At 61.9% G+C, this 57,671-nt stretch carries 47 protein-coding genes and 1 tRNA gene (1 of these 48 running past the window's edge); 39 read left to right on the top strand and 9 right to left on the bottom strand.

Going from position 1 to position 57,671, the window contains the following annotated elements; all coding sequences use genetic code 11:
- Together VLJ37_12555 and VLJ37_12550 are read left to right on the top strand one after the other, a co-directional pair.
- Positions 1 to 241: part of a hypothetical protein coding region (locus tag VLJ37_12555; protein HSA60502.1), annotated on the top strand (this coding region is incomplete at its 5' end). The annotated region extends 208 nt beyond the left edge of the window; the window shows 241 of its 449 annotated nt.
- Positions 242 to 430: 189 nt separating this feature from the next.
- Positions 431 to 913, top strand: a complete 483-nt coding sequence (locus VLJ37_12550; protein ID HSA60501.1) for a hypothetical protein — start codon at positions 431 to 433, stop codon at positions 911 to 913.
- 15 nt (positions 914 to 928) lie between these two features.
- Here the strand turns inward: VLJ37_12550 and VLJ37_12545 are convergent, their stop codons facing one another.
- The gene (locus VLJ37_12545; protein ID HSA60500.1) at positions 929 to 4,624 is read right to left on the bottom strand and encodes a sigma 54-interacting transcriptional regulator; all 3,696 of its coding nucleotides are present in this window, start codon (positions 4,622 to 4,624) and stop codon (positions 929 to 931) included.
- Positions 4,625 to 4,806: 182 nt separating this feature from the next.
- On the opposite strand from VLJ37_12545, the gene VLJ37_12540 reads away from it, so the two are divergent.
- Together VLJ37_12540 and VLJ37_12535 are read left to right on the top strand one after the other, a co-directional pair.
- The gene (locus tag VLJ37_12540; GenBank protein HSA60499.1) at positions 4,807 to 6,525 is read left to right on the top strand and encodes an Ig-like domain-containing protein; all 1,719 of its coding nucleotides are present in this window, start codon (positions 4,807 to 4,809) and stop codon (positions 6,523 to 6,525) included.
- A 75-nt stretch (positions 6,526 to 6,600) separates the two neighbouring features.
- A complete protein-coding gene (locus tag VLJ37_12535) occupies positions 6,601 to 7,032 on the top strand; it encodes a hypothetical protein (protein HSA60498.1) in 432 nt (143 codons plus the stop codon).
- Between the two features lies 1 nt (position 7,033).
- On the opposite strand, the gene VLJ37_12530 is transcribed toward VLJ37_12535, so the two are convergent.
- On the bottom strand, positions 7,034 to 8,026 hold the full coding sequence (locus tag VLJ37_12530; GenBank protein ID HSA60497.1) for an SDR family oxidoreductase: 993 nt from the start codon (positions 8,024 to 8,026) through the stop codon (positions 7,034 to 7,036).
- A gap of 75 nt (positions 8,027 to 8,101) precedes the next feature.
- On the opposite strand from VLJ37_12530, the gene erpA reads away from it, so the two are divergent.
- The 23 genes from erpA to VLJ37_12415 all read left to right on the top strand — a co-directional run bounded on the left by erpA (position 8,102) and on the right by VLJ37_12415 (position 34,881).
- Positions 8,102 to 8,479: an iron-sulfur cluster insertion protein ErpA gene (gene erpA / locus VLJ37_12525; GenBank protein ID HSA60496.1), complete on the top strand. Its 378-nt coding sequence runs from the start codon at positions 8,102 to 8,104 to the stop codon at positions 8,477 to 8,479.
- A 162-nt stretch (positions 8,480 to 8,641) separates the two neighbouring features.
- Positions 8,642 to 9,478: a 3-hydroxyacyl-CoA dehydrogenase NAD-binding domain-containing protein gene (locus VLJ37_12520; GenBank protein HSA60495.1), complete on the top strand. Its 837-nt coding sequence runs from the start codon at positions 8,642 to 8,644 to the stop codon at positions 9,476 to 9,478.
- Positions 9,479 to 9,493: 15 nt separating this feature from the next.
- Entirely contained in the window at positions 9,494 to 10,786 is a 1,293-nt protein-coding gene (locus VLJ37_12515; GenBank protein HSA60494.1) for a citrate synthase, read from the top strand.
- A gap of 1 nt (position 10,787) precedes the next feature.
- Entirely contained in the window at positions 10,788 to 11,642 is an 855-nt protein-coding gene (locus VLJ37_12510) for a sulfide/dihydroorotate dehydrogenase-like FAD/NAD-binding protein (GenBank protein ID HSA60493.1), read from the top strand.
- Positions 11,643 to 11,683: 41 nt separating this feature from the next.
- Positions 11,684 to 13,093 (top strand): NADPH-dependent glutamate synthase, encoded by a 1,410-nt coding sequence (gene gltA, locus VLJ37_12505; protein HSA60492.1) that lies wholly within the window; start codon positions 11,684 to 11,686, stop codon positions 13,091 to 13,093.
- Positions 13,056 to 13,667 (top strand): ferritin family protein, encoded by a 612-nt coding sequence (locus VLJ37_12500; GenBank protein HSA60491.1) that lies wholly within the window; start codon positions 13,056 to 13,058, stop codon positions 13,665 to 13,667. The genes gltA and VLJ37_12500 overlap by 38 nt, the downstream gene beginning before the upstream one ends.
- A gap of 124 nt (positions 13,668 to 13,791) precedes the next feature.
- Positions 13,792 to 15,669, top strand: coding sequence for a 2-oxoacid:acceptor oxidoreductase subunit alpha (locus VLJ37_12495; protein ID HSA60490.1), 1,878 nt, complete (start codon positions 13,792 to 13,794; stop codon positions 15,667 to 15,669).
- The gene (locus tag VLJ37_12490; protein ID HSA60489.1) at positions 15,636 to 16,661 is read left to right on the top strand and encodes a 2-oxoacid:ferredoxin oxidoreductase subunit beta; all 1,026 of its coding nucleotides are present in this window, start codon (positions 15,636 to 15,638) and stop codon (positions 16,659 to 16,661) included. The genes VLJ37_12495 and VLJ37_12490 overlap by 34 nt, the downstream gene beginning before the upstream one ends.
- A 153-nt stretch (positions 16,662 to 16,814) precedes the next feature.
- Positions 16,815 to 17,216, top strand: a complete 402-nt coding sequence (locus VLJ37_12485; GenBank protein HSA60488.1) for a c-type cytochrome — start codon at positions 16,815 to 16,817, stop codon at positions 17,214 to 17,216.
- A gap of 103 nt (positions 17,217 to 17,319) precedes the next feature.
- Positions 17,320 to 17,883, top strand: coding sequence for a cytochrome c3 family protein (locus tag VLJ37_12480; protein ID HSA60487.1), 564 nt, complete (start codon positions 17,320 to 17,322; stop codon positions 17,881 to 17,883).
- Positions 17,880 to 18,935 (top strand): 4Fe-4S dicluster domain-containing protein, encoded by a 1,056-nt coding sequence (locus VLJ37_12475; protein ID HSA60486.1) that lies wholly within the window; start codon positions 17,880 to 17,882, stop codon positions 18,933 to 18,935. The genes VLJ37_12480 and VLJ37_12475 overlap by 4 nt, the downstream gene beginning before the upstream one ends.
- A gap of 12 nt (positions 18,936 to 18,947) precedes the next feature.
- Positions 18,948 to 21,530, top strand: coding sequence for an NrfD/PsrC family molybdoenzyme membrane anchor subunit (nrfD, locus tag VLJ37_12470; protein ID HSA60485.1), 2,583 nt, complete (start codon positions 18,948 to 18,950; stop codon positions 21,528 to 21,530).
- On the top strand, positions 21,518 to 22,225 hold the full coding sequence (locus VLJ37_12465; protein HSA60484.1) for a hypothetical protein: 708 nt from the start codon (positions 21,518 to 21,520) through the stop codon (positions 22,223 to 22,225). Before nrfD ends, VLJ37_12465 begins: the two co-directional genes overlap by 13 nt.
- Before the next feature lie 119 nt (positions 22,226 to 22,344).
- Positions 22,345 to 25,551 (top strand): hypothetical protein, encoded by a 3,207-nt coding sequence (locus VLJ37_12460; GenBank protein ID HSA60483.1) that lies wholly within the window; start codon positions 22,345 to 22,347, stop codon positions 25,549 to 25,551.
- Positions 25,552 to 25,631: 80 nt separating this feature from the next.
- Positions 25,632 to 28,604: a cytochrome c3 family protein gene (locus VLJ37_12455; protein ID HSA60482.1), complete on the top strand. Its 2,973-nt coding sequence runs from the start codon at positions 25,632 to 25,634 to the stop codon at positions 28,602 to 28,604.
- A gap of 63 nt (positions 28,605 to 28,667) precedes the next feature.
- Positions 28,668 to 29,078 carry a cytochrome c maturation protein CcmE gene (locus VLJ37_12450; GenBank protein ID HSA60481.1) on the top strand — a complete coding sequence of 137 codons (411 nt, stop codon included), beginning with the start codon at positions 28,668 to 28,670 and terminating at the stop codon, positions 29,076 to 29,078.
- Between the two features lie 11 nt (positions 29,079 to 29,089).
- Complete coding sequence (locus tag VLJ37_12445; GenBank protein HSA60480.1) at positions 29,090 to 31,600, top strand: cytochrome c-type biogenesis CcmF C-terminal domain-containing protein; 2,511 nt, start codon at positions 29,090 to 29,092, stop codon at positions 31,598 to 31,600.
- Positions 31,597 to 32,061 carry a zinc ribbon domain-containing protein gene (locus VLJ37_12440; GenBank protein HSA60479.1) on the top strand — a complete coding sequence of 155 codons (465 nt, stop codon included), beginning with the start codon at positions 31,597 to 31,599 and terminating at the stop codon, positions 32,059 to 32,061. The genes VLJ37_12445 and VLJ37_12440 overlap by 4 nt, the downstream gene beginning before the upstream one ends.
- Entirely contained in the window at positions 32,058 to 32,732 is a 675-nt protein-coding gene (locus VLJ37_12435; GenBank protein ID HSA60478.1) for a hypothetical protein, read from the top strand. Before VLJ37_12440 ends, VLJ37_12435 begins: the two co-directional genes overlap by 4 nt.
- The gene (locus tag VLJ37_12430; GenBank protein HSA60477.1) at positions 32,733 to 33,362 is read left to right on the top strand and encodes an ABC transporter ATP-binding protein; all 630 of its coding nucleotides are present in this window, start codon (positions 32,733 to 32,735) and stop codon (positions 33,360 to 33,362) included.
- Entirely contained in the window at positions 33,359 to 34,048 is a 690-nt protein-coding gene (locus tag VLJ37_12425; GenBank protein HSA60476.1) for a heme exporter protein CcmB, read from the top strand. Before VLJ37_12430 ends, VLJ37_12425 begins: the two co-directional genes overlap by 4 nt.
- A gap of 4 nt (positions 34,049 to 34,052) precedes the next feature.
- Positions 34,053 to 34,739, top strand: a complete 687-nt coding sequence (gene ccsA / locus VLJ37_12420; GenBank protein ID HSA60475.1) for a cytochrome c biogenesis protein CcsA — start codon at positions 34,053 to 34,055, stop codon at positions 34,737 to 34,739.
- A 1-nt stretch (position 34,740) separates the two neighbouring features.
- Positions 34,741 to 34,881: a CcmD family protein gene (locus tag VLJ37_12415; protein ID HSA60474.1), complete on the top strand. Its 141-nt coding sequence runs from the start codon at positions 34,741 to 34,743 to the stop codon at positions 34,879 to 34,881.
- On the opposite strand, the gene VLJ37_12410 is transcribed toward VLJ37_12415, so the two are convergent.
- On the bottom strand, positions 34,878 to 35,240 hold the full coding sequence (locus tag VLJ37_12410) for a hypothetical protein (protein HSA60473.1): 363 nt from the start codon (positions 35,238 to 35,240) through the stop codon (positions 34,878 to 34,880). The genes VLJ37_12415 and VLJ37_12410 overlap by 4 nt on opposite strands.
- Positions 35,241 to 35,341: 101 nt before the next feature.
- Between VLJ37_12410 and VLJ37_12405 the strand changes: the two genes are divergently transcribed.
- The 6 genes from VLJ37_12405 to VLJ37_12380 all read left to right on the top strand — a co-directional run bounded on the left by VLJ37_12405 (position 35,342) and on the right by VLJ37_12380 (position 42,502).
- Positions 35,342 to 35,414, top strand: a tRNA-Ala gene (locus VLJ37_12405).
- An 82-nt stretch (positions 35,415 to 35,496) separates the two neighbouring features.
- Positions 35,497 to 36,795, top strand: a complete 1,299-nt coding sequence (locus tag VLJ37_12400) for an MFS transporter (protein ID HSA60472.1) — start codon at positions 35,497 to 35,499, stop codon at positions 36,793 to 36,795.
- A 24-nt stretch (positions 36,796 to 36,819) separates the two neighbouring features.
- Positions 36,820 to 37,239 (top strand): EamA family transporter, encoded by a 420-nt coding sequence (locus VLJ37_12395; GenBank protein ID HSA60471.1) that lies wholly within the window; start codon positions 36,820 to 36,822, stop codon positions 37,237 to 37,239.
- On the top strand, positions 37,229 to 37,561 hold the full coding sequence (locus tag VLJ37_12390) for a hypothetical protein (protein ID HSA60470.1): 333 nt from the start codon (positions 37,229 to 37,231) through the stop codon (positions 37,559 to 37,561). The genes VLJ37_12395 and VLJ37_12390 overlap by 11 nt, the downstream gene beginning before the upstream one ends.
- A 163-nt stretch (positions 37,562 to 37,724) precedes the next feature.
- Positions 37,725 to 41,453, top strand: coding sequence for a hypothetical protein (locus VLJ37_12385; protein ID HSA60469.1), 3,729 nt, complete (start codon positions 37,725 to 37,727; stop codon positions 41,451 to 41,453).
- 44 nt (positions 41,454 to 41,497) lie between these two features.
- Positions 41,498 to 42,502, top strand: a complete 1,005-nt coding sequence (locus VLJ37_12380) for a zinc-binding dehydrogenase (GenBank protein HSA60468.1) — start codon at positions 41,498 to 41,500, stop codon at positions 42,500 to 42,502.
- On the opposite strand, the gene VLJ37_12375 is transcribed toward VLJ37_12380, so the two are convergent.
- Positions 42,490 to 44,118, bottom strand: a complete 1,629-nt coding sequence (locus tag VLJ37_12375) for a GNAT family N-acetyltransferase (GenBank protein HSA60467.1) — start codon at positions 44,116 to 44,118, stop codon at positions 42,490 to 42,492. The two genes, VLJ37_12380 and VLJ37_12375, sit on opposite strands and share 13 nt — an antisense overlap.
- Before the next feature lie 112 nt (positions 44,119 to 44,230).
- Between VLJ37_12375 and metH the strand changes: the two genes are divergently transcribed.
- From metH to VLJ37_12360, 3 genes are all read left to right on the top strand, one after another.
- Positions 44,231 to 47,752, top strand: a complete 3,522-nt coding sequence (gene metH, locus VLJ37_12370; protein HSA60466.1) for a methionine synthase — start codon at positions 44,231 to 44,233, stop codon at positions 47,750 to 47,752.
- Complete coding sequence (locus tag VLJ37_12365) at positions 47,749 to 48,642, top strand: hypothetical protein (GenBank protein ID HSA60465.1); 894 nt, start codon at positions 47,749 to 47,751, stop codon at positions 48,640 to 48,642. The genes metH and VLJ37_12365 overlap by 4 nt, the downstream gene beginning before the upstream one ends.
- A gap of 69 nt (positions 48,643 to 48,711) precedes the next feature.
- Entirely contained in the window at positions 48,712 to 50,205 is a 1,494-nt protein-coding gene (locus tag VLJ37_12360) for a cryptochrome/photolyase family protein (GenBank protein HSA60464.1), read from the top strand.
- Here VLJ37_12360 and VLJ37_12355 read toward each other — a convergent pair.
- On the bottom strand, positions 50,177 to 50,914 hold the full coding sequence (locus VLJ37_12355; protein HSA60463.1) for a hypothetical protein: 738 nt from the start codon (positions 50,912 to 50,914) through the stop codon (positions 50,177 to 50,179). The genes VLJ37_12360 and VLJ37_12355 overlap by 29 nt on opposite strands.
- A gap of 27 nt (positions 50,915 to 50,941) precedes the next feature.
- Between VLJ37_12355 and VLJ37_12350 the strand changes: the two genes are divergently transcribed.
- The gene (locus tag VLJ37_12350; protein HSA60462.1) at positions 50,942 to 51,769 is read left to right on the top strand and encodes an SDR family NAD(P)-dependent oxidoreductase; all 828 of its coding nucleotides are present in this window, start codon (positions 50,942 to 50,944) and stop codon (positions 51,767 to 51,769) included.
- Here VLJ37_12350 and VLJ37_12345 read toward each other — a convergent pair.
- Positions 51,750 to 52,331, bottom strand: a complete 582-nt coding sequence (locus tag VLJ37_12345) for a TetR/AcrR family transcriptional regulator (protein HSA60461.1) — start codon at positions 52,329 to 52,331, stop codon at positions 51,750 to 51,752. The two genes, VLJ37_12350 and VLJ37_12345, sit on opposite strands and share 20 nt — an antisense overlap.
- Before the next feature lie 104 nt (positions 52,332 to 52,435).
- Here VLJ37_12345 and VLJ37_12340 point away from each other — a divergent pair, with 104 nt between their 5' ends.
- Together VLJ37_12340 and VLJ37_12335 are read left to right on the top strand one after the other, a co-directional pair.
- The gene (locus VLJ37_12340; protein ID HSA60460.1) at positions 52,436 to 53,050 is read left to right on the top strand and encodes a sterol desaturase family protein; all 615 of its coding nucleotides are present in this window, start codon (positions 52,436 to 52,438) and stop codon (positions 53,048 to 53,050) included.
- 41 nt (positions 53,051 to 53,091) lie between these two features.
- Entirely contained in the window at positions 53,092 to 53,988 is an 897-nt protein-coding gene (locus tag VLJ37_12335; protein HSA60459.1) for a hypothetical protein, read from the top strand.
- Position 53,989: 1 nt separating this feature from the next.
- On the opposite strand, the gene VLJ37_12330 is transcribed toward VLJ37_12335, so the two are convergent.
- From VLJ37_12330 to VLJ37_12320, 3 genes are all read right to left on the bottom strand, one after another.
- Complete coding sequence (locus tag VLJ37_12330) at positions 53,990 to 55,252, bottom strand: DEAD/DEAH box helicase (protein ID HSA60458.1); 1,263 nt, start codon at positions 55,250 to 55,252, stop codon at positions 53,990 to 53,992.
- A 126-nt stretch (positions 55,253 to 55,378) separates the two neighbouring features.
- The gene (locus tag VLJ37_12325) at positions 55,379 to 56,527 is read right to left on the bottom strand and encodes a fatty acid desaturase (GenBank protein ID HSA60457.1); all 1,149 of its coding nucleotides are present in this window, start codon (positions 56,525 to 56,527) and stop codon (positions 55,379 to 55,381) included.
- 100 nt (positions 56,528 to 56,627) lie between these two features.
- Entirely contained in the window at positions 56,628 to 57,527 is a 900-nt protein-coding gene (locus VLJ37_12320) for a GGDEF domain-containing protein (GenBank protein HSA60456.1), read from the bottom strand.
- Between the last annotated feature and the right edge of the window lie 144 nt (positions 57,528 to 57,671).

Here is a 57,671-nt window from a genome sequence, read left to right as displayed (position 1 = left end):
CAGGGAGGCATTCCGCGACGAATCGTCGCACGGGCGCTGGCTCGTCATCGCTGCCCTCCCGGAGCCCTTCGTCTACCAATTCACCTCCATGGACCTGCCGGGGGCGGTCGTCCTTCCCGGTCCCATCCCTCCCGGCCGCATCCGCCGGCAAGGCCCGGCCGATCAAGTGCTACGCGAGATCGAGGCTGAACACGGCGGCGTCGATGCGTTTCTAATGTCATTGGAAACCGGACGAATATGAACGTGGTGGTCACTTTTGTGGACAGAGAAATCATCTTTGACCCGCCTGGAATCATTGGGCTTTGCGAGATAGAGAATTCTTTCACGAACCTTTCCGGGCGGTCGAGCCGATAATCTAAGAATCCTGCTAGCGCGGCTACTTTCTCGCGGCGTTGGTCAAAATTGCCAAGAATTTGAAGGAGGCTCAACGATGACAAAGATGTTCATCACCGCTCTATTTTCCCTTTATGTCACTCTCGCCGCCTATCCGGCGGACACGGGGAGGTTCCGTCCTTTTTTCGCTTATATTCCGAAATCGGTAACTTCCACGGAGATCCCTTCCTACGATGAAGGGATGTTGATTGCGGTTCGGATCGCGGAAGCCCGCGCGTTCAAGCGCTTCCGGCGCCTTTGCTGGCGGGCCGTCAAGAACGCCATGATGGAGGCGAAGGTCATTTTTGAGCGGCCCACGACCCGGTACGCAAAGCAGGCCGGCGAGGAACTGGTGAAGAAATTCGGTTTCAAAAAGATCGACGTCACGGACCCGTTCGACGCCCCCGTCGGGGCGGTCTTGGTTTACGGGGGAAGGGGGGCCGGCCACGTGGAGTTCCGCACCGCCGGCGGCTTCGTCAGCGACGCCGTCTCCGACCGCCCGTCACGCCGTCCCCTGCTCGGCGTTTACGTCCGGATCTAAAGGGTCCGTTGAAGGTCATTTCATCCACTTATACATCGTCGCCGGACTGACACCGAGGGAGCGTGCGGCTTGATAAGGGCTGCCTCCTGCTGCCTCGATCTCACGGGTGAAGACGGTCTTCTTGATCTCCTTCAAGGTCGCCGAGGCGTCAAAATCCCACGACGCCCTCTCGAATTCCGCCGCCCTCTCCTTGATCTTGGACTCCCTCAATCGTTGATACACCGTCGACGCCGCGCAGCCGAGCGCGGCTGCCGTCTTCTTGGCGTCGAACCCGGTGCGCAACAGCGCCTTCGCGATCGCGAGGGTCTCGATGTGTTTCCAGGTCTTGCCCTCACCCCCAACCCCCTCTCCCAAAATGGATTTGGGCGAGGGGGAAGGGGAACTTTGCAGCCGCGATCGTAACGTCTCCGGTAAATCCTTCAACCTCACCACCGGCCCGCTCCGGAGGGCCGCCGCCACGCGGATGGCGCTCTCCAGCTCCCGCACGTTGCCAGGCCACGGATAATCCACCAGGGCCTTCATGAGGTCGCGCCCGATCTCGACCTTCTCCTTCTTTCCGTCGTCCTTCAGCGTCCGCCGGAGGAATTCCCGCGAGAGCAGAACGATGTCCTCCTTGCGGTCCCTGAGCGGGGGAAGAGAGACCTCGATCTCGCAGACCCGGTAATACAGGTCCTGGCGGAAGTGGCCGGCGGCGACCTCGTCCCTCACGGTCTTATGCGTCGCGGAGACGAGGCGGAAATCGACTGCGATCGGCCGCGTATCGCCCACGCGGGTGATGACCTTTTCCTGTAACACGCGCAGGAGCTTGGCTTGCAGGGCGAGTTCGAGGTCCGCGATCTCGTCCAGGAACAGGGTTCCCCCGTTCGCCTCCTCGATCAAACCCTTCTTGTCGCGCACGGCCCCCGTGAAGGCCCCCGCCTTATAGCCGAAGAGCTCGCTTTCGATCAGGTTTGCGGGGAGGGCGGCGCAGTTGACCGCGACGAAGGGCCTTGGAGCGCGCTTGGAATTTTCGTGGAGCGAGCGCGCGATCAATTCCTTGCCGGTGCCGGATTCCCCTTGAAGGAGGACGGCCAGGACCGTGTCGCTCACGCGCTCCACCAGCCGGAAGGTTTCCAGCATCTCCTTGTTCTGGGTGATGAGCTTCATCCCGGCGAACCGGCGGGCAATCGTCGATTCGACGATTCCGCGGCGGATGTCCGCCAGCTCGTCTTGGGCCTGCGAGATCTCTTCGAGGATTTGGCTGCGCGTTCTTTCAAGATCGGCCATGTCCGATGCCTCCTTTGCGGGGATTGCCGAGGAAATTTCGAGGCCCGCCGAGAGTTCCAAACAACGCTTCTTTTGGTCCTCATCCGCGGCCAGGGGAAGGAGATCCGCCAAAAAGTCCTTGAGCTTGTCCTGGGCGCCAGCGTCGCGTTCGATCTCGCACTGGGTCAGCACAACCCAGAAGCGGAACGAGGCGAGGGCCTCCTCGCCGAAGGCGAGTCTGCGGGCGTCGCGCACGTAGCCGCGCGCCTCCTCGAACCGGCGCTGTTTGCGGGCCACGTCGCCCAATTCGAGGAGGGCGCGGCCTTCCAGGTAGCGGGCGTGGACGTTCTTGGCCGAGATCTGGTTCAGGAGCTTGAGCGAGAGGTTCAGGTGGTCGCGCGCGTCATCCCATTGGCCGCGCTCGGACCGGATCGAGCCGATGTTTTGCGCCAGGGCCGCGGCGGCCGGGAAGTCCTTGAGGTAGCGGGCGAGTTCGAGGCCCTTTTCGTAGGAGACCATGGCCTCGTCCAGACGGCCCTGGAGCTGGTGAGTCTTGCCCAGACCGTTGTAGGCGCGGAGGAGGATCTCGAAATTCCGCTCGAACCGCGCCTCGGCGGCGCATTGCTCGTAGAAACCGATCGCCTTCTTCAGATGGCCCGCCTCCGCCCAGGCCTCGGCCAGGTTGTAGAGGCCCTTGACCTTCGTATTGGCGTCGCCGGCCTTATCGTAAAACTTCTGTGACTTCTCCAGCGCCGCGATCGCCTTCTTGGCGTCGCCTCTTAAGAGGTAGGCGTAGCCCAGGTCATTGTTCAAAATCCGTTTTTGGGCGTCCGGTTTCAGGCCTTCCCAGCGCCTTTGCTGTTCTTCGAAGAGGGTGATGGCGGCGTCGACCTTTCCCTCTTGGCAGAGGAGCCAGGCGATGAAGTTCTGGATGTGAATCGAGAGGACTGGGTCCTGAACCGTGCTTTCCTCCAACAGGGCCAGCGCCCGTTCGAGGCGGTTGCGCGCGTCCGGGAACTTTCCCTCGCGGATGAGGCGCCAGCCCTCCTTTTCCAGGATGCGGGCGCGCAGGTGCAGACGGGAGGGAAGGTCGTCGGGCGGGATGGCCTTGAGGAGTTCTTCCAGATTCGTGTCGTCGCGGGGTTGCAGAGGGAGGGCGTCGATCAGGGCGCCCTCGCGGAAGACGGCGAGGTTCCACCGGCCCTGTTCGTCGACGAGACGGTTTTGCGACGCCAGGCCCTCCAAGATGGAGACGATGAGGCTCAAATTTCCGCGTGTCTTTTGCCACAGGCCCTGGACGAAGGCCTTGGGGATGTCCGTGTGGCCGCTCATGACGGCCAGAAAACTTTCGAGTTCGGCCTCGGTCAACGGCGGGACGCGCACGACGGCGGGTTCCATCCCCGCGGCCTTGAATTCATGGACGGCTTTTTCCTCTTCTTCGGGTAGGACGGCACGGATCGGACGGTCGAAAGGGATCCCCTTCAGCTGCAGCTCGTATTTCAGGTCTTGAAGGAGACGGCTCCGTCCGGAGCCGGCGTCTCCGACGACCAAGATCGCCTGGAACTTATTCGCGCGTACCTGCAAGACGGCCACCACCAAGGACTCGAGGAGGTTGCGGCGCTCGATCCAACGATCGGGCCGCCAAGGTTTTGTCCCTTTCGGGCCGGTGCGCGGCTTGGCGAGATCCATGGCCTCCAAGAGGGCCGCGGCGTTCCGGTAGCGGCGCGCCGGGTTCTTGGCCAGCAAGGTTTCGAAGATCTCGTTCAAATAGGCCGGAGTCTTGGGGTTGACCAGAGTCGCCTTGGGCGGGTGGACGGTCAGGTGGGCGTCGTACGTTTCTTGGACGTTGTCTCGCAAGAACGGGTTCTGCCCGGTGAAGAGCTCGTAAAAAACGACTCCCAAGGAATAAAGATCGGTGCGCTCGTCGGCGGGCTCCTTGAGGATCTGTTCCGGTGCCATCGTGGCCGGCGTGCCGGCGGCAAAGGGGAAGCGCGGATCGGCCAGGCCCAAGTCGATCAATTTCACTTGAGGGCCTTGCTTGGATTCGATGACGTAGATGTTCCCGGCCTTGAGGTCGCCGTGCAGCAGCCTGGCCCGGTGGATGGCCTGGAGTCCGCGAGCCGCCTGGAGAAACAAGTCCTCGATCACCTCCGGCGCGGCCTTTTTGCAAAAGTCCCGGATGGTCCTTCCCTCGAGGAGCTCCTGCGTGAAGTAGAAGCGTTTCGAGTCTTCGTCGAAGCCGAAGTCGTGGATGGCGACCACGTTCGGGTGCCGCAGGTCTTTCAAGAAGCCGAACTCGAACTTGAAGGACCGGACGACCTCGTCTTGGAGGCGCGGATCGGGAAAGGGTTTTAAGAGTTTGAGCGCGAATTCGCCTTCGTCGGAGCGGACGCGGAGGATCTCGCCGGCCATGCCCTCGCCCAGCCTGCCGATGACCTTGAAGCGTCTGTCGATGGTTCGGGACATCGGACGTCAGCCTAATCCATTTTTCGGAAGATAGAAATATGAATGTTTGAATATGGAAAACAGATATATAGTTATCATAATTTCGACGTTTATAATTTAACTTATTGAATAATTTCAAGATGTTCAATGTTTGGCATGATCTCTGCATTCTCTCTCCTCAAACCAAAAAATAGGAGGGAATCATGAAGCTCGACGTCATCCAAAAAACCGCCCTGCTCTTCGCTACGGCGGCGGCCTTGGTCTCCACGGGAGGCCTGGGCTGCAGCACGGAAGCGCTCCTCATCGCGGGGGATCCCGCCGCGGCCGTCGGCGATTACGGCGACGCCCCGGACCGTCTGCCCTGCCAGTATCCGTCCGGGATCGAGTGCGAGTTTCCGACGCGGTTTGACCGCAACGGGGCGCATCACCTGGACATCACCGATTCCGCCTTCGGTCCTTTCAAGGACGACGGAACCCTCTCCGTCTCCGCGGAGAAGGACGCCCTCGATCCGGCCGATCCGGACGGGATCCGGAACATCGCCGAGCCCGCGGGCGAGAGCGACCACGACGCCTTAGACGACGGTCTCCTGACGCCCTTCCTCGCCCCCGGCGTGGGCAACACGATCGACTTCCTCGTCTCGGTGGCCCCGACGGCCCCCAAGATGACCCGTTACGTGAACATGCTCGCCGACTTCGACCAGAACGGCTTCTGGACGGACGCGGGAGGGACCGAGGAATGGATCGTCCAGAACATGCCTGTGGACGTGGACCCGGGAATGACGGCGACCCTGACGACGCCCGAGTTTGCGGCCGGAGCGGTGACCGACAAGGTCTGGCTCCGGATGACCCTCTCCGACACGCCCATCGATCCGGCGGCCTATCCTGAGGGATGGGAAGGGAAGGGCGAATTCGCCGTCGGCGAGACGGAGGATTATCTCCTGCAAGACAAGGTCCCGCTGGATCTGAAGGGGATCATCGGCGGGGGCGGCGGTCCAGGCGGAGGCGGACCCGGTGGCGGTGGTCCGGGTGGCGGCGGTCCAGGCGGCGGTGGTCCGGGCGGCGGCGGCCCGGGTGGTGGTGGTCCCGGCGGCGGCGGTGGTGGCGGCGGAGCGTGCGATATTTACAAGTCCTACACGGCCACGATCTGCAAGGGATCCAGCCGGACGTTCCTGGCCCTGGTGGACGGCTTTGCCCCGGACAGCGTGACGGCGACCTCGAGCGATCCGTCGGTCGCGGGCGTCGATGTGAATGAAGCGAACGTGACGGTCACGGGCGAGAGCGAAGGGACGGCGACGATCGAGGTGACGGTGGTGGCCGACGGCTGCACCTATCACATCACCCTGGTCGTCAAGATCAAGAAGTGCGGGCCCAAGCCGAAGATCCCCTGCTGCACGCCCGCTGAGATCGCCAAGGACCCGTCGCGCTGCGAGAACTGCCACGTGGTGGGCGTCAAGTTCTACGATAACGAGACTCCGGGCGGCGGCGGCGATTCCGTGAACGGCGGGATCGAGGAGACCGGCTCTTGGGGCGATACGGACGCGAACAATCCGACCAAGACCACGGTGGTCGGGGTCGGGAACACGATCAAGATCATCGTGACCTTCTACCACTGCGATCCGTGTCCGGACGAGGACGGCGACGGTGACTCCGACTGCGACCACATCCCCGACGAGGCGGACTGGTTCCCGTACGAGGAGTACGATCCGGCGAACCCGCACGATTTCGAGGAGCAGATGTACGTGGACAGCTTCTTCGACGTCTTCTTCGACGTGAACAACAGCCACGAGATCTTCGACCAGACGTTCTTCACGGGCGTTCCGGAAGAAACGAACACTCCGGAGGTGCCGGAGGTGACGCCCCCGGTGAATCCGTATCAAGACCCGTATCATCCGTACGACCCGTATATGTACGAAAAGTACTAGACTCGATGAAGAGAGGGGAGGGGCCCCACCCAGAAATGGGTGGGGCCCTTCTCCATTTTATGCTAAAGGGATACTATGAAAAAAATTCTTAAAACCTTGTTTCTTCTGGCCGCCGGCTTTCTCTTCTTGATTCCAAGTTTCTCCTCCGTGGGAGGCTGCAGCAGCGGGGCCAGCGCCCCGCCGGCCTCGATCCCGGCGCCGGTTTCCTCGCTCATCTCCCTCACGCCCCCGGACGACACGGGCCTCATCGTGGTGACGGGCGACGTCGGGTCCGTGGAACCGGGAGCGACCGTCATCGCCGCCAACGTCACCAAGGGAGGGGTCGTGTTCCGATGGGAGGACCTCTTCATCCGCAGCGCCTTCGCCCAGGTGTTTGAAGCGACGACGACCGCGGACGACGCGGGCCGGTTTGTTTTGAACATCGACGGCGACTCGGGAGATCAGATCGGCATCCGCCAACAGGTGGGGACGGAGCAGAGCGACGTGACGTTCGTAGTCGTGCCGTGAATCAGATCGACGATTTGATGTAGCCGTTCGCCAGATACCACTCATAGGTCTGCCGGATCGTGTCCCGGAAAGGGCTTACCTTGTATCCCAGCTCGCGGATGGCCTTGTCCGACGAATAAAAGACCTTCAGGGGTGTGATACGGGCCGTTTCCGGCGTGACCGCGGGCTCCTTGTGGGTGACCCGGGAGACGGCGTCGGAGAAGAAGCCGAACGCCTTCAGAGCGGAGTCCGGAATGGAGATTTTCGGCGGCGGTTGGCCGACCACCTCGCTGATCATCGTGAATAAGTCCTTCCACGTGTAATTCTCGCCGCCCAGGATGTAACGCTCGCCGGTCTTTCCCTTTTCGAACGCCAGGACATGCCCCTCGGCCACGTCCTCCACCGAGCAGGTGCAGCCGCCCCCGCGCGGAACGACCTTGAGACGGCCGCGGGCCGCCTGAAAAACGATGGCGCCGGCGTTGAGGTTCACGTCGCCGGCCCCGAAGACGATCGCCGGATTGACGATGACGGCGTTGAGCTCTTTTTCGATGCCACGCCGGACCTCCTCCTCGGCGCGGTACTTTGAGTTGTTGTAGTTCAGGCGGTAGGGCCACCAGTTGTAGGGGATCGTCTCGTCGCCGATCTCCCCGTCGCGCGCGTGTCCGATCGCAGCGATCGAGCTCGTGTGGACCAGGCGCCTGACCTTGTGATGAAGGCAGGCCTCGACGGCGTTCCGGGTGCCGTCGATGTTGATCTTGTTTTGGGCCTCCCGCGCGCCGCTCCAGAAGGAGACGTGTCCCGCCACGTGAAAGACCGCCTCGCAGCCGTCGACCGCCTTGAAGACGGGATCGCGTTCCGTCACGTCGCCGATCGCCGTTTCGACCGGCAGGCCTTCGAGCATCTTGGTCGACGAGCCTTGCCGGCGGAGGATGCGGACGGTGTGACCCGCGGCGAGGAGTTTTCGGACGACGTGGGAGCCGACGAATCCCGTGGCGCCGGTGACGAGGATTTTCATGTTTGAACGCGCTTGCTTGACACAATTGGTCCGTAATCATTATAGTTTAACCAGAGACAGACAAGGAGAAAATCCATGGAAGCCGCCACCGAAGCCGCGCATACGATCCCCCAGGTCCCGCCGGGGGTACTGATCAACTTGACCGAAAAGGCGGTGGAAAAGGTGAAGGCCTTCGCGACGACCAACAAGGACGCCGAGGGCAAGCACCTGCGCGTCTACGTTCAGGGCGGCGGCTGTTCGGGTTTCCAATACGGATTCACCTTCGACGAGCAGCGCGACGACGACCAGATCTCCGAGGTCGGCGGCGTCAAGGTGGTGCTCGATCCGGTGAGCTTCCCTTACCTCAAGGGCGCAACGGTCGACTGGGTGGAGGATTTCCGGGGATCGGGTTTCGTCGTGCAGAACCCGAACGCGTCCGGCTCTTGCGGGTGCGGACATAGTTTCTCCGTCTAACTCATCGTCTCGTCTCATTCCCTCGCCGGGACGTCCGTCGCGGCTTGATCCGTCCCCGCCGCTGACAACGATCAGCCCCCCGCCTGATTGAAGTCATACCGCTTTCCGCCGGGGCGTGCGGCAATGGATTTATAAAGCGGAATCGAGGTTTTTATTAAAGACATACAGAATTTAGGGGTCGTCGGTGCGGGACAAATGGGCGCCGGGATCGCCCAGGCGGGGGCCCAGGCCGGTCTGAACGTCCTTCTGGTCGATCTCAAGGAAGAGATCCTCCAAAAGGCGTCCAAGGGCATCGAGAAGTCCCTCGCGAAACTGGCGGAAAAGGGCAAGGTTCAGGACCCGCAGGCGGTCTTGCGGAGGATCCGGACCTCCAGCCGCATGGGCGATCTGTCTTCCTGCGATTTCATCATCGAGGCCGCGACGGAAAACGAACCGCTCAAGTTCGGCGTTTTTGAGGAGCTCGATCGCGTCTGCCGCCCGGAGGTCTGCCTCGCTTCCAACACGTCGTCCATCTCCATCACGAGGATCGCCGGAAAGACGAAGCGGCCGGATCGCGTGATCGGCATGCACTTCATGAATCCGGTTCCGATGATGGAACTGGTGGAAGTCATCCGGGGTCTGCAGACGTCGGACGAGACCTATCGCCAGACGAAGGCGCTCGCCGAAAAAATGGGGAAGGTGACCGTCCTTTCCAAGGATTCCGCCGGTTTCATCGTGAACCGGATCCTGGTCCCCATGATCAATGAGGCGATCTGCGCCCTCTATCAGGGCATCGGGACGGCCGAGGAGATCGACGCCGCGATGAAGCTCGGGGCCCATCAACCGATGGGTCCCCTGGCCTTGGCGGATCTGGTCGGACTCGACACCGTTCTCTCGGTCCTGGAGGTTTTTCACGCGTCGTTCGGCGACAAATTCAAACCTTGTCCCCTCCTGAAGCAATATGTCGATGCCGGTTGGTTGGGACGGAAGACGGGGAGGGGTTTTTACACGTACTCCTAGGAAGGGAGGCCCCCTATGACGCCGCAAGACAAGCTCATCGTCGAAGACTCCCGGAACGGGTCTCGTTGCGAGATTCCCATCGAGAACGGGGCGATCCGCGCGACGGAATTCGCCAAGATGAAGCCCGCAGCCGACGGTCCGGGCCTTTTCACGTACGACCCCGCCCTCTTGAATACGGCCACGTGCCGGAGCGCCATCACGTATATCGACGGCGACAAGGGGATCCTCCGGTATCGGGGCTATCCGATCGAGCAGCTGGCCGAGCAGAGCACCTACCTGGAAGTGTCCTATCTCATCTTGCAAGGCGAGTTGCCCACGAAGCGTCAGCTCGCCGATTGGACCGAAGAGATCACGCGGCACACGATGGTCCATGAGAACGTGAAGACGTTCATGGACGGCTTTCATTACGACGCCCACCCGATGGGGATCCTGGTCAGCACGCTCGCCGCCCTCTCCACATTCTACAAGGACGCCAAGAACATCGCAGACGCCGAATCCAGGCATCTTCAGAAGATTCGTCTCATCGGCAAGATCATCACCCTGGCCGCCTACAGCTACCGGCACAGCCGGGGGCTCCCTTACGTCCAGCCCGACAACGATCTGACCTACGTCGGGAACTTCCTGAACATGATGTTCCGGATGGTCGAGCCGAGATACGTCTCCCACCGCGTCCTCGAAAAGGCCCTCGACGTCCTCTTCATCCTCCACGCCGACCACGAGCAAAACGCCAGCACCAACGTCATGCGCTGCGTGGGGAGCTCGAGGATCGATCCGTTCACCGCCACGTCGGCCGCGGCCGCCACGCTCTACGGCCCCCTGCACGGGGGCGCCAACGAAGAGGTCCTCGTCATGCTCAGGCAGATCGGTGCCCGCGACAAGATCCCCGCGTTTCTGAAGGCGGTGGTGGGTGGGGAGAAGAAGCTGATGGGCTTCGGACACCGGATCTACAAGAATTACGACCCGCGGGCGAAGATCATCAAGCGTCTGGCCCACGAGGTCTTCGATGTGACGGGGACCAATCCCCTGCTCGACATCGCCTTGGAGTTGGAAAAAATCGCCCTCGAGGACGAGTATTTCATCAAGAGGAAGCTCTATCCCAACGTCGACTTCTATTCGGGGCTCATCTACCAGGCGATGGGATTCCCCGTGGAAATCTTCCCGGTCCTCTTCGCGATCGCGCGGACGACGGGGTGGCTCGCGCAATGGGAGGAAATGCTTCTGGATCCCGAGCAAAAGATCGCGCGGCCGAGGCAGATCTACACCGGCGCGGGCAAGCGGGATTTCGTCCCCCTGGAAATGAGGTCCTGACGTGTTCCCCATCGTCCATAAGGAGGTCTTCGCGCCGACCACGTTCCTGTGGGAGGTTCGGGCGCCGGACGTGGCGCGGGCCGCCCGGCCGGGGCAATTCGTGATGGTCCGGCTGCACGAGGGGGGAGAGAGGATCCCCCTCACCGTCGCCGACTTCGACCGGACCGGAGGAACGGTCACCATGGTGGTCAAGGTCGTCGGCAAGACCACCGAGGAGATGTCGACCTACGCCGAAGGCCGGGAATTCCTCGATTTCATCGGCCCGCTGGGCTCTCCGACCCACGTTGAAAAAAGGGGACACGTCGTCCTGGTCGGCGGGGGGCTGGGCGTCGCGCCGGTCTATCCGGTCTTGAGGGCCTTCAAGGAGGCCGGAAACCGGACCACGACGGTCATCGGGTTCCGCAACACCCAGGAAATCTTCTGGAAGGATCGTTTTCAGGAATTCAGCGACCGGCTGATTCTGATGACGGAGGACGGTTCCGCCGGGGAAAAGGGGACGACCGTCGACGCCTTGAGGCGGGTCGTGGCGGGCGAGGCGGTGATCGACGAAGTCTTCACGGTCGGTCCCCTGGGGATGATGGAGGCGGTCGCGGAGGCGACGCGCCCGAAAAAGATCCCGACCTTCGCCTCCATGAACTCGATCATGGTCGACGGCATCGGCATGTGCGGCTCCTGCCGCGTCACCGTCGACGGAAGGGTCCTCTTCGCCTGCGTGGACGGGCCCGACATGGACGCCCACAAGGTCGATTTCAAGGAGATGAAGATCCGCCAAAACAGGTTTCGGACGGAGGAGCACGCGTCCCTCGAAAAATACCGGTCGGAGTGCCGCCTGAAAAAGAAGGGGGTTCTCGCTTGAGCGAGCCGCGCGGCAAGAAGATCCGGGTCGACCGCGTCAAGATGCAGGAGCTTCCTCCGCAGGAAAGGCGGAGCAACTTCGAAGAGGTCAACTGCGGCTACGATCCCGACATGGCGAAGCTGGAGGCCGACCGGTGCCTCTTCTGCAAGAAGCCGCTCTGCGTTCAGGGTTGCCCCGTCGCGATCGACATCCCCCAATTCATCAAGAAGATCGGCGAGGGAGACATGCCGGGGGCCTATCAGGTTCTGCGCGCCTCCAATCCCCTCCCCGCCGTCTGCGGGCGCGTCTGTCCCCAGGAGATTCAGTGCGAGGAGAAGTGCGTCGTCGGCCGGAAAGGAGATCCGGTCGCCATCGGGCACCTCGAGCGGTTCGTCGGCGACTGGGCGATCCAAAACGGCTTGAAGGAGAGGGAGACGATCGCGCGGATCGGCAAAAAAGCCGCGATCGTCGGATCGGGTCCGGCGGGCATCGCCTGCGCCCACGATCTGGCGCGGGCCGGATTCGAGGTGACGATATTCGAGGCGCTACACGAGGCGGGCGGCGTCCTCTCCTACGGCATTCCCCCGTTCCGGCTTTCGCGCGCGGTGATCCAGGAGGAGATCGAGGCCCTTCTCCGCATGGGGGTCCATATCGAGTTTAACAAGGTGATCGGCAAGATCTTCTCCATCGAGCAATTGCTGGCGGAAAAGGGCTACGACGCGGTCTTCATCGGCACGGGCGCGGGACTGCCGAAATTCATGGGAATCCCCGGGGAGCACTTGAACGGCGTCATGAGCGCCAACGAGTTCCTGACCCGGGTGAATCTCATGGACGGGTTTCAGCGGGCCGATACGCCGGTCGGGATGGGAACACACGTGGCAGTAATCGGCGCCGGCAACACGGCCCTCGATACGGCCCGGACGGCTCTGCGCATGGGAGCGGAGGAGGTGTCCATCGTTTACCGCAGGACGGAGAAGGAGTCGCCCGCCCGCGTGGAGGAGTTGCGGCACGCGACCGAAGAGGGGATCGTGTTCCGCTGGCTGACCAATCCGGTCCGCCTGCTTGGCGACGAGAAGGGCAGCGTCGTCGAGATGGAATGCGTGCGGATGGAACTGGGGGAACCGGACGAGAGCGGACGACGGTCGCCGCGTCCCGTTCCGGGATCCGAATTCCGGTTCAAGGCGGACACCGTGGTGTACGGCCTGGGGACGGTGACCAACCCGATCATCAGCCGGAGCACGCCGGGGCTGAAGACCAACAAGTGGGGCTATCTCGAAGTGGACCCGGAAACCCAAATGACCTCGATGCCCGGCGTGTTCGCGGGCGGAGACATCGTCACGGGATCGGCGACGGTGATCCTGGCGCTCGGGGCGGGCCGCCGCGCCGCGCGCGGGATCCTCAAGTATCTCGGACTCGCCAAGGAGGAGGTGAAGGATGGCGTCGCAGTGCCCCAAGTGTCATCAGCCGGTTGACGAAGACTACATCTGTTGCGCGGGGATCGAGTTTCAGTGGCGGTGCAACCGCTGCCGGAAGAGGACCCGCGGCTTCGCGATTCCCTTTGGAAAATGCCTTTGCGGCGGCGATCTGACGCGAATCGAGGGCAAGGAATCGGCCGTGGAGGAACGGCTGCTCGCCTTGCAGCAGGCCTTCCAAATCGAGGTCGAAGCCGTTCATTTCTATCACCACCTCGCGGAGGCTGTCGACGATCCCCAGGTCAGCGACTTTTTCGAAAACATGTCCCGCATGGAGAAGGAGCACGCCCAGGAGCTGAACGAAAAGTATCACCTCCACGTGGACGAGGAGGGGTTCCTGGACGCGAAAGGCCCGATCCCCCGGCCGTTTTTCGACGATCTCCGCTTCTTCTCGGAGACCGGGGACCTCCGGTCCCTTTACAACTGCGCGATCACCCTGGAGATGAGAACTCTCAATTTTTTCTTGGAAAAATCCAAGACCCTTCCGGAGGGCGCCGAGCGTCTACTCTATGAGGAGTTGGCCGCGGAGGAGAGGGAGCACATAGCCATCCTGGAATCGGAGAGGGATCGCTGACGGCCGCCGGCCGGATGACGAAGATCACCCGGCGAGCCAGCGCAGATCATAGGGGCGCGGAGCGCCGCGTCATACACCATTCCGCGTCCAAGAGGAGAAATAGTCTCCCGGAGGGGAGCCTGGCATGAAAAAAGAGGTCGAGGAACTGCAGGACGTCGTCATCCGGTTTGCGGGGGATTCGGGCGACGGGATGCAGCTGACGGGTTCGCAATTCACCAGCACCACGGCGGTCTTGGGCAACGATATCGCGACTCTTCCGGATTACCCCTCGGAGATCCGGGCCCCCGCGGGCAGTCTCGCCGGAGTTTCCGCCTTTCAGATCAATTTTTCCTCCCGCGACGTCCGGACGCCGGGCGACTCCCCCAACGTGCTCGTGGCGATGAATCCCGCCGCCCTCAAGACCAACCTCAAGGACGTGGCGGAGGGGGGGATTCTCATCATCAACGAGGACGCCTTCAACGAGCAGAACCTTGCGAAGGCCGGTTACGCCTCCAATCCCCTCGAAGACGCGAGCCTCTCGCGCTACCTCGTCTACAGGATCCCGATCACGACGCTGACGGTGAGCGCGCTCAAGGATTGCGGGATTTCCAAGAAGGAGATGGATCGTTGCCGTAATTTCTACGCCTTGGGGCTCATGTTTTGGCTGTATCAGCGCCCGATGGACGTGACGGTCGGATGGATCCACGAGAAATTCGGCAAGAAGCCGGCGATTGCCCTTGCCAACGAAACGGCCCTGAAGGCCGGCTACAGTTACGGCGAGACCGCCGACGTCATCAAGAAGCACTACCGGGTCGCGCCGGCAAAGATCGCCCCCGGGCTCTACCGCAACATCACCGGCAACGAGGCGGCGGCCCTGGGATTCGTCGCGGCGTCAAAGTTGGCCGGGACCCCGCTCTTTTACGGGAGCTATCCGATCACGCCCGCCTCCGACATCCTTCACGAACTCTCCCGGCATAAGAACTTCGGTGTCCTGACGCTCCAGGCGGAGGACGAGATCGCGGCGATCGGGGCGGCGATCGGGGCGTCCTTTGCGGGCCTTCTGGGTTTGACCGGAACGAGCGGACCCGGGCTATCGCTCAAGGCGGAGGCAATCGGGCTCGCGGTCATGACCGAGCTCCCGCTCGTGATCGTGGACGTCCAACGGGGCGGACCGTCGACGGGTCTTCCCACCAAGACGGAACAATCGGACCTCATGCAGGCGATGTTCGGCCGGCATTCCGAATGCCCGTTGGCCGTCATCGCTCCGGCCACGTCGGGGGATTGCTTCCACATGGCGATCGAGGCCTTCCGCATCGCGGTCAAGTTCATGACGCCGGTCATCTATCTTTCGGACAGCTACCTCGGGAACGGCACGGAACCCTGGCGGATCCCTGAACTCGAGACGCTTCCCCGGATCGAGGTCAGGCATCCGACCGACCCGGCGACCTTTTTCCCCTATTCGCGGGACGAAAAGACCCTTTCGCGGCCGTGGGCGATTCCGGGGACTCCGGGGCTTGAGCACCGGATCGGGGGCCTGGAAAAACAGAATATCCAGGGGACCGTCAGCTACGACCCGGCGAACCACGAATTCATGATGAAACTCAGGGCGGAGAAGATCGCCCGCATCGCCGAGGACATCCCCGCGCAGGAGATTTTCGGAGACCCGGAGGGCGAGATCCTCGTCGTCGGCTGGGGAGGGACCTACGGCGCGATCACCTCCGCCGTGGAGAAGATGCGCAAGAAGGGGCTCTCCGTCTCCAGCATCCACATCCGTTATCTGAATCCGTTTCCGAAAAATTTGGGAGACATCCTCTCTCGGTTCGGGACGGTCATCGTTCCGGAATTGAATCTCGGCCAGCTCTCGCGCCTGCTGAAGGCGGAGTACCTGGTGGACGCCGTCAGCCTGCCGAAGGTTCAGGGACAGCCATTCAAGATCCGCGACATCGTCGAGGGGATCCAGAAAATCATGGACGACAAGGAGACTTCATCGTGGAAGGCAAGGCAGAAAGCGCGCCGAAGCTGACGCGGAAGGATTTCGTTTCCAGCCAGGAGGTCCGGTGGTGCCCCGGCTGCGGCGATTACGCGATCCTCGCCCAGGTCCAGAAGGTGATGGCGGATCTCGGTTTCCGGCGCGAAAATTACGTGATCGTTTCGGGGATCGGCTGTTCCTCCCGGATGCCGTACTACGTGAACGCATTCGGGTTCCACACGATCCACGGACGCGCGCCGGCGATCGCCACCGGTGTCAAGGTCGCCAACCCGGATCTGAGCGTCTGGGTGGTGACCGGGGACGGCGACGCCCTTTCGATCGGAGGGAATCATTCCCTCCACGCCCTGCGCAAGAACGCGGATTTGAAGATCCTCCTGTTCAACAACCGCATCTACGGGCTGACGAAGGGGCAGTATTCCCCCACGTCCGAATTCGGAAAGAAGACGAAGTCGACGCCGTTCGGCTCCGTGGACTATCCGTTGAACCCGATCTCTTTCGCCGCCGGCGCAGGAGCGACCTTCATCGCCCGGACGCTCGCCAGCGACCCGGCCCACATGGGGATGGTCATCGAGCAGGCGGGGAGGCACCGCGGGAGCGCCTTCGTCGAAATTCTTCAGAATTGCGTGATCTTCAACGACGACGCGTACAAGGAGCTGTCCGACCGCCTGACGCGCCCCGACCACGTTCTCCAACTCGAGCAGGGGAAGCCCCTCCTCTTCGGCAGGGAAAGGAACCGGGGCATCCGGCTCCGCGAACTTTCACCCGAGGTAGTGACGCTGGGCGACGGCGCCGTCGAATCGGATCTCCTCGTCCATGACTCCCGCCGGCCGAATCTCAATTACACCTTTCTCCTCTCCGGAATGGATCCTCCGGAGTTTCCGACGCCGATCGGGATCTTCTATCAAAAGGAAAATCCGACGCTGGATCAGATGATCCACGCCCAGGTTACGAAGGCGAGGCAGGCTCTCGGAGAGGGCGATCTGATGAAGGTGCTGACCGCCGGGGAGACTTGGACCGTCAGCTGAATGGAAGTCCTTGAAATAATTTGGTATTGTGGAAAATCGCGATGATATGCAACATACGGATGGCTGATCTTCATCATTAACAGCCGACGAGAAAGGAGGATATTCAAGGTAGGAAATGTTCCTGGGTCTTTAACATTCATAAGGAGAGGAAAGATGAAAAAGAGCACCGTGGTCGTATCGCTGTTCGCACTGGTCTTGGCCTGCGCGCTGCTGCTGCCGGTTCGTTCCGGCATGGCGGCCGGCAACCCCGCCGGCAAGAAGCTCTTTCTCGATAACAAGTGCAACAAGTGCCATACGATAAAATCCGAAGGCATCGAGAAATTGCCGGCGTCCGGAGGGGATTCAGGCGAGGAGGCGGGCGAAGCGGCGGAAAAGGTCACGCCGCCCGACCTGTCAAAACTCGGGCCTGAATGCACCGACGTGGCTGTCCTGGAGAAGTTCCTCAAGAAGGAAGGGACAATCACTCGCGAGGGTAAAGACGTGAAACACAAGAAGGCGTTTACCGGTTCCCCTGAGGATTTGAAAACTCTGATTCAGTTCCTGCAGGGGAAGTAGAGTCTTGTCGCGGCGCGCCGCGCGGCCTCCAGGGTCGCGCGGCGCGAGCGACGGGACGGCGGTCTTGATCGTTTCGAACCGGTGACTCGATGGGAAAGGGTTCATGCGACGCGCGTGTGCAAAACGATTCTGGATCGCAAGCTCCGCTGCCGCCATGTTCTTTTGCTTCGGGGCGTGGGGGAACGTCGCCGCCCATGCCGATGAGGGTTTGGACAAGGTCGACAAACGAACCACTCAGCTTGAAATGTATCCGTGTGACGAATGTCACTCCGCCCCTGAGGATTTCAACACCGAGAAGAGAACTCTGACCCAAGAGCATCTCAACATCAAGTCCATCCATCCCACGCAGCGCGTGGAGATGGATCCGACCTGGTGGTGCCATAACTGCCACAACCCGGGACAGTACAACCAGCTCAGGCTCTATACGGGCGAGACGATCGGATTCAATGAATCGCATCGATTGTGCGGACAGTGCCACGGCCCCCAATTGCGGGATTGGAAAGCCCATATCCACGGACGCCGGAGCGGACTTTGGAACGGAGAGGGGAAGATCGAGCTTTGCGTCCAGTGCCACAATTCCCACGATACCGCCTTCAAACCGATGAAGCCCCTGCCGCCGCCCCCGAAGCCGTCCTGGATGTCCCGAGGGGAAGGAGGCGCCCGATGAACCCATCGATCTCATCGGCCGATCGCGAGAAGTCGGCGAAAACATTGCGTGAATTGATCGGGCGTTTCTTCAAGAAACTGAGCCGGCCCGAACACGGGAATTCCGAAATCGTGAATCTCGAGAGGTCGAAAAAGAGGATCCATGCCTTGGTGGACCGCTTTTTCGGGAAACGGCTCTCGCGCCGGACGTTTCTCAAGGCGGCGGGCACGGTCGCCGGCGCCGCGGTCATCGCCTCTCCGAAGCCCGCCGAGGCCTTCTCGTTCGCCGAGTTCTTCCAGAAGCACTACAAGGAGCTGACCCCCGAGGACAAGGAACGCGTCTTCCGGCGGCTCGAAAAGGAGACGAAGGAGAAGCACGGCGTCGACGTCACGATTGCGGACCCGCAGCCGATCCCGGGCGTCGAATTCGCCTACTTTCTCAACCTCTCCAAGTGCAACGGGAACCGAAAGTGCGTCGAGGCTTGCGTGAAGGAAAACAACCAATCGCGCGACCCGGCTATTCAATACATCACGGTCTTGGAGATGGAGGCCGGGAGCTTCGATCTGAACAAATCCGACCGTTACTACAATCCGGATTTGGTTCCTCAAAAAGACAAATATTATCTTCCGGTCCAGTGTCATCAGTGCCGCAATCCGCCCTGCGTCAAGGCCTGCCCCGTGGAGGCGACTTGGAAGGAAGCGGACGGCATCGTCGTCATCGACTACAACTGGTGCATCGGTTGCCGCTACTGTCAGGCGGCCTGCCCTTACGAAGCACGGCATTTCAATTTCACCGAGCCGTCCATCCCGGCGGACGAGATCAACCCCAACCAGTCGTACCTGTCGAACCGCATTCGTCCCAAAGGGGTGATGGAGAAGTGCACGTTTTGCCTGCACCGCACGCGCGTCGGGAAATATCCGGCGTGCTTGGAGGCCTGCCCGACGGGTGCGAGAAAGTTCGGCAACCTCAAGGACCCGAACAGCGAGGTCCGGAACATCCTGAGCTCGAAACGCGTCTTTGTCCTGAAGGAGGAAGTGGGGACGGATCCTCAATTCTATTACTTCTTTGATTGATTGAGCGTGCCTATGAAAACGTATTTCCGGTTTTGGAAGGAGATGGTCGCGCAGGCCCTCAAGGGGAGTGCGCTCTATTGGATCTGGCTCGTTGTCTTGACGGCGATCGTCATCATGGGCGGCTTCGCCTACGCCGAACAGGTCAAGCACGGGTTGATCGTCTCCAATCTCTCCGACCAAGTCGCTTGGGGGGCCTATATCGCAAATTTCACCTACATCGTCGGGGTCGCGGCCTCGGCGATCCTGCTGATGATCCCCGCCTATTTTTACCGGATCGAACTGGTCAAGCAGATCACCATCATCGGGGAGCTTTTTGCGGTGTGCGCGGTGAGCATGGGCATGCTCTTCGTGGTCGTGGATATCGGCAGGCCCGACCGGTTCTGGCATCTCATGCCCGGGGTGGGACGCGTGAACTGGCCGATGTCGATCCTGTCGTGGGACGTCCTCCTGCTGTCCGGCTACTTGCTCCTGGCGCTCTATATTCCCTTTTATCTCCTCTACCAAAAATATATAAAGGAAGAACCCAGGGGCATGTTCTTCAAGCCTTTGATCTACCTTTCGATCTTTTGGGCCGCCATTCCGGTGACGGCCTTTCTCTTCAGCGGTCTGGGAAGCCGGCAGTATTGGAACTCGGCCGTCATGGCCCCTCGATTCTTGACCTCGTCGTTCATCGCCGGTCCCTCGCTCATGCTCCTCGTCCTCTACATCATTGAATGGCGGGATCTCTTCGAGGTCCCAAGGACGGTGATTCGTGTGCTCATACGCATCGTTGCGCTCGCCCTCATCCTCAACCTCTTTCTCTTTGCAAGCGAGGTCTTTAAGGAATTTTATACCGGGGCCCTGGAATCCGCCTCCGCCCGATACCTATTTTTTGGCTTGAAGGGAAAGCACATGCTCGTTCCTTATACGTGGCTGTCCATCGGGTTGAATCTGGTGGCGACCATTATCTTTGCGAGCCACAAGCTCAGCAGTCACGATCGCCTCATCCAGATCGCGTCCGTCTTCGCCGTCGTCGGCATTTGGATCGAAAAAGGCATGGGGATGGTGGTTCCCGGTTTCGTGCCGAGCCCCCTGGGCGATATCATCGAATACACCCCGTCCTGGGTGGAAGTCAGGGTCTGCGCCGGCATCTGGGCCTTTGGTTTTCTTTCCTTTACGCTCTTGATGAAGGCGGCTCTCCCCATCGAGAGGGGGGACGTGCACTACGGCAGGGCGATCAAGGAGCATCCGGCCAAGAGCGGGGGAGGAGGGGCGTCGGGCCTTACGAAACCGGTCGTCACGGCGCTGGTCTTGCTCGCGGCCCTGCTCGGTGCGGGAAGCACGGCCGAGGCGAAGACCCCCTTTCATATCAGCGGCTGGATCATGCAGGATTACCACTGGAAGACCACGGGGGCGTTCAGCGACCACCTGGCCGAGACCCTCGTCACCCTCAATTTCGGCGATCCGGTCATCAACCGATTTTCAGGCTCGATCCAGGGGGGCGTGATCGTCGATCTGAACAAGCAGGATTCCGGCAGTCCGTACCGCAGCATCTACGACACCTTCGGCAGCCACGCGATCGGCCGCTTCTATTACGGATACCTGGACGTCAACAAGGTCGGCCTCTTCAGCAACATCCGCGCCGGCCGGCAGCATCTCTATGAGTTGGAGGGGCTTCATTTCGACGGGCTTTCGGTGGAGACCAAGCCCTACGCGGGATTCGTCGTCTCCGCCTTCGGGGGCGTTCCGGTCCATTTGTATGAAAACCAGTTCGGCTTCGACCCCGGCGACTGGACGGCGGGAGGGGCCCTCCAGTGGACGCCGATCGCCCGCCTGCGGTTCCGGTTCAGCGGGGTTCACCTGAGGGACAAGGTCTCCGCGTTCCGGATCTTTCAGGGCAACCTCGATGATACCCTCTTCGGGGGCGCCGCCTGGCTCAACATCACGCCCAACTGGGAGTTGTACAGCCGTGTGACCGCTTTCACCGACCAGCTTCGCGACCTGGACTTCGGATCGTCGACCTCTTTCCCCAAGCAGGACTTGAAGCTGACGGTGACCGCCCACCGCCTCCTCGAGGCCTATGATTTTCGCGTGAACGAACTGGATCCCTTCTCGTTCGCCGGGACCTACCAGCCGTATACGGAGGCGATGGCCCAGATCTACAAGGGCTTCGGCAAGAAATTCGGCCTCGTCGTCGGCGGAGGGATGCGCCTCCTGGATCACAACCAGGTCGCCAGCGCGTTCAATCATGGTTTCGCGAAGGCCTACGGTTCGTTCACGACGCGGGGCTTCCTCGCCAAGGGCCTGTCGTCGACGCTCACGGCCGATTATTACCGCGGGCGTGACAATACGCTGAAAAACAACTATTTCGGGCTCTCATTTTCGGTTAACCAGGAATTCATGAAAAAGAGGTTGGTGGTCGGCGCGGGGACGGCCTTCTACTTGTACCGCTTCAATCTCTTCACGGGCGATGAATCCAGCGACGTGCGCACATATTTCGGAGAAATCGAGGGGCGCATCCGCAAGGATCTTAAGCTGAAGGCGGGTTACGAATTCGAGAAGAACAGGATCAACGGGTTTCACTCCGGGAGGGTTAGGCTCGTATGGGATTTCTGAAGACAAGACCGCTCCTCGGATTGCTGTTGCTGATGCCGTTGCTGATGGCGAACAAGCAATGCAACCGGGACATCACATGGGGGGACGTCTCGAAGGACCTCGTCGCCCCGTGGGCCGCGGATCATAAGGACATCGACGCGGACACGAAGTGCTCGGACTGCCACGATGGCCGCACCACCAAGACGAGGCCCAAGAGCCATGACGCCAACTGGACCAAGGAGCACGGGAGTTTCCTCTGGAAGAAGTACGGTTTCCGGAATCAGGGGGTTTGCTACCTCTGCCACCAGGAATCCCAGTGCGTGAAGTGCCACCAGCAGGAACCCCCTGAGAATCATAACGAATTTTGGAGGCTCAAGGGCCATGGCGGAATGGTGGGATTGGACCGGAGCCAGTGCGCCGTCTGTCACAAGGGGCCCGATTTTTGCGAGCGATGCCATTCCCGGACCGAGCCTCAGAGCCACACGGCGGGGTGGGGGAGCCCCACGAACGAGCATTGTCTGACGTGCCATTTCCCCGTAGAGTCCGTGGGGGCTCAGGCATGCAACGTGTGCCACCGGTCGACGCCGACGCATGAGAAGACTCCCAAGCGGCCGACCAACGCCCTGCACGGGCCGAGCGCCGATTGCCGGAGCTGCCACACCCCACTCCGGCATCCGGACAACGGAATGATGTGCACGGTCTGCCACACGCAATAGCGAGGGGGCTGGGTGTGCATGATCAAGATCATATTCAAGGGTGACGGATGGCATTGTTGATTTTGACGAGATGATAAACTGTATAAGTACACAGTTTTAGACACCCACGGGGAGGCTCTATGAAGATATCAAGAGTGACGTTAAGGTTCGGGATTGTCTTGGCTATTTGGGGAGCCCTCTCGATCCCGGCGCTCTCCGGACTGACGGTCCTTGGAGGGTGCGGGGGCGCGAAGACGGACGCGGGAGGGGGAGGCGGCGGCGGTGGAGGCGGCGGAGGCGGCGGCGAAACGGGCGTCGCCAACGCGGGTCCGGACCAGACAGTCCTCAACAAGACCTTGGTGACCCTCGACGGATCGGCGTCGACCGGCGTGACGTCCTACCAATGGATCCTTGAAAGCAAACCCAGCGGGTCCGCGGCGGCCCTTTCCGACGACACGACGGTCTCACCCAGCTTCACCCCCGATGTGGTCGGCGCCTACACGGCGAGGCTGACGATCAACGGCGATCCCGCCTTAAACGACGATGTGGTCATAAACGCGGTGAGCGTCTCCGCGAATTTCACCATCCCGGAGGGATCCTGCATCCGGGAGGAGACCCGTCTGGGAGAGACCTTGTACGTCGTCGACTTGGGGGCTTCTTGCGCCATGTTATCCGCCGCAACGAGCGAGGTCTCCGGCCTGACTTTGAAAGACATCCCGGCCACAACCTACCTGTGGGAACAGGTCTCCGGACCTCCCGTGACGATCGGGGATCCCTCATCGGCCGTGCTGAGCTTCACGGCCCCTCTCATGTCGGACCTCCAAAATCGGAGCGACAAGATGAAATGGCAGATCCTGCCCATCTCGCGCGACGACACCACGATGGTCTTCCGTTTGACGCTCGACGGCGTGCCAGCGGCGTCGGTCGCGATCGATGTCGAGGATGCGGGGGAATGGATTCATACCCAGAGCGGACTTCCGAACGCCCCGCTGGGTCAGAAGATCTATCTGTCGGGGGCGACGCAAATCTCCAATTCAATCAAGTACACGGGCTGGAAATGGACGTTGGACCTGACCGACGCCCCGGGCTCGGCGGCGGTCTTTACGGACAGCGGGTCGTTGACGTCGACGGCCCAGATGCCGAATTTCGTTCCTGACCTCCCGGGCGTGTATCGGGTCACCTACTGCCCGGTCAATACGGATTGTCCGACGCTGGATACGAGCAAAGTACCCCCGCTCGCCGGGACTGCCCTCGTCTATGCGAAGACCCCACCCACCCTGGGTTCGTATAAGAACACGGACGCCGTCATCCCAGTGACCTACACGCCGGGGACCATCGTCATCAACGTCGGCACGTATGCCGGCGTCGGCACGATCACGGGCGGGACGCCCTTGAGGCCCGAGTGCGGGGAATGCCACGGGACGACCGACAAGTCTGGCAAGGGCTACGGAGACCTCGTCGGGGAGTGGGACGGCACGAGGCACGCCCATATCTTCGAACTCAGTCTGCCGGGCTATGACGGACTCGTCCCGGACGTTCAGTATCATACGGTCGGATTCAACCTGGATGCGGACAACGACGGCTTTGATGACCTGATGGCCGCCGAGGGATTCGCCTTCCCGGCCGGCGGAGGCTTGAGCTACGCGGATTTCGTCGGGAGTCATCCGTCCGTCGCCAAGCTCGCGAACGTTCAGTGTGAAAACTGTCACGGTCCGGGGAGCCGGCACTTCAGCGGCGATCCCGTCGGGATCGGCCGATCCGAAGACGCGGGAACCTGCGGCCAGTGTCACCATCAAGAGGATCAGTGGAACGTCTCGAAGCACAACGAAACGAGCGGACACGTCAACTACGACTGGCCGGTCGAAAAGGCCTGCTCCAAGTGCCACACCACCGAGGGCTTCCTGACCTATCTCGAAAACGGCGGCGTCGACAACCTGCCCGCCGCCATCGCGGCCGGCGGGGATATCTCGTTGACCGCGTCGACGCACAACAAGGCGTATCCATCGGTGACGTGTTTGGCCTGCCACGATCCCCACGATGCGACCAATGACGACCACCTCCGCGTGGAGGGCGAGATCACCTTCATGAAGCCGGCGATGATCGCCGGAGCCGTGGCGGACGGCCAGGGAGGGGCGTTGTTCGTGGACGGCGCCAAGGAGACCGTCAACGCCGGAAAGGCCGCCATCTGTTTCGAATGCCACGTCGGGAGCCGGGAGTATCTCGAGAGCCGGTGTATCGAAGACTACACCGGTGACTTCGGTCAGACGTGCGATACCTGGGATAAGACGGCGACGAACTACGTGGGCAACGGCTTCCACGATGTGGCACAGGCCGGCATCCTTCAAGGGAAGCTGGGCTTTACGGATGTCGACGCGGACGGCACCGAGGATATCGTGGTCGATGCAACGACGAACTCTTATCACTCCGGAGACCTCTTCATAAAACCCGGAGAAACCCAGAGCAACAAGTGCGTCACCTGCCACATGGCCGAGACCCCCGAGGAGACCGAAGAGGGATCCGGACTGGTCGGCGGCCATGCCTTCCACATGACACCGACGACGAGCGCGCCGGAATTGCAGGAAATCCAGAACGTCAAGAACGCCTGCCAGCCCTGCCACGGGCCGAAGCTGACGAGTTACAATCGCCTGGCCCGCGGGGACTACGACGGCGATGGCGTTCAGGAGGGGATCCAGGACGAGGAGAAGGGGTTGCTGATCAACCTCACCGGCATCATTCAGTTCGCCAGCGTGAACGGCGCGGTCAATGCCGTCGTTCCGAACTACACGGATACATTTTCCCTCGGTGCCTGTAAGGTGGATGCGGATTGCGGAACGTCGGTCACTGGCGTGACAGGGATCTGCGATGGAGTGACAAAAAAATGTACGACGGCGTATGTAAGAACAGGCACTTACGCCAAGTGGGACGGAACCATCAATGTCTCAAGCGTCGGATACCTAGGCGCCACGGATGCGATGCCCAAGGGCGGCAAGGACTGCGATGCCGCCGGAGCTTACGGTCTGATCACCAAGCCGATCTTCATCGATACCACCAGCAAGGCCAATCTGGGTTACCGCACCTGCAACTTCCTCCAGGCGCCGAACTGGCTCAAGCGGGCGATCTGGAATCACAACATGATCGTCATCGGCGAGAGCTTGGGGATCCACAACGCTGGTTATGAGCTCCGGATGCTCCAGGGGACCTACGCCTTCATCGCGAAGAAGGCGGGCGTGCACTTGAAGACACCCGGCAACACGGCGACTGGACTTGCCCCCGAATTTGAAGCAAAGGTCTGGGGATCGACCGTACCGACCTACCAGACCGACTTCCCGCTGGCGACGCTCAGATAGCGGCGTGAGTAGGCCGGACGGTTGCGGATGTAATAGGGGGGCCCGTCTCTCGATGGAGCGGGCCCCGAAGTGGGGGGCATGTGACGGGCGTACCGCGATTCCTCTTTTCTTGCTTCGTAGCGGCCTCCCTGTTTGGCGCCTGGCTGCCCGGTGTTGTTGCAGGTCTAGCCGCAGGCGGTTGCGCCACGGAGACCGCGGGCACGGTCGTGGCGAACGCCGGTGCCGATCGGACGGTGCTTCTGAACGCCCCGGTGACGCTGGATGGTTCGGCGAGTACCGGAGTCACGTCCGCCACGTGGACCCTGATCTCCGCGCCTGCAGGATCGACCGCGTCCCTATCCGATGCCAAGACCCTTGAGCCCGTTTTCACCCCCGATGTGGGGGGCGACTACGCCGTTGAGCTTTCGATCAATAACGGCGCCGCGACCGACTCGGTCACGATCACCGCGACCAGCTCCCTTGTCTCGATCACCGTGCCGGAGGGTTCGACGATCACCACGCGGGAGCGCTTCGGGGTCACGGAATACGTCGTCGACCTGGGGGCCTCGGGGGCCACGCTTTCCGGGGCGACGAGCGTCATCGCGGGCGCGGGCGACTTGACGTACAAGTGGGAGCAGGTATCCGGTCCGGGAGCGACGGTCGTGGGATCGACGACGGGTGAGACGTTGGAATTCGTCGCGCCCCAACTCGGCGATTTCCTGAACGCCACGGACCGATACAAATGGCAGCCCCTTCGCGTCTCTCGAAACGATACGAAGATGATCTTCAAGCTGACGATCACGGACGCGAACGGAGTCGCGGGCGCCGGGACCATCGAGGTCTTCGTGCGGGACGCCGGCAAGGAGATCCATACGACGAGCGGGTTGTCGAACGTTGGAATCGGAACCACGGTCTATCTCTCCGGTCCCACCCTCAATGCGGCCGGCGCGAGCGCATCGGATCCCACCAGGCACGAGGGGAGCGCGATCACGGACTGGAGTTGGTCGTTGGACCTGAGTCAGGCGCCGGGATCGGGCGCGACCTTTGCGGATACCGGCACGACCGCTTCGAACGCACAGACCCCGAGCTTCGTCCCCGACGTGCCCGGCATCTACTTTGTCCATTTTGACAGCACGACGGGAAATGCGGGTTCCACGGCGATCAAGACGGTCAAGGTGCCGGGCACCCTCGTGATCAACGCGGCCGACTATGTCGGAGTCGGAACGATCTCGGAGGATTCGCCTCAGGCCACTCAGTGCGCCTCGTGTCATGACGGAACCGATCGATCCGCCCCGGAATTTTTCGGAGACATGGTCGCGGGCTGGAGCGGCACCAAGCACTCCCACGTCTTTCAGGATGCGATGGATCTCTACTCGTGGCTCGCTCCCGAGCCGTATCTCTGGCCCTTTCACACGGTCGGTTACAACAAGGACGACGCTGCCTTTGGGTTTGACGATCTCGCGCGGGATTTCGTCGACCCGCTGACGGGCCGCATCGGGTTTGAATTTCCGGCCGACGGCCTGACCTGGGACGCCTTTGTTCAGAATTTCCCCTCGGTGGCGAGGCTCTCGAATGTCCAGTGCGAGAACTGTCATGGGCCGGGCAGCGAACACCAAGGCGATCCGCTCCGGATCTCCTTCTCCTTTTCCCAGTACGGCGTCTGCGGCCAGTGCCATATCCAAGAAGAGCAGTGGCAGAACTCCCTACATAACACGGCTGGCGTGGAGCACGGGAGCGGCAGCTATCAGTCCTCCTGGCCGGGGACGGCGACCAGCTCGGGATGCACCCGCTGCCACACCGCCAAGGGATTCGACAATTTTCTCAGCGATGGATTCGCCGGATTGAAGCCCGTGACGGATGATCCGGGGGTCTTTCCCGGCGTCACGTGCGTCGCCTGCCACGATCCCCACGATGCCACCAATCCTTTTCAGCTCCGCCTTTACGGCGATGTGACGATGGCGATCGACGGGTCGACGGTGAACGCCGGAAAGGCGGCGGTCTGCTATGCCTGCCACGACGGCAACTACGCCAATCAGGCGAAGAATTGCGATGCGGACAACGACGGCGTCGCGGAAGCGATCTGCAGCACCGTGGATCAGACGGCGTCGCAGTATTGGAGGGGGGGCATGCACTATGTGCCGCAGGCCCCGATGCTGGAAGGGAAGCAGGCGATCGCCGATCTCGATGCGGACGGAACGCCGGATCTCGCGTTGACCGAAAACTCCTTCCATGCGGACCCATCCTTCACCTTGGCCGGTGTCGCCGCCGACCCGAACCTTCCGGCCGAGAACAACAAGTGCGTGACTTGCCATATGGCGCAGGGCCCCTCGCCCGATGAGGAGGGGTACCAGCACCTGGGAGGCCATGCGCTCAAGCTCCGGACCGGTCATGGGCTCGGGCATTTGCACGGCGTGCCGGAAGACGAGGTCTCCGTGGGAGGCACGACGGAGGCCGCCGGGACAGTGGAGCTTCTGAGCGCATGCCAGGTCTGCCACGGCGATGGCCTCACCGAATTCAACCTCGAGGCGCAGGACGACTATGACGGGGACGGCGCGGTGGAGGGGATCCAGGACGAGGTCAAAGGACTCCTCCTGAATCTCTCCAATCTGATCAAGGCGGCCGACACGGACAACGTCAATCAGGCGGCGACTCCTCTGAACGCCTCCGCCGGAACGACGGAGGGCGGGGGCGGCTTCATAACCGTCGGCGACATCGCCTGGGCGGGGAGCTGTTCGAGCTTCACGACGAGCGTCGCAAACGCCTGCGAACCGACCTCTCCCAAGCCCTACTCCTGCTTTAGCACGATGCCCGTTGGAAAGACCCGGGACGACTACCAGCAGTGTAATTTTGTCGAGGCGGATCCGGTGCTTCGCCGCGCCGTTTGGAACTACAACTCCGTGGTCCGAGACGGGAGCCTCGGCATTCACAACGCGGCCTATGCGATCCAGGTCCTCCAAGGGACGTATGCCGCGATCGAGTCCCTTCTGGGCATCGACAAAACGGGAGCGGCGCACGTCTGGGGTTCAACGCCGCCGACCTATCAGACCGATTTTCCCCAGGCGACGCTTCGGTAGCGGCAGGAGAAATGCCCCGGTCTCCGCTTGACACGGGGACCGGCGGAGGGTTGAAGTAGTGACATGAGCAAAAAGCTCCGGTACCTGCTGGGGTTCATTCTGTTTCTCGTCTCGGGTTTCATCGTCTTGGTCTTGTCGACGACGTTCCGTTCGTCCCTCCAGTATTATGTGACCGTCAGCGAGCTGAGGGCGAACGAGGCGAAGTACGAGAAGAGCAGCCTGAAGGTGGCGGGCCATGCCTCTCAGATCGAAAAAATCGAAGGGGCCGGAAAGATGTCCTACCGCTTCCGCGTCGACGAAGGCGGCGCCTCCATCCCCGTGGCGTTCACCGGATTCGCCCCCGATACCTTCAAGGAAGGCTCCGAAGTGGTGGTGACGGGCCGGATGAACCCCGACGGGAGCTTCGCGGCGACGGACATTTTGGCGAAATGCTCCTCCAAGTATGAGGCGAAGATCGACGGGACGCGCCGCTAATCACGAACGATATGAATAGTTCGCTTTCCTTCTTCGGTTCGCACCTGTTGGCCCTCGCTTATCCGGTCACCCTCTTTTCCCTCTTGATCTACCTCGCGGGGGCGAGGAGGCGGATGAGGGGGTTGGTCGTCGCCGGACAGCGGGCGACCTGGATCGCGTTCTTTCTGATCACGGCCGCCGTCCTGACCCTCGTGTGGGGCTTTCTCTCGGACGATTTCGGCATTCTTTACGTGGCCAGCTATTCGAGCCGGAGCCTGCCCTTTTTCTTCAAGCTGACGGGGCTTTGGGCCGGATTGGATGGATCCATTCTCTTCTGGACTTGGCTGGTCAGTTTGTACGGGGTGGTCGTCCTCCGGCAGAACCGCGACAAACATCCGGAATGGATGCCCTGGATCAACGCGACGCTGATGGGCATCGTCTTCTTCTTCCTGACGCTGATCCTCTTCGCCAACAACCCCTTCGTGCCCCTCGTGCCGGCCCCCCAGGACGGCAAGGGGTTGAACCCCCTGCTGCAGAACATCGCCATGGTCGTGCATCCGCCGTCGCTCTACCTGGGGTTCACCGGCTTTTCGGTCCCCTTCGCGTTCGTGATTGCGGCACTCGTGACGCGAAAGCTGGATGCCGTGTGGATCGAGGCCACGCGGCGCTGGATCCTGGTGTCCTGGCTGTTCCTCACGGTCGGGCTGATCCTGGGAGGCGCCTGGGCTTACGTGGAGCTCGGTTGGGGAGGGTTTTGGGCTTGGGACCCCGTCGAGAATGCGGCCCTCATGCCGTGGCTCGTCGCCACGGCCTACCTGCACTCCGTGATGATCCAAAAGAAGCGGGGTATGCTCATGGTCTGGAACGTTGTGCTGATCGTCCTGACCTACCTCATGACCATCGTCGGCACCTATCTGACGCGGAGCGGAGTGGTTCAATCGGTGCACGCGTTCTCCGGCTCGAAACTGGGGCCCTATTTTCTCCTGTTCCTCGGTTCGACCCTCCTCTTTTGCGTTGGGCTCATCGTCACGAGGCTTCCGGAGCTCAAGGGCCAGAACACCCTCCAGTCCTATATTTCGAAGGAGAGCGCGTTCTTGATCAACAATGTGGTTCTCCTGGTGGCGGCCTTTACGGTGCTTTGGGGCACCCTGTTCCCGACGCTTTCGGAGGCGGTCACCGGTGACCGGATTTCCGTCGGCCCCCCGTTCTTCAACAAGATCATGGGGCCGGTTGCGCTCACGCTCTTGCTGCTGATGGGCGTGGGGCCGATGATTTCCTGGAAGCGCTCCACGATGAGGAACCTCAGGAACAACCTGCTGGGACCGCTGATCTTCGGAGCGGTCGCCGCGGCGCTTTCGATGGTCCTTGGGCTCCGGCACTGGTACGCCCTGGGCACCGTGGTCCTGACGGGCTTCGTCCTCGGCACGCTCTTTCTGGAATTCTTCCGGGGCACGCGGGTCATCCGTCGTCAGAAGAATCTGCCCTGGATGGCGGCGTTTTTCGACCTGATCCTTCACGCGAACCGCCGCTACGGCGGCTACATCGTTCACGTCGGCGTCCTGTTTATTTTCATGGGGATCGCCGGAACCGTCTTTCAGACAGAGGCCGACTTTTCGGTCAAGCCGGGGGCGAGTTTTGATTTCGCGGGATATCACCTGACGTATCGGGAACCCCGGATCGCCGATTCAGAGCACAAGATGGATCTGGTGGCCAAGGTGGAGCTGGCGAGGGACGGGAAGAAGCTGGCCGATCTGTATCCGGCCCGGTACTTCTACAAGACCACCAATCAGCCCACCACCGAGGTCGATATGTACCACGCGCCGTTCAAGGACGTGTACCTCGTCCTGGGCAATATCGACGAGACGACGGGGGTCGCGGACATTCGCGTGATCCTCAATCCGCTGATCAGCTTCGTCTGGCTCGGGGGGCTCGTCATTCTGCTGGGGACGGTGGTCGTTCTCCTGCCGCGCTTCACACGCATCAAGCCGGCGGAGGCCCTGGCCCCCCTGATCCTGATTTCGCTGATCGGCCTGCCCCTGCCGGTCAAGGCGCAAGTGGAGCCGCCGGCGGGAATGCACGTGAGCAGCGAGGAGCAGAACGCGGTCGATCCCTTCCAGAACCGTTCCCCGGACGACCCGTCGTTTCAGAAGCTTAAGAATCTGACCGAGAAGCTCCTGTGCCAGTGCGGCGGATGTGTGCGCACGAACCTGCGCGTGTGCACGTGCGATTTCGCGAAGAGGGAGAGGGCGCGGATCTTCGCGATGATGGAGTCCGGAGGGAGCGACGACGATATCATCAAGTCCTTCATCGGCCAGTACGGGATGACGGTCTTGACGGCCCCTCCCGAGAAGGGTTTTTTTAAAGTGGGTTACCTCGCTCCGGGGGTCGTTCTCGTGGCCTGTCTGGCGCTTGCAGGCCTCATCATCCGGGTCTGGTCGAGGAGGGTGGCTGTCCCGGCTGCGCGGGCCCGGGCCCCGGAGGTCACGCCGGACGACCCCTACGCCCGGAAACTGTCCGAGGAATTGAAGGAGTTCGAGTCATGACGCTCGCGACCTTCCTTCTGGTCCTGATCTTTTTCGTCGTCCTCTATTTCCTGGTCACCCCGATGCTCTCCCCCCTCCTGTCGAAGGAGGCGCCCGGAACTCCGGGGAACGCGCAGGGCGCCGAGGACTTGCGTTACCGGAAGGCCGAGGTCCTGGAGAGCCTCAAGGAGTTCGACCTGGACCTCAAAATGAAAAAGATCTCCGATCAGGACTATCAAACCCTCTTTCAGGAGACATTCGCGGAGGGCGCCAAGATCCTCAGGGAGATCGACCAGCGGGCGCAGGAGGCGGAGCAGCCTCCGCCGGAAACCACTCCGCAGGCCCGGGAAACAAGGCCGCCGTCCCACGAAACGCCTCAGGCCGCCGTCCCCAAGTTCTGCTCCCAATGCGGGGCGGCCTTGGAGGCTGGAGCCAATTTTTGCAGCCGGTGCGGCAGAAAAATTCAAAGGGTGCCGTTATGAAGACCACTCTCCTGGCCGGTTTCCTTCTTCTCCTCCTCTCGTTTCCCAAAGGTGGGGCCCAGGCGCAGCAGCCCATGGGGGGGATGGCGGAGGGAATGCCGCCCATGGCCCAGATGCCGCAGTTTCAGGGGATGCAGATGGGGGTTTTCGACGGAACGCTCGTGGAGATGAAGGGCGGCGGAAAGAAGGCCCCGGTGCCGGGACAGACGGTTGCGATCGTCGTTTTTCAGAACGGCCAGCGCGTGCTGATGTTGAACAAGAAGACCGACGAACAGGGGCGCTTCCAATTCAAGAACATCTTCATGGATCCCTCCTTTTCCTACTTGATCGGAACGATGTGGAACGGGAAGCTCTATGAAATGACGGACCTGGGGCTCAAGGAGGGCGAAAAGGAGAGGAAGATCGAATTATCGGTCGGAGAGGGTTCGCCCTATTGGGTGACCGACGTCAAACCGCCGCAGGAGGAGCCCGCTGAGGCCGAGGCGGAGGCACTTCCCCAGGGCCCCAGCGACCTGATGCGCGCCTCTTCTCCCCCCCCGGCGTCCGCGGAAGGCGCCTTCTCGGTCGGCTCCTACTGGGAGTATCCGTATCAAAAAATCGCCCTCGTGCTCTCCGGCATCGTCGCCTTGGCCGGGCTCTATCACCTGGTCCAACCGGAGCGGAGGGACTGAGTGGCCGACTCCCTTCCGGAAGGCGAGGTCCTTCTCGAGGCCCGCGGCCTCTCCCAGAGTTACGGCTACCGGCGCATCCTCAACGATCTCGATTTGACCCTCCACCGGGGGGAGATCGCGGTCTTGAGGGGCGCGAACGGGTCCGGGAAGACGACGTTGATGAAGGTCCTGTGCGGACTTCTGAGGCCCCGCTCGGGGACGATCCGGCTTCGCGATCCCAAGGCCGATTTCAGCCTCTTCACGCCCGATTGTTATCTCTACGACGACCTGACCGTGCGGGAAAACCTTTCCTTCTATCAAAGGCTCTATCAGGCGGACGGGGCGAGACTCGAAAGGGCGGAGCAGGATTTTCTCCTGGAGTCGTTGCTCGACACCCCGGTCCGTCAACTGTCCCTCGGTCAGAAAATGAGGACGGCGCTCGCCCGGACCTTCCTGATGCCGGCCACTTTCTACTTCCTGGACGAGCCCTTCGGGGCCTTGGATCAGATCTCCTACGACCATCTGGTGAAGGTCATCGCCCGTCTGAGGGGGGAGGGGGCCCACGTCCTCATCTCCAATCATCTCATCGAAAGGGGTTCGGAGCTCTTCGATCGCGTCCTGTATCTGGAAGGCGGAAAGCTGAGACAATGAGCGCCCCGTTCCGCCGGCAATTCGCGCTCCTGTTCGGGAAGGACGCGCTCCTGCTCGGCCGGCGCGCCGCGGCGTTCATTTCGATCGTTTTTTTCACCCTCCTCGTCGTCATCATTTTTCAGTTCGGCATCGATCTGGAGGGGCGGTCCCCCGTGCCTTACGCGTGCCCCTTCATCTGGCTGGGATCCCTCTTCGGCGGGATGCTGCGCATGAGCCGCACGTTCGAGGCGGACATGCGGGGCAAGGCCCTGGACGGGATTCGCCTGGTGAAGGGGGTGTTCCTGCCCCTCTACTTGAGCAAGCTCCTGTTCAACATCGTCTTCATGATCGTACTGGAGCTGCTGATGTTCATCGTGGTGGTCGCCTTGTTCAACGTCCCGGATCCCTTGCTCTACCTCCGGGCCGCCTGGGTTCCCTTCGTCCTGGGAGCGATCGGATTTTCGGCGATCGGGACCACGTTCTCAGGGATGGTTTTGGGAGAGACGAGCAAGGACCTCATGCTCCCGGTCATAGCCTATCCCATCCTGTCGCCGCTCGTCATCGGCGTGGTGAAAAGCCTAGAATACGATCCCTCCGGCATGAAAGTCTTCTTGAATTTGTCCTGGATCTATCTATTACTCGCCTTTGACCTGATCTACGTCGTCTTATCATTGACGGTGTTCGACGTTCTGTTGGAGAGCCACTGAAGGTATGAAGAAACTATCCTCGGCGCTGTTCCCGGTCCTTCCGGCCGCGGCCTTTCTCCTGTTGACGGCGGCCTACTACTTGATCTTCGTTTACTCGCCGGAGGAGGTGAATCAGGGTCTCGTCCAGAAGCTCTTCTATTTTCACGTGTCGTGCGCGTTCGCGATGTACTGCGGATTCAGCCTGGCGGGACTTTTCGCCCTCCTTTATTTGATCAAGCGCAAGTCGCGGTTCGATCGTCTCTCCCACGCCGGGGCGTCCGTCGGACTCCTGTTTTGCACGATGGTGCTGGCGAGCGGCCCGGTCTGGGCCAAGCCCATTTGGGGCACGTGGTGGACGTGGGATCCCCGCCTGACGACGACCCTTCTGATCTGGCTCATTTTTTTCGCCTGTCTCCTCCTGCGGCGCTTTTTCGAGGGGGATCCCCGGGGGCCTGTCTATGCCGCCGTCGTGACCCTCTTCGGTCTCCTCGATCTGCCGCTGATCTCCCTTTCGGTCCGTTTGTGGCGGGGGGTTCACCCATCCGTCCTGGGGAAGAAGGAGAACATGCCGGTGGAGATGAAAATAACCCTGCTCGTAACGAACCTCGCGGTCCTGCTCTTGTTCATATCAGTCTACTGGGTGAGGGCCCGCCTCTTGGGATTGGAGCATAAGAGCGAGCTTCTGAGCGTCAGGGACCAAGAAGGGAGATAAGATGGATACCTCTCGTTATCTTTTCGTCGGATATGCGATTTTCTGGATCCTGCCGGTCGCGTACTTGTTTTACCTGGCGCGGAAGATCCCCGAACTGGAAAGAAAGATCGACCGGATCGGACAGAAAAAAAACGCGCCCTAGCCCGCCGCGGTTCTCACGCAATCCACCCCCATGTAAACCACCATCGGCCAGACGATGACTTGATGGAAGAGCAGGGAGAAGAATCCCATCTGGACGCCCAATCCGGTAAAAAAGGAGAAGACGAGCAGGAGGATGATGATGTAGCGCCGGGATGTGTCGATCTTGGAGGCCCGTTTATCCAAACCCTGGTTTCTCCCGATCCGCGACGCCTGAAGGGCGACCAGGAGAGGGATCGTCACGAGGGCCCAGACGGGGTGAAAGAGGGCCGGCAGACGGGATGCGAAGACGCCCGTCAAGGGCGTGAGGACCGCCCATCCGAGAGTGGCCCAGTTGAGGAGTGCGGCGTTGGATCGGTTCATCGGTCACCTCTTGGGGTTACTTTGTTATTGATGTCTTCTGATCCCTTGTTTTACCCTTGCCGTCAATCCGCCGCTTCAACTGGTCGCAATGCGGGTAGATCGGGGCTGTAGCTCAGCTGGGAGAGCGCGTCGTTCGCAACGACGAGGTCAGGGGTTCGATCCCCCTCAGCTCCACATTCTTTTTCACTTCTTCAAACCGGATCCAGCCCGGCCGCGAATCTCCGATCCAAGAGAATCCGCCGCCCTCTACAAGCGGATGCGCTGGCGGGTCTTTCTCTCCATCACCCTCGGCTACGCCTTCTTCTACACGACGCGGCTCTCCTTCTCCGTCGTCAAGAAGCCGCTGCTCGACGCGGGGCTCTTGGACGCCGCCCAAATGGGGGTCATCGGCTCGGCCCTCCTCGTCGCCTACGGGATCGGCAAGACGCTCAACGGTTTTTTCGCCGACCACTCCAATCCCCGGCGCCTCTTTGCGACGGGACTCTTCGTGTCCGCCGCCGCCAATCTCCTGTTCGGACTCTCGGGGACGTTCGCCGTCTTTCTCGTCCTTTGGGCCGTGAACGGCTGGTTCCAGTCGGTGGGGGTTCCGGTTTCGGGCGTCGTTCTTTCGTCGTGGTTCTCCAACGGGGAGCGGGGGACCCGCTATTCGATTTGGAGCGTCGCCCACAATCTGGGGGAGGGGATGACGTTCACGGCCACGGCCTTTCTGGTGGGGGCCTTGGGCTGGAGGGCGGGATTCTTCGGGCCGGGGCTGGTCTGTCTCGCCGTCGCGGCGATCCTCTACAAGACCATGGCCGACCGTCCGTCGAGCCTCGGGCTGCCGCCGGTCGCGGAATACAAGGGCGACTTCACCGGACGCCGGAACGGCGACGACCGGCCGGTCGCCCATCTTCAGCTCGAGGTCCTGAGGAACCCCTACGTTTGGCTCATCGGGCTGGCGAGCGCGCTCCTCTATGTCGCCCGCTACGCCATCAACAGCTGGGGCGTCCTCTATCTGCAGATCGAAAGGGGCTATTCGCTGCCGGAGGCGGGCTTCGTCGTCTCGCTCTTTTCCATTGTGGGCGTGGCCGGCACCGTCCTCGCGGGACCCATTTCCGACCGCTTCTTCCAGGCCCGCCGCGCCCCCGCCGCCTGCGGCTACGGCCTGTTGCTGATCGTCTCCCTTTGGGTCCTGCTGTATGCCCCTTCGACGCGTCCCTGGCTGGTCTCTGTGGGCATGGCGGCCGCCGGTTTCGCGGTGGGCGGGCAGCTGGTTTTCTTGGGGGGGCTGGCCGCCATGGATTTGTGCTCGAAGCGGGCCAGCGGCGCGGCCCTGGGATTCATCGGGGGATTCAGTTACCTGGGGGCGGCCTTGCAGGATTTCTTGAGCGGCCGGATGATCGAAGCGGGCCGGGCGGTCTCCGGAGGAATCTCCGATTTCTCGCAGGTGAAGGCCTTGTGGCTCGGGGCTTCCGTTCTCTCCCTTTTCTTCGCCCTATCGCTCTGGGCGGCGGAGTCGCGGCACCGCAGGGAGGAAGAGCCCGCCTTCGCTGTGGAATTTTCTCCCAAGATGTGATCCAAAGGACGGCAAGGCGGACTCTTGGCTCTACGGAATTTCCTTCTCTCCATTTTGGTCGCCGTCCTGGCGGGAGCCGCGGCGATTTTTGAGAAGGCGAGCCTTCGGGATGCGGCGCCCCTGACCGTTTTTACGATCCGCAGCGTCTTCATCTCCGTCCTCCTGATGAGCGCCTGCCTCGTTGCGGGAAACGTCAAACCTCTCTTTCAGGTATCCGGAAGGACGCTCGGCCTGATTCTCATTCCCGCCGTCCTCGCCACGACGTTCGTGGGCGTCTACTTCTCCATCCTCAAGAACGACCTCGCCTCGCGGGTCTTTCCCATCCTGGCGGCCGCGCCTCTCGTGACCATGGTCCTGTCCGTGACCTTTCTCGGCGAGCCGTTCAGCTGGAAACGCCTGGCCGGCGCGGTCCTGATCGTCGCGGGGGTCGTCCTTGTCAAATAAGCTCTTTCTTTCGGTTCTCCTGACCTCTCTTCTGGCGGGCTGCGTGACCAGCACGCCGGTCCTCTACGAGGAGGCCGCCAATCCCAATTCGACCAGCCGGAGGATCGTCGCGCACCAGATCCGGCGTTGGACGACGCGGCCCGTGACGAAGTTCGAGAAAAGGTTCGACTTCAACGGGAACGGCAGGCTTGATCCCGACGAGCTCCTTCGCTTCCGGATGGCGAGCGGCTACTACCAAAAGTACGGCGGCGTCTGGAAATTCGACAAGAACAAGGACTGGAAGTTCGACCAGGAAGAATATTACGACGCCACGAGAGAGTGAACGCGCCTCATCGTTCATGTGATCTGGATCATATCGCGAGATAACGCCCGTCATAGCCAAGGCCCGTCCGACCGCGACAGACCTGACCTGGAACAGCACAACATTCCCGATTCGGTCCCGATAACCGTTGTGGCCTGGTCCCATGAGTTATCGTCATCCAAGAATGGCCGTCGTCCTGCGATGCCTCTTCGTCGCGACGGCCCTTCTTTTTCTGGAGGCGTGTCCCTCCGACCTGAGGGGCCCGGGTCTCGAAAATCGCGAACCCAGCGACATCTCGCCCGATGAGAGCGGGGGCTATCCGCATCCCGCAGGGTGGGACAATCCTGCCTCCCACGGGGCCTGGGCCGTCCAGTTCGATCCCGCCGTCTGTCTGAAGTGCCACATGGCCGATCCGGGAGGGGAGGAAAGCCGGACCGCCTGTTTTACCTGTCATCCCATGTTTCCCCATGAGGACGGTTGGGTCGGAGAGGGGAAACACGGGGATGAGGTGCGGAACAACGGCCAAGGCGCGTGCGCGACCCTCTGCCACGGGGCCGACCTTCAGGGAGGGCTCTCAGGCGTCTCGTGCGATCTCTGCCATACCACCTATCCGCACCCGCCGGCATGGGCACAGGCCGCCCAGCACGGTGTCGAGGCCAAGGGGTCGGGGAAGACGCGCTGCCAACCGTGCCACGGGGCGGATCTCCAGGGAGGCGAGAGCGGCGTCTCCTGTTACCAGTGCCACGCGCTCTATCCCCACGATGCCGATTGGGAGAAACCGGACCAGCACGGGAGCGTCGCCATCGCCGCCGGCTCCGACGCCTGCGCCAGCCAATGCCATGGTACGGATCTGAAGGGCGGTCTCTCGGGCGTCGCCTGCGGCTCCTGTCACGATCTGTATCCCCATCCAGACGGATGGGAGGATCAGCACGGCTCGACCGTGCTGGCCGTGGGGACGTCCGCCTGCCAGGCCTGTCACGGCGCGGATCTGTCCGCGCCTTTGGACGGCAAGAACTGTTTCTCCTGCCACGACGATTACCCCCATCCCTTGCCAAGCAGCTGGCTGCCCTACGCGGGCGGGCACGGAGAGAAGGTCCAGTCGGACTACTCGGGCAGCACGGTTCCTTGCCAGATCTGCCACGGGGCGGATCTCAAGAAGGTCAAGGCCGACGGCAAGAATTGTTTCTCCTGCCATCCCACGTATCCGCACAACAAGTTCTCCTCCATCGCCTGGGGGACCTACGGAGGACACGGGCAATACACGCTTCCGTCCTCCAAAAGACCGGAGTGCCAGCTCTGTCACGGAACGGATTACAAGGGAGGGGCCCGGTCCAATCCGTCCTGCTTCTCCTGCCATGCGACCTATCCCCATGTGCAGCCAGGATGGCTGCGCCCTCCCGGGCAGTCGCAGGAACATGGAAATTATGTCGTGGCGCACACCAGCGCCTCGTGCGCCACGTCGCGTTGTCACGGGGTCGGCCTCGTCCCATCCGCGATCACCAACGGCCCCAGCTGCACGTCCTGTCACGCCAGCTACCCGCACGCTCCGGGCTGGCCGTCCGGTCTCGTCCACGGTCCCGTCGCGCTGGCAAATATCTCCGTTTGCAAGGATTGCCACGGAGCCGGCCTCAATTTCGCGATGCCCGGCTATCAGTCCTGCCAGCAGTGCCACCCGAGCTATCTCCGTCACGAATCGGCGGATCTTGGCGTCACCAATTGGGACACCTACGCGGGCCACGGCCAGTACGTCATGAACCCGCCGCTCTCGGGCGATGCCTCGTCATGCAAGATCTGTCACGGAAACGACTATCGGGGCGGGATCTCGCACGTCAGCTGCAAGAGCTGCCACGCGAGCTACCCGCATGACGCCGCGGGATGGGAGACGGAGACCGGGCACGGCGTCTACATCAAGGCCGCGCTCGGCGGGAACCTCACCAGCTGCAAGGTCTGTCACGGCAACGACTACCTGGGCGGAATCTCGCACGTCAGTTGCAAGAGCTGCCACGCGAGCTACCCGCATGACGCCGCGGACTGGGAGACCGGGACCGGTCACGGCGCCTACGTCGAGACGACCCTCGGCGGGGACCTCACGGCATGCAAGGCCTGCCACGGAAGCGACCTGAAGGGGGGCACCTCCGGGGTCAGCTGCAACACGTGCCACGCGAACTATCCCCATTCCGTCATCCCGGGCTGGTCCGGAACGGGGCACGGTTCCCAGTCGGACACGCCGGCCGAACGCGAGGCCTGCAAGACCTGCCACGGGACCGATCTCCTCGGGGGAACGAGCGGTGTCTCCTGCAAGAGTTGTCATGCGACCTATCCGCATGACGCCGCCGGCTGGAGCGCGGGGACCGGCCATGGGAGCTACGTCAAGACGACCTTGAGCGGCGTTCTGACGACCTGCCAGCTCTGTCACGGAGCCGACCTGAGCGGCGGCCACTCCGGTGTCAGCTGCTTTACTTGCCACCCCGACTACCCCCACTCGGTCATCCCCGGTTGGTCCGGGCTCGGTCACGGTTCCAAGTCGGACACGCCGGCGGAACGCGAGGCGTGCAAGACCTGTCACGGGACCGACCTCCTCGGGGGAACGAGCGGCGTCTCCTGCAAGAGCTGTCATGCGACCTATCCGCATGACGCCGCCGGCTGGAGCGCGGGGACGGGTCACGGTGTCCATGTCAAGACGACTCTGAGTGGGGATCTGACGTCCTGCAAAGTCTGCCACGGCGCGGACCTGCAGGGTGGCCACTCCGGGGTCAGTTGCTTTAGCTGCCATGCCGATTATCCCCATTCCGTCATTGCGGGGTGGGCGACGACGGCCCACGGGCCCAAGGCCGACACGCCGGTCGAGCGGGAGGCGTGCAAGGCCTGCCACGGGACCGACCTCCTGGGCGGGACCTCCGGCGTCTCCTGCAAGAGTTGTCATACCGAGTTTCCCCATTCACCGGAGTGGGTGGCCAAGGAAGTGGAAACGACGACGGGCTCGGGGACTTGCTGCAACCCAGACGACGAGACGGATTGCTGGTCGTGTACCTGGACGACAAGCGTGGACCGCATGTTCCTCCACGGGCGCAAGTTCGTGGAGCAAAAGCAGGGCGGTTTCGTCGATACCCCGAACCGCTGTTCGAACTGCCATGGCGGGGATTACGGCAAGTTCTTGAACGGCAAGAACTGCATGAGCTGCCATCCCGGCTATCCGCACGTCAAGTACGCCAATTGGGTCGATCTCCCGACGGCGACGCCGATCGGAGGGCAGCATACGCCATCGTTCCTCGCCGGCGCGACGGGGCTCACCAGCCCGTGCACGGCCTGCCATCCGAACTTCGGAACGGGACTGGAACCCCTCGGACTCGCCGGGGCCGGATTGAACGCGGACGCCTGCAGCTCGTGTCACGAGGCCTACCCGCATGTGAGGCTCAGCCTGTCCCCCGACAGCTGGATCTACAGGGCCGGCGTCCCTCCCAGCACGCCGCACTCATGGAAATACAATCACGGTTGGTATTCCGTTCTTGAGTCCTACAAGGAGGCGCATTCGGGCGATACGAACATGTGCAAGATTTGCCACGGCGCGGACTTGCTGGGAATCAGCGGCGTGGCCAAGGAGGCCAAGAGGTGTTCCCGATGCCACACGACCGGCGTCGTCTCCCATTCGGTCCCCAGTTGGAGGCCGGCCGCGGGACACGGCAAGAACTACCTGCGCGCCAGGCTGGCCGGATTCCCCTCCGGGAATCCCGACCGGTGCCATGACTGCCATTCCCCGGATCACAACCGGTCTCCGAAGGTCTGCAATCCCTTCACCGTCGAATTCCCCGGGAGCGGCGCCGACTGGTGCAGCACCTGCCACATCCCGAACCCGCCGGTCCCGGGGATGTGTCCCTGTCCCGGCATGAACCCGGTGACGGGTGTCTGTCCCTGATGAGGGACTTCCCAAACTCGGTGTCGACGGGGTAAGTGTCGCCCATGAAGGCGGCGATTTTCAGGCGGCATGGCGGGCCGGAGGTCTTGGAGACGGCGGAGTCGCCGGATCCGAGTCCGCGGCCGAACGAGGTCGTTCTCTCCATCAAGGCCTGCGCGCTGAATCATCTTGATGTTTGGGTCCGGCAGGGGATCCCGGGTGCGCGGATTCCGATGCCGCACGTCTTGGGCTCCGACGTCTGCGGGGTCACCGGAACGGGCGATCTCGCCGTCGTCGCCCCGGGCGCGGGTTGCCGCGTGTGCGAGGCCTGTCTCGCGGGCAAGGAGAGCCTCTGCGACCATTATCAACTCCTCGGATTTCAGAGGCAGGGCGGTTATGCGGAGAAGATAGCCGTGGATTCACGGGACGTGATCCCCGTCTCGAAAAAACTGACCCCCGTCGAGTGGGCGGCCGTGCCCCTCGTATTTCTCACGGCCTGGCACATGCTGGTGACGCGGGCGAAGCTCCAAGCCGGCGAGACCGTCCTCATCCACGCCGCCGGCAGCGGCATCGGGAGCGCGGCGATCCAGATCGCGAAATATCTGGGCTCGCGCGTGATCACGACGGCCTCGACGGACGCCAAACTCTCCAAAGCCAAGTCCTTGGGCGCAGACGATGGAATCAACTACGCGAAGGAGCCGAATTTTTCGAAGGCGGTGATGGAGCTCACCCAGGGGCGGGGCGTCGACGTGGTCTTTGAACATATCGGAGGAGAAGTTTTTGCCGAAAGCGTCGACTCGCTTGCCAAGGAGGGGCGCCTGGTTTTCTGCGGCGCGACCACGGGCGATACGGCGACGATCGTCCTCCGGCAGGCCTACCTCCGTCACCTCACATTCCATGGAAGCTTCATGGGTGGCCGCGGCGAACTCCTCCAAATCCTGAAGCTCGTGGAAACCGGCAGCCTCAGGCCCGTCGTCGATTCGACGTTCCCGCTGGAGCGGGCCCGGGCGGCTCATGAAAAGATGCTTTCGCGCGATGTGTTCGGGAAAATTGTGCTTCAAATCCCCTGAGCGGGGGATTCGGGAAGCCTGATCGAAAGATCCAGCATCTCCTTGGCGGCCTCAACGATCTGCGGCATCAGGTCCCACGCCGGTCCGCTCACGGTCTTCCAAAAGGCGCGGCCCAGTGGGGTGTCTCGCGTATCGCCGGCGGCTAGCCAGGCGATGAGGTGGGCCGTGTGGACGAATTGCTCGTGGAACTCCTGGACCTCTTCGGGGGAGAGCATGTGAAGATGGTTATGATCCCTGCGGTTCTTGAGATAGAAGCCGACGGGGAAGATCCAGTTGCCAAGGGCCTCATGGAGGTTCGCGACGTGATCTTGGAACGAGTTAAGGAGGGCGGGGAGCTGATCGTGAGTCCGGAGATAATCAAAGAGCACGCGTCTCGTTTCGGGTGCGAGGTGGTTCCATTCGGGAGGGGTTCTCTCGGCGAAAAGCAAACCCCATCCCTCGTAGTCAGGGCGTGTCCAGAAGCGGACCGGGAATTCGAACCGGTTGCCGCCCCGGCCGAGCTCAATGAGAAAGTCGCGGCCTGAAGGGTGTTTGTTCCCGAGACGGAAGAGAGCGATGTCCCATGCGTGTTCGACCCGGGCCCAATTGTCGTCGTCCATCGAATCCCGATGGGGGGCGTTCTTCCTGAGAAACTCTCGAAACTGGATCTTGACCCGATTTCGCGCTTCGGGTCCCGCGAAATCAAAGCCCAAACGGGGAAAAACCAAGGCACCGGCGTGAGCCGCGGGAAATTCCAGGGCATCGACGCCCAGTCGTTGAAGAAAGGCCAGAAACCGCTGGGTCAGGCGCCGCCCGATCCCTTTTCCCTGAAGGGAGCCCTCCGCAACCGCGATCCCGTAGCTGCGCGCGATCCAGGATTGACCGTCGCGGGGGCGAATCGGAATCGATCTTCGAAAACGGACGACGTTCCGGTCTCCGGCAGCCGTCTGGATGGTCCCCCGAATGTCCATGTGGCCGCGGCGGACAAACTCGATATCCAGTGCAGCCAGACGGTAATCGGGCAAATCGCAAATGAATCCGGCGAGCAGGTCCTCCAGGAGGATCGGTTGGCCGAAAAATTCGCTTCCCATTTCCGCCAGGTAGCTGCGGGCGTGTCTCAAATTGCTTACCGTATCGCCCAGGAGAAGGGCTTGGCAGTCTTCGAAGAAATTGATGGAAGGCCATCCACCGGCGAGGTCGGCGGGAAGGGACTTCAGATCCTCCAGAAACGAGGAAACGGAGTTGGTCCCTGCGGGTAACTCGAGGGTCTTCGCAATGACTTCCTGCCCGGAGACGAAGAGTCGCGGCGCCCAGGTGGAGGTGGTCGGCCCCGAGGAATGCGTGAGGGCGCGAAACCGTCGGTAGTCGTCGACGATGGAACGCCCGCGGGATTCCATCAGCAGGGGGGCCAGGTCGCCCTCCCTTTCGCTCACGTGGCGGATGAGACTTGGATCGGCCACCGGGGCCATTCCGTCCACCATCATCCGGATCCCCCGGGTCGCGGCGCCGTGCAGGTCGCTCAACCCCTCCCGGATTCCGGTCAGGTCCCGGAGGGCGGAGAGGGCCAGATAGCGCTCGAGGGAGGAATTGGAAGATAGTCCGCAGACAAATAGGCTCGAGAAGATTGCTTGCGACATCGCGCCGATTCATCGATTCTGAGACCGAAAAGTTGCGTACTCTTTACGCAGAGCGTCAAAGTTGGGGTCGTAAGCCATGGAAACGGATAAAACGAATGAGATCAGGGAGTTAATGGCGCAGCGCCTTCTGGTCCTGGATGGCGCCATGGGTACCATGCTCCAACAAAAGAACCTCACCGCCGCCGACTTCGGCGGACCGGACTTGGAGGGCTGTAACGAGAACCTCGTCCTCGTCCGGCCTGACGTCATCTTGGAGGTTCATCGGAAGTACTTCCACGCGGGCGCCGACATCGCGGAGACCAATACCTTTGGAGCGACACCGCTCGTCCTGGGCGAATACGGACTGTCGGACAAGGCGCACGAGATCAACCGGAAGGCCGCGGAGCTCGCCGTCCGGGCCGCGAAGGAGTTCTCCACGACCAAAAAGCCGAGGTTCGTGGCCGGGTCAATGGGGCCCACGACCAAGTCGATCACGGTCACCGGCGGTGTGACCTTCGATCAGCTCATCGAGAACTTCCGCGTTCAGGCCCTGGGCCTCGTCGAGGGCGGCTCCGACATCCTCTTGATCGAGACCTCGCAGGACACGCGCAACATCAAGGCGGCGGTGATCGGAGTCCGGAAGGCTTTTGACGAATTGGGCACGACGCGTCCGATCGTCGTCTCCGGCACGATCGAGCCGATGGGCACGATGCTCGCCGGCCAGGCGGCGGACGCGCTGGTGGTTTCGCTCGCCCATTTGCCCCTGCTCGCCGTCGGGCTGAATTGCGCCACCGGTCCCGAATTCATGACCGATCACATCCGGACGATCCACGAGCTCGCGGAAACGGCGGTGTCCTGTTACCCGAACGCCGGCTTGCCGGACGAAGAGGGTTTGTATCTGGAGACGCCGGATTCGTTGGCGAGGCAGCTGGAACGCTTCGCCGACAACGGCTGGCTCAACATCGTCGGCGGCTGTTGCGGGACGACGGAGAGGCACATCGCTGCGATCGCGCAGATGGCGGAGGGGAAGAGGCCGCGCCCTGACCGCAGGGGTTTGGCGCGCCAAACCCGGACCCGGCGATCTTTCTATTCCGGCATCGAAGTCGTGGAGGCGACGGACGACAACCGTCCCTTGGTCGTCGGCGAACGCACCAACGTCATCGGATCGCGCCTCTTCAAGGACCTGGTGAACGCCGAAAAATGGGAGGAAGCGACGGAGATCGCTCGCCGCCAGGTGCGCAACGGGGCGCACGTCATCGACGTCTGCCTCCAGTCGACCGATCGGGACGAGTTGCCGGACATCGATCCCTTTTACGAAAAACTGATCCGCAAGATCAAAGCCCCGCTCATGATCGACACGACGGACCCGAGGGCCGTCGAGAAGGCGCTCACGTACAGCCAGGGGAAGGCGATCATCAATTCCATCAACCTGGAGGACGGGGAGGAGAAGTTCGAGAAAATCTGTCCTCTCGTCCATAAGTACGGGGCGGCCGTGGTCGTCGGCTGCATCGACGAGGACCCCGTCCAGGCCCAGGCGTTCACGCGGGAGCGCAAGCTCGCCGTCGCGGAGCGGTCGATCGGGCTCCTGACGGGAAAATTCGGACTCCGCGCCGAGGACATCGTCATCGATCCGCTTGTCTTTCCGACGGCCACGGGAGACGCCAACTACATTGGAGGCGCGGTCGAGACAATCGAAGGCATCCGGTTGATCAAGGGGAAGATCCCGCACGTCAAGACGATCCTGGGCATCTCCAACATCTCGTTCGGGCTGCCGCCGGCGGCGCGCGAAGTCGTGAATTCCGTCTTTCTCTATCACTGCACCAAGGCAGGCCTCGATCTGGCCATCGTGAACGCGGAGAAGCTGGAGCGGTTCGCGTCGATCCCGGAAGAAGAAAGGAAGCTGGCTGAGAATTTGCTGTTTAATTTCGATGGGAGGGGCGCTGTGACCTCGCCCGACTGGAGAAAGCAGAGTGCCGAGCAGAGGGCGGCGATCAACCAGGCGAACATCGCGGCGATCACCGAATTTTATCGCAAGCACATCAAGAAGGAGAAGAAGGCGGCGCGGGACCTGCCGCTGGACGAGCGTCTCGCCCAGTACATCATTCAGGGCACCAAGGACGGCCTGATCCCGGACCTCGAATTGAAACGGAAAGAGGCCAAGCCCCTGGACATCATCAACGGCCCGCTCATGGCCGGCATGGCGGAGGTGGGGCGGCTCTTCAATGCGAACGAGCTCATCGTGGCGGAGGTGCTGCAGTCCGCCGAGGCGATGAAGGCGGCCGTCGCGCATCTCGAGCAGTTCATGGAAAAGTCGGAGACGGCGGCCAAGGGGAAGATCCTGCTCGCCACCGTCAAGGGCGACGTCCACGACATCGGGAAGAACCTAGTCGAGATCATCCTCAAGAACAACGGTTACGAGGTGATCAATCTCGGCATCAAGGTCCCTCCCGAGGAGCTGATCAAGGCGTATCACGCGCATAAGCCGGACATGATCGGATTGTCGGGGCTCTTGGTGAAATCCGCCCAGCAGATGGTGGTGACGGCGGGGGATCTGAAGGCCGCGGGGATTCAGGTCCCTCTCCTGGTCGGCGGGGCGGCGCTGTCGGACAAGTTCACGCGGTCGAAGATCGCTCCTTCGTACGACCAACTGGTGCTCTACGCCAAGGACGCCATGACAGGGCTCTCGCTCGCCAATCAACTCGGCAACGACGAGTCGCGGAAAATCCTGTTGGAGGGGGTGAAGTCGGCGATCGGCGCGGAGGCGTTGCGGGCGTCCGAACACGAATTGTCTCCGGAGACGGAGACCCGCAGCGGCAAGGTGGGGCTCGGCGTCCCGATCCCGCCCGCGCCCTACCTGGACCGCAAGGTCCGGGACGTCCCGCAGTTGAAGGAGATCTGGTCCTACGTCAACCCGCAGATGCTCTATTCAAAACATCTGGGCTTCAAGGGGAACTTCGAGAAGGCCCTCGCGGACCGCGACCCCAAAGCGATCGAACTCAACGAGCGCGTGGAAGAGGTGAAGGCGGAGGCGGCGAAGTTTTTGAAAGTGAAAGCCGTCTGGCAGTTCTTCGAGGCGGAGGGGTCCGGGAATGAGATCCGGCTCTTCGCCCCCGGGGGGAAGAGTCCGATCCACGTCTTCCGATTTCCGCGGCAAAGGAAGGAAGACGGCTTGTGCCTCGCCGATTACGTCCTTCCGCCCAGCGCCGCAAAGAGGGACCACATTGTGCTCTTCGTCGTCGGCGCGGGGCAGGGCGTGCGCGAGCGATCGGAGGCGTACAAGGCGTCGGGCGAGTACCTCAAGTCCCACGCCCTGCAGGCGCTGGCGCTCGAAACCGCCGAAGGCTGCGCCGAGTGGCTGCACCGGCGCATCCGGGAGGACTGGGGATTCCCCGATCCACAGGCGATGACGATGCAGGAGAGGCTGACGGCAAAGTATCGCGGCAAGCGCTACAGCTTCGGCTACCCGGCGTGCCCCAATCTGGACGACCAGGCCGGCCTCTGGAAGCTGATCCATCCCGAGGACATCGGGATCCGGCTCACGGAAGGCATGATGATGGAACCCGAGGCGAGCGTGTCGGCGTTGGTCTTTCACCACCCGGATTGCTCCTACTTTAGCGTCGGAACGGCGATGAATTTCATCGGAGGCGATGTTTGAACGCGCTTTTCACGGGCGGGAACGCGTCCCTCTCGGGATTCGTGAGTTGTTTCGGCTTCAATCCCTTGGGTTTTCCGAGGGTCCCCTTCGGGTCGCCGCAGAGCGGATGGCGTTCGGCCACGCTGACGTCCGAAAATCAACAGGCCTTCGTCTCCGGGATCCGGCCGGTGCTCGAAGAGGCGCGGCGGTTCCTCGGGGATTCCGGTGACAAGCCCATTCCCGACACCCTGTGGCGAATGCGGTGGGACGGCGACGATCGCTTCAGGCTCTCCCGGCCCCGATATTCGTTGTTTTTCGATCTGAGCGAGGACCCATGGACCGATCTCGTGGAGTTTCGAAAGGAATACTGGCCGGACGGCGGCGGCCGACGCCTTATTTCCCAAAAAATGCGCCGGACGCGGAACGAGGCGGAGCCCCTTCGGGAGATCAAGGAAATGGTCTTTTCGCATGCCGAAATGTGGCGGGAGTTCGGACGCGATTCCCGCGCCGTCGGCCTGTTCGAACACCAATTGATGATGCTGTTCCAGGTTCCCAACTTCGAGCGCCTCCGTGTGGTCTCGGGACAGGCCTTGGTACTCAATTCCCGCGAGCCGCTCATGACCCGCTGGAATCCCAATTTGAGCCGGTCTCCGGCGCCGAAGGGCGCCGTCGACCAGGAAGCGCCCACCCCCGCGCAAGGCGTTTCCGCCATCGATCCGGATTACCCTTACCGGGTCTATTACGAGAAAGGCGCCGATCAAGGCCTTTTCCGGCTTTATCTGAGCCGCCGGGAGCCGGGAAACGCCGCCCTCACGATGGGGTTGGGGCTCAAGATCCTTTGGGATCGGATCGAAACGTTCGTCGAGACGACCGATCGGGCCTATCCCGGCGCCGCGTTGCGGCGATTGTAAACCGGCGGATCGCGAGGGCCGCCACCATCCGGATTGCCCGCATGTCTCCGCCGTGGCATAAAGCTCCGAGTGGAAGCCGCGCTCATCTTTCCCCACCAGCTCCATGACCGCCACCCGGCGGTCATGGCGGGGCGGCGCGCGTTCCTGGTCGAGGATCCCCTTTTTTTCGGAGACCGGAATTACCCGCTCAGCTTCCACAAGAAAAAGCTCGTGCTGCACCGCGCGTCGATGAAGCGCTACGCGGCCGAAGTCTTGGAAAAACGGGGCGCTCCCTGCGATTACATCGAATATCATCAAATCCGGGGGCCGGGCGATCTGTTCCGGCATTTGGAAAAAACCGGAGTGAGAAGGGTCCACATCGCCGAACCGACGGATTTCCTGCTCGAAAAAAGGATCCGGACGTTTTCAGAAAAGACGGGCCTTCAGGTTGTCTGGCATGCCACGCCCAATTTCCTGACCGATCTGAAGACGGCGGACGCGTTCTTCGGCAAGACGCGCGCCTACATGATGGCCAAGTTCTACATCTTTCAACGGAAACGCCTGGGCGTTCTCATGGACATCGGCGGCGGACCCGTTGGCGGGCGGTGGAGTTTCGATGCGGAGAACCCGAAACGAATTCCGAGAGATCTTGCCGTCCCTTCCCCGAAAAGGTTTGGAGACAATCCCTATGTTCGAGAGGCCTCGGCCTACGTCGGCGAGCGCTTTCCGGGAAATTTGGGATCGACCGATGGTTTCGTCTACCCCACCAGCTCCGACGAGGCCCGCGCCGCGTTCGAGGATTTCCTGGAACGGCGGCTCGAAAAGTTCGGGCCCTACGAGGATTCCATTTCGGAGAAGGAGGGGACCCTTTTTCATTCCCTCCTCTCGCCGGCCTTGAATGCTGGTCTCGTGAATCCCGACGAAATCCTTCAGAGGACGCTCGCCTTCGCCCGCGAGGCGGATACGCCCTTGGCCTCTCTGGAGGGCTTCATCCGCCAGATCATCGGCTGGAGGGAGTTCATCCGGGTCGTCTACGTCCGCGAAGGGGTCCAGCAGCGGACGTCGAACTTTTTGGAGAACGACCGGGCGCTGACTTCCGCCTGGTACGACGGGACCTTGGGCGTCGACCCCGTCGACCGGGTGATCCGCCGGGTGGCCGAGACGGGCTATGCGCATCACATCGAACGGCTGATGGTCTTGGGAAACGCCATGCTTCTTTCGGACGTCCATCCGGACGAGGCGTACCGGTGGTTCATGGAGATGTTCGTGGACGCCTACGACTGGATCATGGTCCCCAACCTCTATGGCATGAGCCAATACGCGGACGGAGGCCTCATGACCACCAAGCCGTATTTTGCGGGCGCGAACTATCTCCTGAAAATGAGCGATTTCCACAAAGGGCCCTGGTGCGAGACGCTCACGGCGCTCTACTGGCGCTTCGTCGCCCGCCACCGGGACCTGCTTTCCCGGAATCCCCGCCTGGGCGTGATGGTGAAGACCCTCCTCAAGATGTCTCCGTCGGAGCGGCAGCGGCGTGTCACGGAAGCGGAGGCGTTCATCGGGCGGACGACCGGGAGTCGATGAAGCGGGAGATCACCGTGAAGAGGTTCTTTTGGCACAGGGCGCTGGCTTTGACGTAGCGCGGAATCTTCAGAAGGACCTTGGGGTTTCTCAGGAGATAGGACACGGGGTGTTCTTCGTCGTAGGGTTCCTTCGACGGGAATTCCTCCTCCAGCGGATCAAAAATGGCGCGCAGCGAGACGAAGGGAGTGCCGGATTTCTCGGCGATCGCGGCCACCGCCGCCGTTTCCATGTCCACGCAGGCGGCGCCTTTCGAGCCCGCCTCTTCCTTGGCCCCTTTTCCCGCGATCTTCCAGAGCGTCATCAAGGGGCCCGCGCGGTAGGGCAGGTCCTCTTCCCGGATGAGCCGCTCGAGTTCCGACCGCTCCCGCTCGGAGGTGGAAAACCGGTCCGTCGGCGCCTCGGAACGGATTTCGTTGGGAAGGACGAGGTCGCCGGCCTTGAGATCGGGATGCGCCGCGCCCGCGCAACCGGCGGAAAGGACGAGGGCCGGGGCCGCGTGCTCGAACAGGCGCTCCGCGGCCTCGTGGGCGTTGGACAGCCCCACACCGGTCCGGCAGAAGACGACGTTCACGCCTCGGAAAGATGTGAATTGAATCAAGGCGGGTTTGGTGATGATTTTCGTCCGGATCGATGATTCCTTGAGGAGCGGTTTCACTTCATCGGTGAGCGCGTAGACGACGGCGAGAGGGACGGCGATGGGAGAGGTCACGCGCGGTGTTGTACCAGAGGAGGCGCCATGCGTCCGCTAAAAAATCAGGTTGTGATCGTCACGGGGGCCTCGTCCGGTATCGGCGAGGCGCTCGCGCGGGAATATGCGGCGCGGGGCGCGCGGCTCGTCTTGGTCGCCCGGAGGGCGGACCGGATCGACCGGCTGGCCAAGGAGATCCGGTCGGGCGGGGGCTCGGCCGTCGCCGTGTCGGGTGACGTGACCTCGGACGGGGACCTCGAGCGCGCGGCCGAGGTGGCGCGAAGGGAGTTCGGCGGGATCGACGTCGTCGTGGCCAACGCCGGCTTCGGCGTGAACGGCCTGGTCCAGGACCTGGTCCTGGACGATTTCCGCCGCCAGTTCGAGACGAACGTCTTCGGCGTCCTCCGGACGTTTTATGCGACCGTCGAGGATCTGAAAAAGTCGCGGGGATCGTTTGTGATCGTCGGGAGCGTGAGCGGCCACGTCGCGACTCCGACGACCGGGGCCTACGCCATGAGCAAGTTCGCCGTGAGGGCCCTGGCGGATTCGCTTCGCGCCGAGATGAGACGGAACGGCGTGGCGGTCACGCTTATCAGCCCGGGCTTCATCCGGTCGGACATCCGCGTCACGGACAACCTGGGTCGCGTGAGGGACGGCGCGAAAGACCCGGTCCCCGGCTGGCTTCAGATGCCCGCGGAGAAGGCGGCCCGGAAGATCGTCCGTGCGATCCAATGCCGCCGCCGTGAACGGATCCTGACGGGGCTCGGGCACGTCGCCGTCCCGTTGCAACGGTTCTGTCCCTGGCTGATCGCGTGGTTGTTGGGGCGGGTGAGGGTAAAGACGCGGGAGGAGAGGCTTAACCCATCAACTTCCTGAACAGAGCCAAGACCTGCTGCTTCCTCTCGTCCACCGCCTCCCCCGACAGCGTGTCCTTGTGGAAGATGTCCACCATCGTGTGCGCGTGGGAGAAGTAAAACGCGATCGCCCCCATGAACGAGATGATGAGATGTCCCGGATCGAGGTCCTTCGGGACCGCGCCCGCGGCCTGGCCCTGGCGGACCAGCGTCTCGATCTGGCGGTAGATCGGCCCCCGGATGTCCTTCCAGAGCGCCCGTGAGGCCGTCCCGCCTTCCAAGCCGTCCCACATGATCAGCCGGACGAAGATTTGGTTCGTCGCGACGAAGTCGTGGAAGATCCGGATCGCCTCGAGGAGCAGGTTGGCGGGGTCCAGCGGCGTCGCCGGCGTTCCGTTCCGGGTGAGCTCCTGGGCGAACCAGGACGCCAACTGCTCCCAACCCCGACGGTGGACGGCCAGATAGAGACCCTCCTTGTTGCCAAAATAATGGTAGATCATGCGCTTGTTGGCCCGGGCCTTTCTGCAGATGTCGTTCAGTCCCGTCCCGTGAAAGCCATGCTGGGCGAAGAGGTTCGTGGCCACCTCAAGGATGGAGCCCTTTGTTTTCTCAGGGTTTCTTTTTATTGTAACCGAAAGGTTACTTTTCTGTTTGACCTTCATGAATTGATTCTTTATATTGTAACCATATGGTTACTTCAAGCCTTGTCCGTCGTTTCCGCAATCCCTGGATGGCGATGGCCCTGTACGTCCCCCTCGGGGTCCTTATCGCTTACCTGTCTCTTTGGGCCCATCCAAGGTCTTTCATCGACGCCGTGGGCCTGGTCGCGATCGGCGTCTTCGCCTGGACCCTGATCGAGTACGGCCTCCACCGTTTCATCTTTCACTGGACCGACGTGAAGGAGCCGTGGCGCACGCTGGCCTCCGGGCTCCACATGGCGCATCATGCGAGCGCCGACACCGCGGACCTGATCGTGGCCCCGCCCGTTGCGAGCCTCGGCTTCGGGACCGTGGTGTATCTCGTTTTCGCGCTCCTCTCCTGGAATCTTGCCACGGCGGCCCTCCTCATGGACGGCGTCTTCGTCGGCTACCTCTTCTACGAATGGGTGCATTTCATGGCGCACCGCTTCCATCCCCGTTCGAGGGCAATGAAGTACCTGAGACGTTATCACCTCCAACACCATTTTCGCCATGAAGCCGAACAGTTCGGCGTCACCACGCCCCTCTGGGATTGGGTCTTCGGCAGCTACCGCACCGGCCCGGTTCGCCACACCGCGGCAACGAAAATGGGTTCCAGACCCTAATTTCCCTGTATTTGCGGGCGGCATCCTGCCATCATCTTTTGATGACAAGAAACTATCTCTCGATTTTCACCCCCAGCACCGCGGAAGAGCGGAAAAGGAACTTTGAAAATTACTGGAGCTACACGCAGGCCCACGACGGCGACATCGTGGAGAGCGAGCGGGACCTGCTCAAGAAGAAGGACCTGATCCGAAGCTACCGGGAAAATCCCGTCCGGTCCCGGCGCCCGTTGGACCGTCCGGAGGTTTTCTACCGGAATTACGTCCACATGCAGGATGACCCGAAGACCCTCGACCGCAAGACGCTCCTCCTGACCTGCATTTACAAGTTCGCGCGGCACGAGTGGGTGGGAATTTCGGGGGCCTGGGACGCCATCCCTTCCCTGGCGGAGTCGAAAACGACGACCGACAAGATCAGCCGATACCATCTCTGCGAGGAGTTCTGCCACGTCCGCCTCTTTCACGAGATGTTCCGCACGATGCAGCTGGACGAAGTGGAGTGGGTGCCGCCCGGCAAATGGATGCAGAGGATCTACCGCATCTTTCCCCACCTGCCGGAATCCCTCATGGCCGCCCCGGCCTTCGTGACGGAGCTCATGGGCATCACCTTCTACCAGCACGTGGACCGCCTTCTGGACGAGGTCTTCGCCGACGAGCCCGAGGCCCGCGACCGCATCCGCGCCTTGCTCCACGAAATCATGGTCGACGAGCTGGCGCATATCGGCCAGAGGCGGAATTTTATCGGGCCTCTCGGCATCCGCGTGGCCAAATGGTTGGTCAAGCCGCTCTATCGGGTGTTCTTCAACGACATCCCGGAATCGAAGCTGCTCTTCGACGTCGACCGGATGGTCGAAGACGGGCTGGCCTTCGACTACAACGGCGTCTCACCCGATCTTCTCGCCAAGAGCTGGGTCCCCAGCTACTGTCAGGTGTCTTACTGACCTACCTTCGGTTTCCCGGCCGGTGGAAATGGCCGCCGAAACGGCCCCCGGGCCTACCCTGCGGGGGTCGATGGCCGCGTTGGGGGGCGTGATGCGCAGGTCCTTCCTCCTTCGGCTTCTTGTAATCAAAGTCAGGCAGGGTCACGCGCGGGAGCGCATGTTTCAGGATTCTCTCGATGTCCCGGATGAGAGGTTCCTCGTCGCGGTCCACCAACGTGAACGCGTCGCCGGTGGCGTCCCCTCGGGCGGTTCGGCCGATCCGGTGGACGTAGGTTTCCGGCGTCTCCGGGACGTCCAGGTTGACGACGTGCGAGATGTCGTCGACGTCGATGCCGCGCGCGGCGACGTCGGTGGCCACCATGATCTGGCTTCTTCCCCGGCGGAACTCGTCCAAGGCCCGCAGGCGCTGGTTTTGGTTGCGGTCGCCGTGAATGACGGAGACGGTAAAGCCCTTTTTCTCAAGTTTGTGGCCCAGACGGTCCGCGTTCCGCTTGGTGCGCGTGAAGATGAGGACGGACGTCATGCCCTGGCCGCGCAGGATTTCCACCAAGAGTTCGGTCTTCAGGTGCCTCGGGACGGGATAGACCGCGTGCCGGATCCCGGCCGCGACCGACGAACGCTGCCCGACCTGGACCGTGACCGGGTTGGCGAGGATCTTGTGCGCCAGAGCCGACATCTCCGCGGAGAGCGTCGCGGAAAAGACGAGGTTTTGTCTCTTGGGCGGCAAGAGCCTGAGGATCTTCTGGATCGCCGGGAGGAATCCCATGTCCAGCATCTGATCCACCTCGTCCAAAACGAACATCTCCACCTCGGAGAGTTTGAGCCGGCCCGCCTCGACGTGGTCCAGCAGGCGCCCCGGCGTGGCCGAGAGCACGTCCAGGCCGTTTTGAATCGCGGAGATCTGGGGCTGGAACGAGACGCCGCCGAAGATGGCCGTGCCCTTGAGGTGGACAAAACGAGAAAGGGACTTCAAGTGTTCCATCGATTGCAGGGCCAGTTCCCGTGTCGGCGCGATGATGAGGGCGCGGGGGGCCTTCCGCCCCGGGACCTGAAGCAGCTTGTGGAGGATGGGCAGGACGAAGGCGGCCGTCTTGCCGGTGCCCGTCTGGGCGAGCCCGATGACGTCGCGGCCCTCCAGAATGGCGGGGATCGCCTGGGCCTGGATGGGCGTCGGCTTCAAAAAGCCCATGTGGTGGATGCCTTTCAGCAGGTTGGGGTGGAGTTTGAGCGTGTCAAACGTCGTTTCGTGCGATGCGGTGGTCATGATCAATGCCTTCTATCCTTCCGTTATGTTTGGGTTTTCTTTGCTTTCTACCTGATTGAAGAAGCGGTGTGAACCCGAGTGAGGCCTTTACCTTACCCGAAGAATCCGGAAATGGGGGAAATTTTTTTAACCCGGCCGGTGATGGGAGAGGCGTTCGATCACCAGGATGAGCACGGCCCATTTGGCCTGGGAGGCCTCGAGTTGAAACCGGTACTCCCGAATCTTGAGTTTCCACAGCTCCCGGGCCCTCTGAGAACCTTCGGCGGCCATTTCTTGATACCGAATCTTGGCCTTTTCCCAGCGGGCGGCGGCGGCCTCCACGGCGCTTCGCGCGATCTGCAGCCTTTTTTCGAGCCGGTCTTGAAAGCGGGTCGGGGACGCCGCCATGCGACGGCGCACGCGCTCGAACTCGGTCTCGATGCGCGCCTTCAGGAGCATTTCCTTCCGGTATCGAGTGACACGTCCCACCACGCCGGCCCAACTCATGAGAGTGACCCACCACTTGGTCGGGTCCCAATGATACCAGCGGTAGCCGTTCCGGTAGTCCGAGGCGAAACGGTGGTGAAAATTATGATACCCCTCGCCGTAGGTGAGGAAGGCGAGCCACCACGAATCACGCGCCGAAAAGGCCTCGGTGAAAGGGCGTTTGCCGACCTTGTGCGCCAATGAATTGATGAAGAACGTCAGGTGATGGACGACCACCACCCTGACGAAGCCTCCCCAAAGAAGCCCCGCCAGGGGACGGCCGAAGGCCCACCCGATCAGGGTCGGCAGTACGAATCCGAAGGCGATGGCGATGGGCAGATAGTAGCGGTCCTGCCAGACGACGAGCCTGTTCCGGGTCAGGTCAGGGACGTTGCTGAAATCGTCGTCCTTGGGGCTCTTAAAAAAGATCCAACCCATGTGGGCGTGAAAGACGCCTTTTTGGATGTTGTACGGGTCCTCGTCCTGATCGATGTGTTGATGATGGACGCGATGGTCGCGTGACCACCGGAGCGCCGAGTTCTGAAGGGAGGCCGCCCCGCAGACGAGGTAGAAGAGTTCGAGCGCCCAATGGCACTCGTAGCTCCGGTGCGCGAAATGACGGTGATAACCGGCCGAGATCCCCATGCCCGCCGTCAGGACGTAAAAGACGAAGAAAATCGCGAGATCCGGCCATTGAACGCCGAAGTGGAGCGCGTACCAGAGGGTGCCTCCGACCGCGACCACGGGGGAAAGGAAGAGAAAGAGGATGTTGGTCCAGTCGAGTTTCCGTCCTGCGTCATTGATTTTCATGATCTCCATTCATTTTATCAAACGGCGGCAAATCGCGCCACCCCTGGCAAGGGGCGCAAGCCGTAGCGCGTCAACGGGGGAGAAGCAAGAAATCTCGTTCTTAATTCACGAAACTCACGCGGTTTCGGCCGGATCTCTTGGATTGGTAGAGGAGTTCGTCCGCACACTTGAGCATATTCGACCAGTCCGCGAAGTTCTGCCCGGCGAGTACGGCGATTCCCACGCTCACCGTGACGCCGATCGTCCGCCCCTCGAAGACGACGGGAGCCGCCTCCACCGCCTTTCTCAGGCGCTCGGCGACCGAGACGGCGCCCTGGACGTTCGAGCCCTTCAGAAGAATGACGAATTCCTCGCCGCCGTAGCGCGCCAGGATATCCTCCTGGCGCACGATGGAGCGTGCGATCCCTCCGACGTGTTTCAGGACGTGGTCGCCGGCCGGGTGCCCGTGCTCGTCGTTGACCCTCTTGAAGTGGTCGAGGTCGAAAAGGACGAGGGACAGCGGGACGTTGTTTCTCAGCGCGAAGCTGAACTCCTCGCGCACCCGTTCCTCGAAGTATCTCTTGTTATAGGCCCCCGTGAGGGCGTCCGTCGTCGCCATCTTGTAGATTTCCTGATGGAAGACGTTTTCGGCCCGTCCCTGGTAGGTGTATTTGAAGATGGTCGAGGTGGAGAGCTGGACCTTGTCGCCGTCGCCGAGCTGCCGTTCCTGGATGCGGTGGCCGTTCACGAAGGTCCCGTTGGTGCTTCCCAGGTCCTTGATGACGGTGACCCCGTCCGAGTAGTCGATTTGGCAATGGCGGCGCGAGATTCCCAGGTCGGCGATGGGGATGTCGGCGTCGGCGGAGCGCCCGAGCACGACGCGTCCCTCCTTGAGCAGGTGCATCTGGCCCATCTGGGGACCGGCCAGGAAGACCAGGTGGGCGTATTTTTCGTCCGGCAAGGAGAGATCGTCCACGCGCGTGATGACCGTATGTTCCGGATTGCTTTCGTCGGCCGGCATGGCTCCTCCGTGCGATTTTCGAGGTATTCTACGATACTAAGGGCATGTTATCCATAAACTTATGGGTCGAGGTTCCATGAGGCTTCCGGCAAGAAGGATTGAAACCGGATCGGAGAAGAAGATCGATGAAGTCAGTCTCTCGAT

It is taken from the genome of bacterium (assembly GCA_035454885.1).
In the GTDB taxonomy this organism is placed as follows: Bacteria; UBA10199; UBA10199; order JACPAL01.
Note: the sequence above shows the minus strand (reverse complement) of the source record. Positions and strands in the feature narration are given on the sequence as shown.

What these genes read in the sequence shown, in the direction of transcription:
- VLJ37_12550 (HSA60501.1), top strand. Translation starts at nt 431, where the DNA reads ATGACAAAGATGTTCATCACCGCTCTATTTTCCCTTTATGTCACTCTC.
- VLJ37_12545 (HSA60500.1), bottom strand. Translation starts at nt 4,624, where the DNA reads ATGTCCCGAACCATCGACAGACGCTTCAAGGTCATCGGCAGGCTGGGC.
- VLJ37_12540 (HSA60499.1), top strand. Translation starts at nt 4,807, where the DNA reads ATGAAGCTCGACGTCATCCAAAAAACCGCCCTGCTCTTCGCTACGGCG.
- VLJ37_12535 (HSA60498.1), top strand. Translation starts at nt 6,601, where the DNA reads ATGAAAAAAATTCTTAAAACCTTGTTTCTTCTGGCCGCCGGCTTTCTC.
- VLJ37_12530 (HSA60497.1), bottom strand. Translation starts at nt 8,026, where the DNA reads ATGAAAATCCTCGTCACCGGCGCCACGGGATTCGTCGGCTCCCACGTC.
- erpA (HSA60496.1), top strand. Translation starts at nt 8,102, where the DNA reads ATGGAAGCCGCCACCGAAGCCGCGCATACGATCCCCCAGGTCCCGCCG.
- VLJ37_12515 (HSA60494.1), top strand. Translation starts at nt 9,494, where the DNA reads ATGACGCCGCAAGACAAGCTCATCGTCGAAGACTCCCGGAACGGGTCT.
- gltA (HSA60492.1), top strand. Translation starts at nt 11,684, where the DNA reads ATGCAGGAGCTTCCTCCGCAGGAAAGGCGGAGCAACTTCGAAGAGGTC.
- VLJ37_12500 (HSA60491.1), top strand. Translation starts at nt 13,056, where the DNA reads ATGGCGTCGCAGTGCCCCAAGTGTCATCAGCCGGTTGACGAAGACTAC.
- VLJ37_12495 (HSA60490.1), top strand. Translation starts at nt 13,792, where the DNA reads ATGAAAAAAGAGGTCGAGGAACTGCAGGACGTCGTCATCCGGTTTGCG.
- VLJ37_12485 (HSA60488.1), top strand. Translation starts at nt 16,815, where the DNA reads ATGAAAAAGAGCACCGTGGTCGTATCGCTGTTCGCACTGGTCTTGGCC.
- VLJ37_12480 (HSA60487.1), top strand. Translation starts at nt 17,320, where the DNA reads ATGCGACGCGCGTGTGCAAAACGATTCTGGATCGCAAGCTCCGCTGCC.
- VLJ37_12475 (HSA60486.1), top strand. Translation starts at nt 17,880, where the DNA reads ATGAACCCATCGATCTCATCGGCCGATCGCGAGAAGTCGGCGAAAACA.
- nrfD (HSA60485.1), top strand. Translation starts at nt 18,948, where the DNA reads ATGAAAACGTATTTCCGGTTTTGGAAGGAGATGGTCGCGCAGGCCCTC.
- VLJ37_12465 (HSA60484.1), top strand. Translation starts at nt 21,518, where the DNA reads ATGGGATTTCTGAAGACAAGACCGCTCCTCGGATTGCTGTTGCTGATG.
- VLJ37_12460 (HSA60483.1), top strand. Translation starts at nt 22,345, where the DNA reads ATGAAGATATCAAGAGTGACGTTAAGGTTCGGGATTGTCTTGGCTATT.
- VLJ37_12450 (HSA60481.1), top strand. Translation starts at nt 28,668, where the DNA reads ATGAGCAAAAAGCTCCGGTACCTGCTGGGGTTCATTCTGTTTCTCGTC.
- VLJ37_12445 (HSA60480.1), top strand. Translation starts at nt 29,090, where the DNA reads ATGAATAGTTCGCTTTCCTTCTTCGGTTCGCACCTGTTGGCCCTCGCT.
- VLJ37_12440 (HSA60479.1), top strand. Translation starts at nt 31,597, where the DNA reads ATGACGCTCGCGACCTTCCTTCTGGTCCTGATCTTTTTCGTCGTCCTC.
- VLJ37_12435 (HSA60478.1), top strand. Translation starts at nt 32,058, where the DNA reads ATGAAGACCACTCTCCTGGCCGGTTTCCTTCTTCTCCTCCTCTCGTTT.
- VLJ37_12425 (HSA60476.1), top strand. Translation starts at nt 33,359, where the DNA reads ATGAGCGCCCCGTTCCGCCGGCAATTCGCGCTCCTGTTCGGGAAGGAC.
- ccsA (HSA60475.1), top strand. Translation starts at nt 34,053, where the DNA reads ATGAAGAAACTATCCTCGGCGCTGTTCCCGGTCCTTCCGGCCGCGGCC.
- VLJ37_12415 (HSA60474.1), top strand. Translation starts at nt 34,741, where the DNA reads ATGGATACCTCTCGTTATCTTTTCGTCGGATATGCGATTTTCTGGATC.
- VLJ37_12410 (HSA60473.1), bottom strand. Translation starts at nt 35,240, where the DNA reads ATGAACCGATCCAACGCCGCACTCCTCAACTGGGCCACTCTCGGATGG.
- VLJ37_12400 (HSA60472.1), top strand. Translation starts at nt 35,497, where the DNA reads ATGCGCTGGCGGGTCTTTCTCTCCATCACCCTCGGCTACGCCTTCTTC.
- VLJ37_12385 (HSA60469.1), top strand. Translation starts at nt 37,725, where the DNA reads ATGGCCGTCGTCCTGCGATGCCTCTTCGTCGCGACGGCCCTTCTTTTT.
- VLJ37_12380 (HSA60468.1), top strand. Translation starts at nt 41,498, where the DNA reads ATGAAGGCGGCGATTTTCAGGCGGCATGGCGGGCCGGAGGTCTTGGAG.
- VLJ37_12375 (HSA60467.1), bottom strand. Translation starts at nt 44,118, where the DNA reads ATGTCGCAAGCAATCTTCTCGAGCCTATTTGTCTGCGGACTATCTTCC.
- metH (HSA60466.1), top strand. Translation starts at nt 44,231, where the DNA reads ATGGCGCAGCGCCTTCTGGTCCTGGATGGCGCCATGGGTACCATGCTC.
- VLJ37_12350 (HSA60462.1), top strand. Translation starts at nt 50,942, where the DNA reads ATGCGTCCGCTAAAAAATCAGGTTGTGATCGTCACGGGGGCCTCGTCC.
- VLJ37_12340 (HSA60460.1), top strand. Translation starts at nt 52,436, where the DNA reads ATGGTTACTTCAAGCCTTGTCCGTCGTTTCCGCAATCCCTGGATGGCG.
- VLJ37_12335 (HSA60459.1), top strand. Translation starts at nt 53,092, where the DNA reads ATGACAAGAAACTATCTCTCGATTTTCACCCCCAGCACCGCGGAAGAG.
- VLJ37_12330 (HSA60458.1), bottom strand. Translation starts at nt 55,252, where the DNA reads ATGACCACCGCATCGCACGAAACGACGTTTGACACGCTCAAACTCCAC.
- VLJ37_12325 (HSA60457.1), bottom strand. Translation starts at nt 56,527, where the DNA reads ATGAAAATCAATGACGCAGGACGGAAACTCGACTGGACCAACATCCTC.
- VLJ37_12320 (HSA60456.1), bottom strand. Translation starts at nt 57,527, where the DNA reads ATGCCGGCCGACGAAAGCAATCCGGAACATACGGTCATCACGCGCGTG.